This window comes from Dactylosporangium sp. NPDC006015 (assembly GCF_040614215.1).
Lineage (GTDB): Bacteria > Actinomycetota > Actinomycetes > Mycobacteriales > Micromonosporaceae > Dactylosporangium > Dactylosporangium maewongense.
This window is the reverse complement of sequence record NZ_JBEXUD010000030.1, coordinates 1-56263: the sequence shown is the minus strand read 5'-3', so window position 1 is coordinate 56263 and position 56263 is coordinate 1. Positions and strand designations below refer to the sequence as shown.

General features: G+C 69.4%; 55 protein-coding genes, 1 tRNA gene, 1 other RNA gene and 2 pseudogenes (1 of these 59 cut by a window edge). 22 read left to right on the top strand and 37 right to left on the bottom strand.

Features of this window, described 5'->3' with window-relative positions; genetic code table 11:
* Window positions 1-724, bottom strand: partial view of a hypothetical protein gene (locus ABZ321_RS38515; protein ID WP_344501554.1) — the 5' portion only. The gene continues 242 nt to the left of window position 1, outside the view; only the first 724 of its 966 coding nucleotides appear in the window; its start codon is at window positions 722-724; its stop codon lies off the left edge, out of view.
* Window positions 725-826: 102 nt separating this feature from the next.
* Here ABZ321_RS38515 and ABZ321_RS38510 point away from each other — a divergent pair, with 102 nt between their 5' ends.
* Complete coding sequence (locus tag ABZ321_RS38510; RefSeq protein ID WP_354900502.1) at window positions 827-3055, top strand: EAL domain-containing protein; 2229 nt, start codon at window positions 827-829, stop codon at window positions 3053-3055.
* Window positions 3056-3160: 105 nt separating this feature from the next.
* Here ABZ321_RS38510 and ABZ321_RS38505 read toward each other — a convergent pair whose 3' ends face one another.
* The 6 genes and pseudogenes from ABZ321_RS38505 to ABZ321_RS38480 all read right to left on the bottom strand — a co-directional run bounded on the left by ABZ321_RS38505 (window position 3161) and on the right by ABZ321_RS38480 (window position 7389).
* On the bottom strand, window positions 3161-3766 hold the full coding sequence (locus ABZ321_RS38505; protein ID WP_344501556.1) for a thymidine kinase: 606 nt from the start codon (window positions 3764-3766) through the stop codon (window positions 3161-3163).
* A 71-nt stretch (window positions 3767-3837) separates the two neighbouring features.
* A pseudogene (locus ABZ321_RS38500) lies at window positions 3838-4056 on the bottom strand (hypothetical protein); the annotation flags it as partial.
* 138 nt (window positions 4057-4194) lie between these two features.
* Window positions 4195-4974 carry a hypothetical protein gene (locus ABZ321_RS38495; RefSeq protein ID WP_354900500.1) on the bottom strand — a complete coding sequence of 260 codons (780 nt, stop codon included), beginning with the start codon at window positions 4972-4974 and terminating at the stop codon, window positions 4195-4197.
* Between the two features lie 62 nt (window positions 4975-5036).
* The gene (locus ABZ321_RS38490; protein ID WP_354900498.1) at window positions 5037-5816 is read right to left on the bottom strand and encodes a hypothetical protein; all 780 of its coding nucleotides are present in this window, start codon (window positions 5814-5816) and stop codon (window positions 5037-5039) included.
* Between the two features lie 873 nt (window positions 5817-6689).
* Window positions 6690-6762, bottom strand: a tRNA-Ala gene (locus ABZ321_RS38485).
* A gap of 72 nt (window positions 6763-6834) precedes the next feature.
* A complete protein-coding gene (locus tag ABZ321_RS38480) occupies window positions 6835-7389 on the bottom strand; it encodes a YqgE/AlgH family protein (RefSeq protein WP_344501559.1) in 555 nt (184 codons plus the stop codon).
* A gap of 304 nt (window positions 7390-7693) precedes the next feature.
* Between ABZ321_RS38480 and ABZ321_RS38475 the strand changes: the two genes are divergently transcribed.
* Entirely contained in the window at window positions 7694-8479 is a 786-nt protein-coding gene (locus ABZ321_RS38475; protein ID WP_354900496.1) for an S-methyl-5'-thioadenosine phosphorylase, read from the top strand.
* Between the two features lie 64 nt (window positions 8480-8543).
* Here ABZ321_RS38475 and ABZ321_RS38470 read toward each other — a convergent pair whose 3' ends face one another.
* From ABZ321_RS38470 to ABZ321_RS38455, 4 genes are all read right to left on the bottom strand, one after another.
* On the bottom strand, window positions 8544-9548 hold the full coding sequence (locus ABZ321_RS38470; protein ID WP_344501561.1) for a HAMP domain-containing sensor histidine kinase: 1005 nt from the start codon (window positions 9546-9548) through the stop codon (window positions 8544-8546).
* Window positions 9541-10221 carry a response regulator transcription factor gene (locus ABZ321_RS38465; protein WP_344501562.1) on the bottom strand — a complete coding sequence of 227 codons (681 nt, stop codon included), beginning with the start codon at window positions 10219-10221 and terminating at the stop codon, window positions 9541-9543. The genes ABZ321_RS38470 and ABZ321_RS38465 overlap by 8 nt, the downstream gene beginning before the upstream one ends.
* Before the next feature lie 62 nt (window positions 10222-10283).
* Window positions 10284-10679 carry a hypothetical protein gene (locus tag ABZ321_RS38460; protein WP_344501563.1) on the bottom strand — a complete coding sequence of 132 codons (396 nt, stop codon included), beginning with the start codon at window positions 10677-10679 and terminating at the stop codon, window positions 10284-10286.
* A gap of 67 nt (window positions 10680-10746) precedes the next feature.
* Window positions 10747-11196, bottom strand: a complete 450-nt coding sequence (locus ABZ321_RS38455) for a MarR family transcriptional regulator (RefSeq protein WP_344501564.1) — start codon at window positions 11194-11196, stop codon at window positions 10747-10749.
* A 61-nt stretch (window positions 11197-11257) separates the two neighbouring features.
* On the opposite strand from ABZ321_RS38455, the gene ABZ321_RS38450 reads away from it, so the two are divergent.
* The 3 genes from ABZ321_RS38450 (at window position 11258) to ABZ321_RS38440 (ending at window position 14117) form a co-directional block, all read left to right on the top strand.
* Window positions 11258-12808 carry an MFS transporter gene (locus tag ABZ321_RS38450; protein ID WP_354900494.1) on the top strand — a complete coding sequence of 517 codons (1551 nt, stop codon included), beginning with the start codon at window positions 11258-11260 and terminating at the stop codon, window positions 12806-12808.
* Between the two features lie 311 nt (window positions 12809-13119).
* Window positions 13120-13428: a hypothetical protein gene (locus ABZ321_RS38445; RefSeq protein ID WP_354900492.1), complete on the top strand. Its 309-nt coding sequence runs from the start codon at window positions 13120-13122 to the stop codon at window positions 13426-13428.
* The gene (locus ABZ321_RS38440; RefSeq protein ID WP_354900490.1) at window positions 13425-14117 is read left to right on the top strand and encodes a hypothetical protein; all 693 of its coding nucleotides are present in this window, start codon (window positions 13425-13427) and stop codon (window positions 14115-14117) included. The genes ABZ321_RS38445 and ABZ321_RS38440 overlap by 4 nt, the downstream gene beginning before the upstream one ends.
* 206 nt (window positions 14118-14323) lie before the next feature.
* On the opposite strand, the gene ABZ321_RS38435 is transcribed toward ABZ321_RS38440, so the two are convergent.
* Window positions 14324-15052 carry a substrate-binding domain-containing protein gene (locus tag ABZ321_RS38435; RefSeq protein ID WP_344501568.1) on the bottom strand — a complete coding sequence of 243 codons (729 nt, stop codon included), beginning with the start codon at window positions 15050-15052 and terminating at the stop codon, window positions 14324-14326.
* Between ABZ321_RS38435 and ABZ321_RS38430 the strand changes: the two genes are divergently transcribed.
* On the top strand, window positions 15005-15193 hold the full coding sequence (locus ABZ321_RS38430; RefSeq protein WP_344501569.1) for a hypothetical protein: 189 nt from the start codon (window positions 15005-15007) through the stop codon (window positions 15191-15193). The two genes, ABZ321_RS38435 and ABZ321_RS38430, sit on opposite strands and share 48 nt — an antisense overlap.
* Window positions 15194-15279: 86 nt before the next feature.
* Here the strand turns inward: ABZ321_RS38430 and ABZ321_RS38425 are convergent, their stop codons facing one another.
* The 8 genes from ABZ321_RS38425 to ABZ321_RS38390 all read right to left on the bottom strand — a co-directional run bounded on the left by ABZ321_RS38425 (window position 15280) and on the right by ABZ321_RS38390 (window position 22014).
* The gene (locus tag ABZ321_RS38425; RefSeq protein WP_354900487.1) at window positions 15280-16581 is read right to left on the bottom strand and encodes a hypothetical protein; all 1302 of its coding nucleotides are present in this window, start codon (window positions 16579-16581) and stop codon (window positions 15280-15282) included.
* Window positions 16571-17059 (bottom strand): sigma-70 family RNA polymerase sigma factor, encoded by a 489-nt coding sequence (locus tag ABZ321_RS38420; RefSeq protein WP_354900485.1) that lies wholly within the window; start codon window positions 17057-17059, stop codon window positions 16571-16573. The genes ABZ321_RS38425 and ABZ321_RS38420 overlap by 11 nt, the downstream gene beginning before the upstream one ends.
* Before the next feature lie 42 nt (window positions 17060-17101).
* Entirely contained in the window at window positions 17102-18085 is a 984-nt protein-coding gene (locus ABZ321_RS38415) for an aldo/keto reductase (protein WP_354900483.1), read from the bottom strand.
* A gap of 73 nt (window positions 18086-18158) precedes the next feature.
* Window positions 18159-19352 (bottom strand): hypothetical protein, encoded by a 1194-nt coding sequence (locus tag ABZ321_RS38410; protein WP_354900481.1) that lies wholly within the window; start codon window positions 19350-19352, stop codon window positions 18159-18161.
* Complete coding sequence (locus tag ABZ321_RS38405) at window positions 19349-19870, bottom strand: SigE family RNA polymerase sigma factor (protein ID WP_354900479.1); 522 nt, start codon at window positions 19868-19870, stop codon at window positions 19349-19351. Before ABZ321_RS38405 ends, ABZ321_RS38410 begins: the two co-directional genes overlap by 4 nt.
* Before the next feature lie 73 nt (window positions 19871-19943).
* Entirely contained in the window at window positions 19944-20270 is a 327-nt protein-coding gene (locus ABZ321_RS38400) for a hypothetical protein (RefSeq protein WP_354900478.1), read from the bottom strand.
* Between the two features lie 398 nt (window positions 20271-20668).
* The gene (locus tag ABZ321_RS38395) at window positions 20669-21274 is read right to left on the bottom strand and encodes a pentapeptide repeat-containing protein (protein WP_354900476.1); all 606 of its coding nucleotides are present in this window, start codon (window positions 21272-21274) and stop codon (window positions 20669-20671) included.
* Between the two features lie 11 nt (window positions 21275-21285).
* The gene (locus ABZ321_RS38390) at window positions 21286-22014 is read right to left on the bottom strand and encodes a metallophosphoesterase (RefSeq protein ID WP_344501577.1); all 729 of its coding nucleotides are present in this window, start codon (window positions 22012-22014) and stop codon (window positions 21286-21288) included.
* 124 nt (window positions 22015-22138) lie between these two features.
* Here ABZ321_RS38390 and ABZ321_RS38385 point away from each other — a divergent pair, with 124 nt between their 5' ends.
* Window positions 22139-23137 (top strand): DUF5937 family protein, encoded by a 999-nt coding sequence (locus tag ABZ321_RS38385; protein ID WP_344501578.1) that lies wholly within the window; start codon window positions 22139-22141, stop codon window positions 23135-23137.
* A 66-nt stretch (window positions 23138-23203) separates the two neighbouring features.
* Window positions 23204-23713, top strand: a complete 510-nt coding sequence (locus ABZ321_RS38380) for a hypothetical protein (protein WP_344501579.1) — start codon at window positions 23204-23206, stop codon at window positions 23711-23713.
* Window positions 23714-23766: 53 nt separating this feature from the next.
* On the opposite strand, the gene ABZ321_RS38375 is transcribed toward ABZ321_RS38380, so the two are convergent.
* A complete protein-coding gene (locus ABZ321_RS38375; RefSeq protein WP_354900473.1) occupies window positions 23767-25782 on the bottom strand; it encodes a glycoside hydrolase family 6 protein in 2016 nt (671 codons plus the stop codon).
* A 284-nt stretch (window positions 25783-26066) separates the two neighbouring features.
* Here ABZ321_RS38375 and ABZ321_RS38370 point away from each other — a divergent pair, with 284 nt between their 5' ends.
* From ABZ321_RS38370 to ABZ321_RS38360, 3 genes are all read left to right on the top strand, one after another.
* The gene (locus ABZ321_RS38370) at window positions 26067-26978 is read left to right on the top strand and encodes an ATP-binding cassette domain-containing protein (RefSeq protein WP_354900471.1); all 912 of its coding nucleotides are present in this window, start codon (window positions 26067-26069) and stop codon (window positions 26976-26978) included.
* Window positions 26979-27076: 98 nt separating this feature from the next.
* On the top strand, window positions 27077-27832 hold the full coding sequence (locus ABZ321_RS38365; protein ID WP_344501582.1) for a hypothetical protein: 756 nt from the start codon (window positions 27077-27079) through the stop codon (window positions 27830-27832).
* Between the two features lie 61 nt (window positions 27833-27893).
* Window positions 27894-29786, top strand: coding sequence for a carboxypeptidase-like regulatory domain-containing protein (locus tag ABZ321_RS38360; protein WP_354900469.1), 1893 nt, complete (start codon window positions 27894-27896; stop codon window positions 29784-29786).
* Between the two features lie 63 nt (window positions 29787-29849).
* Here ABZ321_RS38360 and ABZ321_RS38355 read toward each other — a convergent pair whose 3' ends face one another.
* The 5 genes from ABZ321_RS38355 to ABZ321_RS38335 form a co-directional block, all read right to left on the bottom strand.
* Entirely contained in the window at window positions 29850-30215 is a 366-nt protein-coding gene (locus ABZ321_RS38355) for a hypothetical protein (RefSeq protein ID WP_354900467.1), read from the bottom strand.
* A gap of 194 nt (window positions 30216-30409) precedes the next feature.
* Entirely contained in the window at window positions 30410-32470 is a 2061-nt protein-coding gene (locus ABZ321_RS38350; RefSeq protein ID WP_354900465.1) for an MMPL family transporter, read from the bottom strand.
* A gap of 200 nt (window positions 32471-32670) precedes the next feature.
* Window positions 32671-33567 carry an RNA polymerase sigma factor SigJ gene (gene sigJ / locus ABZ321_RS38345; protein ID WP_354900463.1) on the bottom strand — a complete coding sequence of 299 codons (897 nt, stop codon included), beginning with the start codon at window positions 33565-33567 and terminating at the stop codon, window positions 32671-32673.
* Complete coding sequence (locus tag ABZ321_RS38340; RefSeq protein ID WP_354900461.1) at window positions 33564-34754, bottom strand: FAD-dependent oxidoreductase; 1191 nt, start codon at window positions 34752-34754, stop codon at window positions 33564-33566. The genes sigJ and ABZ321_RS38340 overlap by 4 nt, the downstream gene beginning before the upstream one ends.
* Before the next feature lie 330 nt (window positions 34755-35084).
* Entirely contained in the window at window positions 35085-35876 is a 792-nt protein-coding gene (locus ABZ321_RS38335; protein WP_354900459.1) for a hypothetical protein, read from the bottom strand.
* Window positions 35877-36213: 337 nt separating this feature from the next.
* Between ABZ321_RS38335 and ABZ321_RS38330 the strand changes: the two genes are divergently transcribed.
* The 3 genes from ABZ321_RS38330 to ABZ321_RS38320 all read left to right on the top strand — a co-directional run bounded on the left by ABZ321_RS38330 (window position 36214) and on the right by ABZ321_RS38320 (window position 38336).
* Window positions 36214-36474, top strand: a complete 261-nt coding sequence (locus ABZ321_RS38330) for a type II toxin-antitoxin system prevent-host-death family antitoxin (protein ID WP_344501590.1) — start codon at window positions 36214-36216, stop codon at window positions 36472-36474.
* Window positions 36471-36842: a type II toxin-antitoxin system VapC family toxin gene (locus tag ABZ321_RS38325; protein ID WP_354900457.1), complete on the top strand. Its 372-nt coding sequence runs from the start codon at window positions 36471-36473 to the stop codon at window positions 36840-36842. The genes ABZ321_RS38330 and ABZ321_RS38325 overlap by 4 nt, the downstream gene beginning before the upstream one ends.
* A gap of 423 nt (window positions 36843-37265) precedes the next feature.
* Window positions 37266-38336, top strand: a complete 1071-nt coding sequence (locus tag ABZ321_RS38320; RefSeq protein ID WP_354900455.1) for a restriction endonuclease — start codon at window positions 37266-37268, stop codon at window positions 38334-38336.
* A gap of 411 nt (window positions 38337-38747) precedes the next feature.
* On the opposite strand, the gene ABZ321_RS38315 is transcribed toward ABZ321_RS38320, so the two are convergent.
* From ABZ321_RS38315 to ABZ321_RS38300, 4 genes are all read right to left on the bottom strand, one after another.
* A complete protein-coding gene (locus ABZ321_RS38315) occupies window positions 38748-39149 on the bottom strand; it encodes a hypothetical protein (protein WP_354900453.1) in 402 nt (133 codons plus the stop codon).
* A 755-nt stretch (window positions 39150-39904) separates the two neighbouring features.
* Window positions 39905-41359 carry an AAA family ATPase gene (locus ABZ321_RS38310; protein ID WP_354900451.1) on the bottom strand — a complete coding sequence of 485 codons (1455 nt, stop codon included), beginning with the start codon at window positions 41357-41359 and terminating at the stop codon, window positions 39905-39907.
* A 79-nt stretch (window positions 41360-41438) separates the two neighbouring features.
* Entirely contained in the window at window positions 41439-42587 is a 1149-nt protein-coding gene (locus ABZ321_RS38305; RefSeq protein ID WP_354900449.1) for a DUF262 domain-containing protein, read from the bottom strand.
* Window positions 42588-43375: 788 nt separating this feature from the next.
* Complete coding sequence (locus ABZ321_RS38300; protein WP_354900447.1) at window positions 43376-44104, bottom strand: XRE family transcriptional regulator; 729 nt, start codon at window positions 44102-44104, stop codon at window positions 43376-43378.
* A gap of 172 nt (window positions 44105-44276) precedes the next feature.
* On the opposite strand from ABZ321_RS38300, the gene ABZ321_RS38295 reads away from it, so the two are divergent.
* The 3 genes from ABZ321_RS38295 to ABZ321_RS38285 all read left to right on the top strand — a co-directional run bounded on the left by ABZ321_RS38295 (window position 44277) and on the right by ABZ321_RS38285 (window position 45545).
* A complete protein-coding gene (locus ABZ321_RS38295) occupies window positions 44277-44498 on the top strand; it encodes a hypothetical protein (protein WP_354900445.1) in 222 nt (73 codons plus the stop codon).
* A 30-nt stretch (window positions 44499-44528) separates the two neighbouring features.
* The gene (locus tag ABZ321_RS38290; protein ID WP_354900443.1) at window positions 44529-44975 is read left to right on the top strand and encodes a GntR family transcriptional regulator; all 447 of its coding nucleotides are present in this window, start codon (window positions 44529-44531) and stop codon (window positions 44973-44975) included.
* A 99-nt stretch (window positions 44976-45074) separates the two neighbouring features.
* Window positions 45075-45545 carry an HD domain-containing protein gene (locus ABZ321_RS38285; RefSeq protein WP_354900441.1) on the top strand — a complete coding sequence of 157 codons (471 nt, stop codon included), beginning with the start codon at window positions 45075-45077 and terminating at the stop codon, window positions 45543-45545.
* Here ABZ321_RS38285 and ABZ321_RS38280 read toward each other — a convergent pair.
* From ABZ321_RS38280 to ABZ321_RS38270, 3 genes are read right to left on the bottom strand one after another with little or no spacing between them, the layout of a single operon-like run.
* A complete protein-coding gene (locus ABZ321_RS38280; RefSeq protein ID WP_354900439.1) occupies window positions 45513-45983 on the bottom strand; it encodes a hypothetical protein in 471 nt (156 codons plus the stop codon). The two genes, ABZ321_RS38285 and ABZ321_RS38280, sit on opposite strands and share 33 nt — an antisense overlap.
* Window positions 45976-46452, bottom strand: coding sequence for an NUDIX domain-containing protein (locus ABZ321_RS38275; RefSeq protein WP_354900437.1), 477 nt, complete (start codon window positions 46450-46452; stop codon window positions 45976-45978). The genes ABZ321_RS38280 and ABZ321_RS38275 overlap by 8 nt, the downstream gene beginning before the upstream one ends.
* Window positions 46453-46461: 9 nt before the next feature.
* Window positions 46462-47289, bottom strand: a complete 828-nt coding sequence (locus ABZ321_RS38270) for a helix-turn-helix transcriptional regulator (RefSeq protein WP_354900435.1) — start codon at window positions 47287-47289, stop codon at window positions 46462-46464.
* Window positions 47290-47392: 103 nt separating this feature from the next.
* Here ABZ321_RS38270 and ABZ321_RS38265 point away from each other — a divergent pair, with 103 nt between their 5' ends.
* The 5 genes and pseudogenes from ABZ321_RS38265 to ABZ321_RS38245 form a co-directional block, all read left to right on the top strand.
* Window positions 47393-47803, top strand: coding sequence for a hypothetical protein (locus tag ABZ321_RS38265; RefSeq protein ID WP_354900433.1), 411 nt, complete (start codon window positions 47393-47395; stop codon window positions 47801-47803).
* Window positions 47800-48435, top strand: a complete 636-nt coding sequence (locus ABZ321_RS38260) for a DUF2637 domain-containing protein (protein ID WP_354900431.1) — start codon at window positions 47800-47802, stop codon at window positions 48433-48435. Before ABZ321_RS38265 ends, ABZ321_RS38260 begins: the two co-directional genes overlap by 4 nt.
* A complete protein-coding gene (locus ABZ321_RS38255) occupies window positions 48435-48704 on the top strand; it encodes a hypothetical protein (protein WP_354900429.1) in 270 nt (89 codons plus the stop codon). The genes ABZ321_RS38260 and ABZ321_RS38255 overlap by 1 nt, the downstream gene beginning before the upstream one ends.
* Window positions 48701-50419 carry an FtsK/SpoIIIE domain-containing protein gene (locus tag ABZ321_RS38250; RefSeq protein WP_354900427.1) on the top strand — a complete coding sequence of 573 codons (1719 nt, stop codon included), beginning with the start codon at window positions 48701-48703 and terminating at the stop codon, window positions 50417-50419. Before ABZ321_RS38255 ends, ABZ321_RS38250 begins: the two co-directional genes overlap by 4 nt.
* A 217-nt stretch (window positions 50420-50636) precedes the next feature.
* Window positions 50637-51656, top strand: a pseudogene (locus tag ABZ321_RS38245) (recombinase family protein); the annotation flags it as partial.
* Between the two features lie 616 nt (window positions 51657-52272).
* On the opposite strand, the gene ssrA reads toward ABZ321_RS38245, so the two are convergent.
* From ssrA to ABZ321_RS38225, 4 genes are all read right to left on the bottom strand, one after another.
* Window positions 52273-52646: a transfer-messenger RNA gene (ssrA, locus tag ABZ321_RS38240) on the bottom strand.
* A gap of 67 nt (window positions 52647-52713) precedes the next feature.
* The gene (locus ABZ321_RS38235; RefSeq protein ID WP_354900425.1) at window positions 52714-54135 is read right to left on the bottom strand and encodes an SRPBCC domain-containing protein; all 1422 of its coding nucleotides are present in this window, start codon (window positions 54133-54135) and stop codon (window positions 52714-52716) included.
* Window positions 54136-54204: 69 nt separating this feature from the next.
* On the bottom strand, window positions 54205-54684 hold the full coding sequence (smpB, locus tag ABZ321_RS38230) for an SsrA-binding protein SmpB (protein ID WP_344501593.1): 480 nt from the start codon (window positions 54682-54684) through the stop codon (window positions 54205-54207).
* A 61-nt stretch (window positions 54685-54745) separates the two neighbouring features.
* Complete coding sequence (locus tag ABZ321_RS38225; RefSeq protein ID WP_354900423.1) at window positions 54746-56050, bottom strand: M23 family metallopeptidase; 1305 nt, start codon at window positions 56048-56050, stop codon at window positions 54746-54748.
* Between the last annotated feature and the right edge of the window lie 213 nt (window positions 56051-56263).

Here is a 56263-nt window from a genome sequence, read left to right as displayed (position 1 = left end):
ACAGCAGGTGCGGGCCGCTCAGGTCGGTCTGCCCGTCGGCGGCGGGCGACACGAGCGGGTTGGGGTCGAACTGCCACGACTTGCCGTCGGCCGACCAGCCCCAGAAGATCCGCCGGCCGCTCTTGAGGCCCATGAAGACCATGACGTACTTGTTGCCGAGCGCGGCGATGCGGTGCTCGAAGACCCGCGCGTAGGTGGTCTCCGTGGTGCCGGGCACCATCGCGGTGGTCAGCACGGTGCCGTAGTAGGTGAAGTTGATCCCGTCGCTGGAGATGGCGAGCCGGGTCGTGGTGTTCTCGCCGTGGTAGTACATGAAGAACTGCCTGGTCGAGGCGTTCCACACGACGTGCGGCGACGACACGTGACTGACCGAGTAGTGCGGCGACCAGGTCCGGCTGATGATCGGGTTCGCCGGGTACTCGGTGAACGGGCCCGCGAGGGAGTTGCCGTAGGCGAGGCAGATCCCGCCGGGCGCGTCGTGCGGGGCGTAGTAGAGGTAGTAGCGGCCGCGGGCGCCGCTGATCTTGTCGTACATCCCGCGGATGCAGGGGAAGATGAGCTCCCCCGTCGGGTTGTAGGCCAGGTTCGCCGGGAGCGGCTGGCCGAGGTACTTGTAGGTGGGGAATCCGGCCGGGGCGGCGGCGGACGCGATGCTGGGGATGGCGAGTGCTCCGGCGAATCCGGCGGCACCGGCCAGCACCTGGCGGCGGTTAACAGGTGACATGCGACCGAGTCTGAGGAAAGCCCGGCGCTCAGCACAAGAGGATAATACGTATTATCTGCCAGAGGCCTCAACCGCCGCGGCGACCCTGCCGATAACCAACGCGTGGAGACTCGGGGGGCCAGGCCGCTCTGGCTTGCCTGGCTGCTGATCGGCGGCCTGGCCGCGGTCGCCTGCCCGCTGCTGCCTGACGGCACCTACGCCGCCGACTTCGGCTTCGAGGTCGTCGGGCTCTTCTCGGTCACCATGGTGCTGCTCGGGGTGCGGCGCAACCGGCCGCCCCGGCGGGCGCTGTGGTTCTGGTTCGCCGGCGGCCTCGCCACCTTGGTCCTCGGCGACGTCACCTGGGCCATCTACCAGCACGTGCTGCACCGCAGCCCGTTCCCGTCGCTCGCCGACGTGTTCTACCTCGGCGCGTACCCGCCGCTCGCCGCCGGCCTGTGGCTGCTGCTGCGCCGGCACGGCCGCGACGTCGCCGGGCTGATCGACGCGTGCATCGCCGCCGCCGGCACCGGCCTGCTCTTCTGGGTGTTCGTGATGCGGCCGGTCGCCGAGCTCGCCGGCGTGTCGCTCCTGCAGCGGCTGATCTCCCTCGCGTACCCGGCCGCCGACGTGCTGCTGCTCGTGCTGCTGGCCAGGATGCTCGCCGGCCGTGCCGCGAAGACGGCGAGCTTCTGGCTGCTGGCGGCCAGCATGACGCTGATGTTCTGCACCGACGTCGCCTATTCGCTGGTGTCGACCTACGACATCCTTGCCGGCGGGGTCCTCGTGGTCGGCTGGCTGATGTCGTACGTCTGCCTCGGCGCCGCCGCGCTGCACCCGTCGATGCGGGTCATGGACGAGCCGTCCGACGCCGTCGACACCGCCCTGTCCCGGCGCCGGCTCACCGTGCTCGCGGTCAGTTCGCTCGTCGCACCCGCCCTGCTGCTGGGGCAGGGCGTGGCGGGCGGCGGGCGGATCGACTGGCTCGCCATCGGCACGGTCGCGGTCGTGGTGTTCCTGCTGGTGCTGGTGCGCATCGCGGGCCTGGTCGGCAAGGTGCAGGATCAGGCCGACCAGCTCAGCGAGCTGGTCATGCGCGACGACCTGACCGGGCTGCCCAACCGGCGGTTCCTGGAGGAGCTGATCCGCGACGAGCTCGACGCGGGCACCGTGCCGCAGGTCGCGTTCATCGACCTCGACGACTTCAAGCGCATCAACGACGGCCTCGGCCACGCCATCGGCGACCAGCTGCTCGTGGCCGTCGGCAGGAGGCTCGGCACGGTCCTGCGCCCCGGCGACGTGGTGGCCCGCCTCGGCGGCGACGAGTTCGCGGTCCTCATGCCCGACACCGGCCCCGTGGCCGCCGACGCGATGGTCACCGAGCTCGCCACCGCGCTGCAGGAGCCGGTGTTCGCCGGCGACCAGCACCTGCTCGTGCAGGCGAGCATCGGCGTCGCCGACGCGGCGGGCACCCGCGACCCCTTCGAGCTGCTGCGCCGTGCCGACGTCGCGATGTACGCCGCGAAGGAGGACAAGACCCGCCAGCAGCGCTTCCGGGCCGAGCTCGACCAGCGGGCCGCGGCGCACGCGCAGCTCGGCGCGCAGCTGCGCGAGGCGCTCGACCAGGGGCAGTTCCAGCTGGTGTACCAGCCGATCGTGGCGCTGCCGCACGGGCAGATCGTCGGCGTGGAGGCGCTCATCCGCTGGCACCACCCGACGCTCGGCTTCATGAGCCCCGCCGACTTCATCCCCGTCGCCGAGCGCAACGGCCAGATCGTCGAGCTCGGCGCCTGGATCCTGCTCGAGGCCTGCTCGCAGGGGGCGGCGTGGATGGCCACCCTCGGCGACGCCGCGCCCGGCAAGGTGTCGGTCAACGTCTCCGCCCGGCAGCTCGCCGAGCCCGACTTCCCGGAGGTGGTCGCGGCGGTGCTGGCGGCGACCGGCTTCCCCGCGGACCGGCTGGCGATCGAGGTCACGGAGACGGCCGTCTTCGGTGGCGGGCGCGCGATCGAGGCCCTGGACGCCGTCCACGAGCTGGGCGTGCGGATCGCCCTCGACGACTTCGGCACCGGCCACTCGTCGCTGGGTCTGCTGCAGACCTGCCCGGTCGACATCCTCAAGGTCGACAAGTCCTTCGTCGACGACATCACGATGGCGGGCCGGCACTCGGTGATCGCGACCGCGCTCATCAACGTCAGCGACGGGCTCAACCTCGACGCCATCGCCGAGGGCGTCGAGACGGCGGAGCAGGCGCAGGAGCTGTACCGGCTCGGCTACCGCTTCGCGCAGGGCTACCACTTCGGCCGCCCGGTCGCGCAGCCGTCCTTCGCCCTGGCCTCCGCCGCGGCCTGACCCCCGGGGCTCCTGCCGCGCTGACCTCCTGGCGCGGTCTGGCGGGCTTGCGGCCCGGAGTTCGCCGGCGGGCGCCCGCCTTCCGTGGCCGCGGCGGCCGGCGCGCTACGCGGTGACGCCCGCGGTCTCCTGCTGGCGGGGCAGGGTCCGGGCCGCGGTCGCCGGCAGGACGACGCAGGTCCTGCAGCGGGCCTCGTACGTGTACGTGCCGTCGTCGGGCAGCGCGGTCGACGGGGCCAGCTCGCGCAGCATCGGCTCGCCGTGCTCGAGGACCTGCGTGTAGACGGCGCTGAAGCCGCGGCACACGTCGCACACGGCGCGCCGGTAGGTCACCGACGCGGGCCCCAGCTCCAGCAGCGCCCGCACCGGCGCGAACAGCTCGCCCCGGTGATCCAGGTCGATCCCGGCGGCGACGACCCTGGTGCCGCGCTCCAGCAGCGTCCGGACGACCGCCATGTCCGACATGGCGAACATGTGCACCTCGTCGATGCCGACCACGTCCACGTCCCCGTCCAGCGCCGAGGCGAGCGAGCTCGCCTTCACGGTCGCCAGGGCGGCCCCGCTGCGCGACACGACCCCGGCGTCACGGACGTGCCGCGCGCTCTGGAACACCCGGTGCCGCACGTCGGTGAACTGCAGCGGCGACAGCAGGCTCACCAGCTCGAGGGACTTGCCACTCTTCATCGGCCCGAGGATGACGGTCAGATCCACGGCGGCCAGGCTACCGCCCCGACCGGCCCCGCTCACGTGTTACGGCTCACCTACGGCTCATCCCGTGTCGCTCAGCCCATCTGCCAGAGCGCGCTGACGGGGACGGCGCGGAGCTTGGGGCCGAAGGGCAGGGTCGCGGTGCCGGTGTAGAGGACGACGCCGACGATGAAGTCGTCGCCGAGCCTGTCGGCGAGGCGGCGCAGCCCGCCGAAGTCGTCGGCCTTGACCGTGGACGAGGCCTTCACCTCGATGCCGACGACCTGGCCGCGACGGTTCTCCAGGACGGCGTCCCTAGCACCAGACTTTCGATCCGCGGCGGTTTGATTTTCGATTTGCGCGCGTTTGGCTTTCGGTTTGCGGCACCGCATGCCGCCGGGCGCCGGCAGGCGTCGGCGTGGCGGCAGGTGGACCCGGTGACGGGCAGGTGGTCAGGCGCCGGTCAGGGCCAGGTCGGCGCCGGCGCGGATGCCGGGGCCGGCGACGGTGGTCAGGTGGCCGTCGGCGTCGGCGTGCACGACGCGGGCGCTGGCGTGGTAGCGGATGTTGAGGTTCTCCGCGAAGTGCCGGCCGTTGAGCAGGCCGCCGGCGGCCATGACGGTGGCGATGTCCAGGGCCCAGTACCGGTGGCCCTGGTGCCCGTCGCGGTAGTGGACGGCGACCTCGCCGGACAGGTAGGCGTCGTAGACGACGCGGACGCCGAGGTCCATGTGCAGCGCGACCAGCTCGTCGCCCGCGGCACCCGGCGGCAGGTCGACGCTCGCGGACTCGACGGTGCCGGTGCCCCAGTCGTGGGTGTAGTCGAGGCCGGCGGCGCCGGCGGGGAACGTGATCGCGTAGCGGACCGGCGTCGTCGGGCTGACGCCGCCGACCGGCGACCACAGGTGCGTGGCGGTGCAGGTCAGGCGGGTGCCGGCGCCGGCCAGCGGGACGCTGACCGGCATGGAGCCGACGCCGGTGACGGAGGCGCTCTGCACGACCAGGGTCGTGGCGACCGGTGACCAGTCGTGCGAGCGGTGCAGGAACCCGTCGAGCTGCGCCAGATCGGGCCGCTCGCCGAGGCACGCCGTGACGGCCTCCGTGAGCGCCTCGCCGGACAGGCCGAAGAGCTCCGTCTCCTCGGCGGTGACCGGATGGTGGTCGGCGCCGGTCGCGTTGACGCTGGACGAGGCGTAGCAGAGCCCCGCGATGATCGACAGCTCGATGCCCATGACCGCCCCCTGAGTTGTAACGCCGCTGTTACGAAGCGTCCCACCCGTGCCGGAGGCCAAGGTCACGAATGCTGAAACCGCACCGAAGAGGAGCGCAGCGAGGCCTGGCGCGGTGCGGAGCGGACCTGCAGCGTCGCGCTGAACGCCTCGTCGTCGAGGCTGCGCTTGGACGACGCCGCCAGGTCGGCGGCCGCGGCGGCCTCCCGCTCGAGCGTCGAGGCCTGCTGGTACGCGCGGAACAGCCGGTCCCGGATGATCCGGCGCATCCGCAGCTGCTGCGCGAACGGGTGCTCCGTCGGGTCCCAGCCGTTGCGGTGCATGAGGGCGTCGGCGAGGTGCGCGGCGGACAGCTCGCCCCGCTGGTGCGCCGCGTTGACCATGCGGACCATGTGCTGCCGCCGGGTGTCCGGGTCGTCCTCGGTGAGCGGGAACGCCTGCGCCCGCTCCAGCCGCCGGACCCCCTTCTCGGCCTCCTCGTACGCCCGCCACGCCGCCTCCTGCGTGCGCTGCGCGGCCTCCCACTCCTCCCGCCGGCGCCCGGCCATCACCGAGGTCCGGGACGCCGCGACGGCGACCTCATCGCTGTACCGCTGCAGCTCCTGAAGCTCGGCGTTCTTGCGCTCCATGGCGAGCTGCCGCTCCCGGGCGGCCTCCGGGTCCCGGATCGCCTTGCGCAGCCGGGCCCACCAGGACGGCCGCCCGGACCGCCCGGCCCTGGCCTCCTGGCGCTTGGACAGCAGGGTCAGAACGACGAACGTGACGAAGACGGCGGCGAGCAGCGCGGCCCAGATCGCGAGCGCTTCACGCATCCCGTGGGCAAGGTCCTGCAGAGCGGCGTCCATGAATGCACCTCGAGGGGGGATCGAGCGGCGAGAAGGGGACGTCTCAAACCCAGGCGCGAGGCGGCGCCCGCCCAGCGACAGCCCCCACGGCGAACGCGTCGAGAACCACCGCGACGACAGCAGATGTACCAGTAGCCGGCGCGACCCCGGCCGGAAATTCAGGCGCCGAGCTGATGACTGCGGGCAGCGCCGCAGACGATGCACGCACGGCGTTCCCCGAGGCGACCCGCACGGCCCCCGCAACGGGCGGCGCCCCCCGATCCACAGTGGACGCCGGCAGCGCGGGCGTGAACCCCGCGCCCAGAATCACCGCACACAACGCCAACGCCAACCGCCGCACGCCACGCCGCAGGCGGCTCGCAGGCGCAACGACGTACATGACTCAAACATGCCCTGCGAAGATGAAGGTCGCAACATGGGAACGCGCACCGTGACCTGTCCCACGCGCCGGTCCACGCCGCCACCCGTACACCACCCGACAGACGAAACGGAGCCCCGACGACACAAACGTCGCCCCCGAACCGGTCTTGTGGGGGTGTTGGGCGGGGCAAAGCTCCCCCACCGGGGAGCACCGGCAAAGCCGGTACGCGGGAAATCATCAAGCGCTGATGCAAAAACGTCGCCCCCGAACCGATCTTGTGGGGGTGTTGGGCGGGGCAAGCTCCCCCACCGGGGAGCACCGGCAAAGCCGGTACGCGGGAAATCATCAAGCGCTGATGCAAAACGTCGCCCCCGAACCGATCTTGTGGGGGTGTTGGGTGGAGCGAAGCTCCCCCACTGGGGAGCACCGGCTTCGCCGGTGCGCGGGGAATGACGACATCACCAACGCGAAACGGCGGACCCGCCGTGAGCAGGGTCCGCCGATTGATGGAGTGGAGACGAGGGGACTCGAACCCCTGACCCCCACACTGCCAGTGTGGTGCGCTACCAGCTGCGCCACGTCCCCATCTTCGTGCCCCGGTCTTGCGGGCACTCACGGAATAGTACACAACCTTGGAGGGGGTCTCACACCGGGTATCTAGTTCTGCGTCGGGTCGGCCGGGTAGTGGGCGACGGCGGCCATGAGCCCGCCCTGGCGGCGCAGGACCATGTGCCAGAGGTCGTCCGGGCGGGGGGCGAAGGCGTCGCTGGGGAGGGCGTCGAAGACGAACCAGGAGCCGCTCTCGATCTCGCGCTCCAGCTGCCCCGGGGACCAGCCCGCGTAGCCGGCGAAGACGCGGACGCCGACGACGCCGGCGACGAGAAGGTCGGGGTCGCCGGAGAGGTCGACGGTGCCGACGGCGCCCGAGACGCGGTTGAAGCCGGCCAGGTCCTCGACGCCGGGGCGGGTGCGGGCGAGGCAGATCGCGGCCTCGGGCTGCACGGGGCCGCCCTCGAAGACGACGGGTGGCTCGCCGGCCAGGGCGCCCCAGCCGCCGAGGACGTCGGCGACCTGGACCTCGGTGGCACGGTTGAGGACGACGCCGAGGGCGCCGCCTTCCTCGTGGGCGACGACGAGGACGACGGTGCGTTCGAAGTTGGGGTCGCGGAGCGCGGGCGTCGCCACCAGCAGCCGGCCGGTCAACGACTCCATCGCCCTCCCTCGACGCTGTTTCGACGTGCCCCGCCCGCCGGAGCTCCCCCTCCGGGGTGATCCCCTACCGGTCGGCGCTCCGAACATCCCACCGGCCTGGTCAGCACCACCCGAAGAACCGGACGAACCGGAGTCGCCGGACGAGTCTGACGGACGGAACTGTTCCATCCCACCGAGATCCCCGTATGAAGACATCAGCTCCACCAGCAGACATGACGGGCCGCGCGGTTGAGGACGAGCCGGGGTGCGAGCGTCATGTCTCGCACATTAGCCTGACCCGCCGCTCGCGGTTAGGGTCTGTTGCGTGACCTCACTCGCGGACGTTGCCGTCATCGGTGGTTCAGGGCTGTATGCGCTGCTCGACGACGCCGAGGAACATGTGCTCGACACGCCGTTCGGCGCGCCGTCGGATCCGGTCACGGTGGCGACGGTCGGCGGGCGGCGCACGGCGTTCCTGCCCCGGCACGGCAAGGACCACCGGTTCCCGCCGCACAGGATTCCCTACCGGGCGAACCTGTGGGCGCTGCGGGAGATCGGGGTGCGGCAGGTCCTGGCCCCGTGCGCGGTCGGCGGGCTGCGGCCTGAGCTGGGGCCGGGCACGTTCGTGGTGCCGGACCAGCTGATCGACAGGACGTCGGGGCGGGTGCAGACGTTCTACGACACGGGCGCAGTGCACGTGAACTTCGCCGATCCGTATTGCACCGACGGGCGGGCCGTCGTGAAGAAAGTTGCAGCGGAGCACGGGATCGACACGCACGACGGCACGATGGTGGTCGTCGAGGGGCCCCGGTTCTCCACCCGGGCGGAGTCGCGGTGGTACACCGCGATGGGCGGCGCTGTCGTGAACATGACCGGCCACCCGGAGGCCGTCCTGGCCCGGGAGCTGGCGCTGTGCTACACGTCGATCGCGCTCGTCACCGACCTCGACGCGGGGGTCGAGGGTGACCACGGGGTGACGATGGACGAGGTGTTCGCGGTGTTCGCGGCCAACACCGAGCGGCTGCGGAAGGTGCTGCTGGACGTGGTCCCGGCCCTGCCCGAGCTGCCCGACGACCCGTGCCAGCACGCGCTGGACGGCATGCCGGTCTAGCGGCCTGGCGGGCCGGCCTCCAAGGACCGACGGGCCGGTCTCACAGCCGGTCTCAAAGGCCGGTCTAGGGGAACCGCACCACGAAACGGCAGCCGTCGCCCTCGTTGGCGACGGCGACGTCGCCGTGGTGCGCCTCCACGAGGCCGCGGACGATGGCGAGGCCCAGCCCGCCGCCGGCCTCCCGGGTCGGGGTCCTGGCCGCGGTACCGCGGAAGGCCACATCGAACACGCGCGGCAGATCCGACTCGGGGATGCCGCCGCACGTGTCACTGACGGCGAGCCAGCCGCCCTTCGTGTCCTGGCCGCCGGTCACGGCCACGGTGCCGTCGGGCGGCGTGTACCGGATGGCGTTGCGGATGAGGTTGTCGACCACGCGGGACAGCTCCGGGACGGACCCCTGGATGGTCGGCCACCCGTTCGACGACGCGGTGAGATGGATGCCGGCTGCCGCCGCGAGCGGCGTCGCGGTGGCGATCGCGTCGGAGACCACGTCGCCGAGGGGCACCTCGGACAGGGTCAGCTGCAGCGCGCCGGCGTTGATCCGGGACAGCTCGAAGAGGTCGTCGACGAGCGCGGCCATCCGGTCGGTCTCGGCGCTGATGCGACGGTGGTAGTCGGCGACGGTCGACGGGTCGGAGACGACGCCGTCCTCCAGGGCCTCGGCCATGGCGCGCAGCCCCGCGAGGGGCGTCCGCAGGTCGTGCGAGACCCAGGCGACCAGCTCGCGGCGCCGGGCCTCGGCCGCCCGCTCCCGCTCCCGCGCCTCGGCGGCCCACATGCTGGCCCTGGCGAGCCGCCCGCCGGCCCAGAGCCCGGCGGCGAGGCTGACGGTGGCGGCGGTGCCGACGACGATGAGCAGCACGTGCAGGTCGTGGTCGGAGATGAACATCTCCATGGAGGCGCCGACGATCCCGGCGAGCACGCTCAGGACGGTGACGAGCAGCAGCACCACGATGTGCGCGGTCACGGAGCGGCCCCGCAGCGGCCCGCGCAGGACGAGCAGCCCGGCGACGGCGACGGCCAGCGAGCAGCCGAGGGCCATCAGGAACGTGAGGAGGACGTCACGCATATTCGTACCGGTAACCGACGCCCCACACGGTGAGGATGCGCCGCGGCTCGGCCGGGTCGTCCTCGACCTTCTCCCGGAGGCGTCGCATGTGGACGGTGACGGTGGACTGGTCGCCGAAGGTCCAGCCCCACACCTGCTGGAGCAGCTCGGCGCGGCGCAGGACCCGGCCGGGGTTGCGCATCAGGAACACCAGCAGGTCGAATTCGCGCACGGTCAGCGCCAGCGCCTCGCCGCGCAGCGTGGCGGTCCGCCGCTCGGCGTCGACGCGCAGCTCCCCGTCGACGAGCGTCTCCTCGACCGGGGCCGGGACGGCCCGGCGCAGCACCGACTGGACCCGCAGGACCAGCTCGCGGGGTGAGAACGGCTTGGTGACGTAGTCGTCGGCGCCCAGCTCGAGGCCGAGGACGCGGTCGGACTCCTCGCCGAGGGCGGTCAGCATGATGACCGGCAGCGTGCGGTCCTGCGCGCGCAAGCGCCGGCAGACCTCGAGCCCGTCGATGCCGGGCAGCATGAGGTCGAGCACGACGAGGTCCGGTCGTTCGGCGTCGTACGAGTCGAGCGCCTGCCGGCCGTCACCGGCGAGCGCGACGGTGAACCCTTCGCGTTCCAGGTATCGCCGCACCACGTCGCTGACGGTCGGGTCGTCGTCGACGACCAGCACACGTTGCCCCATCACCCGAGCCTAGAGCGCCCGGAAGCGCCTTCGGAATCACCGGGCGAGCCGTAAGCGAACCGTCAGGTCTCGCCGCCCAGGTCGGTCTCGTACGCCTCATGCAGCAGGTCGGCGCCGCGCTGCCGGTGCTGCCACACCTCCCGGATCAGCCGGGCCGCGTCCTCGCAGACCACCTCCGGGCGGACGCCGCCCGCACCGAGGTGCCCTTCCAGGTCGTCCAGGGCCTCCCAGACGGTCTCGTGCTCGTCGACCAGACCGTAGAGTCCCCGCGCAAGCCGGGGCGCGTCGCCGAGGACACCCGCGTAGAGCCCGGACGGGCCCTCGGTCTCCCGGACGTGGGCGGCGAACGCCGCCTTGAGCTGAGCGACGGCCTGACTGACCGCCGGGCGCCAGGCCGGGTCACCGGCCGGCGTCTGTATCGCGTGCTCCACCCGTTGTATGCCACCGAGCAGTTCCATGGGACGCACCTCCGCCGCGGCTACGTCAGTCCCTCCATGGTGTGACCTGGAGCACAATTTGTCCAGGCTAAAGCGTCGAAATCTCCTCATTCACCCCGGCCGAGGCGCCGGCCATCCGGTGCAGCCACGTGGAGACCACCGCCAGATCCGCCTCACTGAACCCGGCCGAGAGGCGGGCCTCGACGGCCTGCACGGTCGGCAGCGCGGCCTCCAGCCGCTCCAGCCCGAGTGGGGTCAGCATGATCTGCTGCGAGCGCCGGTCGGTGGGGTGCTGGCGCCGCTCGACCAGGCCCGCGCGCTCCAGGCCGCCGAGCATCTCGTTGGCCGACTGGCGGGCGGTGGACACCTTGCGGGCGACGTCGGCGACCGACATGCCCGGCGACTCCCGCAGCAGGAGCAGCGAGGCGAACTGCGCGACCGAGAGGTCGTGCTCGACGAGCGCCTCGGCGACCACGCCGCGCAGGCTCAGCCACGCGTGCCGGACGAGAAACGTGGAGCAGGCTTCGTCGGTACTCACGGGACCATTGTGCGCCGCGCCAGTATTGACAGGAACCTGACGTTATTGCCACAGTGAAGCCATGACCGTCAGGGACCTGTCAATAAAGCTACCCCAGCAGCGTCGCGTGCTGTCGGTGCTCGTCTTCGCCGCGGTGCTGATCTGGATCGACACGACCATCCTCGGCATCGCCCTCGAACGCATCGCCGACCCGCGGACCGGTCTCGGCGCGACCCCCGGCGAGCTGCAGTGGGCCGTCGGCTCGTATGCGCTGCTCTTCGCCACCGCGCTGTTCGCCGCCGGCGCGCTCGGCGACCGCTACGGGCACCGCACGATCCTCGCCGCCGGCCTGGCGATCTTCGGGGCCGCCTCGGTCTGGGCCGCCTGGGCGGGCGACGCGACCGGCCTGATCCTGGCCCGCGGCCTGATGGGGCTCGGCGGGGCGATGATGATGCCGACCTCGATGGCGATCATCGGCGCGACGTTCCCGGCCGAGCGGCGCGCCGGCGCGATCGCGGCCTGGTCGGCGTCCAGCGGCGTCGGCGTCGCGCTCGGCCCGCTGCTCGGCGGCGTGCTCGTCGACCACTTCTGGTGGGGGTCGGTGTTCCTGGTCAACCTGCCCGTCGTCGCCATCGCCCTCACCGGCGTCCTGCTGGTCGTGCCCAACCCGAAGCTCGTGCAGCGGCGCCGCCCCGACCCGCTCGGTCTGGTGCTGTCCACCGGTGGCCTGGCGCTGCTGGCGTACGGGCTGATCGAGGCCGGCCAGAACACCGACTGGACCCGCTGGCAGGTGTGGGCGACCACGCTCGCCGGTCTCGTGGTGCTCGCGCTGTTCACGGTCGTGGAGTGGCGCTCGGCGGAGCCGTCGTTCGACCCGCGCCTGTTCCGCAACGGCCGCTTCAGCGCCGGCAACGTCGCCCTCGCCACGCTGTTCTTCGGCATCACCGGCCAGATGTTCTACGGCAACTTCTACCTGCAGGGCGCCCGCGGCATGTCGGCCCTGGAGACCGGCCTGGCGTTCCTGCCGGGCGCGATCGGGGTCGCCGCCGGCTCCGGCATCGGCGCGCGGCTGGCGAAGCGCTTCGGCGTCGGCCCCGTCAGCGGCGTGTCGCTGCTGGTGGTGGCCGCGAGCTTCCTGGCCAACCTCACGTTCGACCTGGACACGCCACTGCTGTGGTTCTGCGCCGTCGGGTTCGTCAGCGGGATCGCGATGGGCATGGCCATCGCGCCGACCGTCGCCGCCGTCATCGCGGTGCTGCCGCTGGACCGCATGGGCGCCGGCTCGGCGGTCAACAACACCGTCCGGCAGGTCGGCAGCGTCCTGGGCATCGCGCTGCTCGGCACGATCCTCGCGAGCACCTACCGGGACCGGATCGCGCCCGCCCTCGCCGGCCTGCCGCCGTCCGCCCGCGACGCCGCCGCACCGTCTGCCGAGCACACCCGCGCGGTCGCGGAGCAGCTGCACCGGGCCGACCTGGCCGCCGCGGCCGACGGCGCGTTCGTGACCGCGATGCACGTCACGGCCGCCACCGGCGCTCTCGTCGCCTTCGCGGGTGGCGTACTGCTGCTGGCGGCGTTCCGCAGCAGGAAGTCCACTGTGGAAGATCAGCGGGTCTTGTCACCGACGGGTTGAGGCCCGACGATGACCACATGCCGGCAAACCGGGGGGTTGCGGCCGCACTTGTGCTGGCCGGGGGCTTGGCGATCGCATCGGCGGTCCTCACCGGATGGGGCCCGTGGCGGTTCGTCGCGCTGATCCCGCTCGAACGACCCTCCAGGGCGATCGCGGTGCTGGTCACCGGGGTCGCCCTGGTCGCTACCGGCCTCCTGCGTTCTTTCCTGCCGGCTTCTTTGGCTTCGTTGCCTTGGTTGGCTTCGTTGCCTTGGTTGGCTTCGTTGGCCTGGTTGGCTTCGTTGGCCTGGTTGGCTTCGTTGGCTTTGTTGATGGGCGTCGTGATCGCCGGCTTGGACGCGGGGCCGGCCACGGTCGCCGAGTCGGGCGACGGCCGGTTCACGCTGGTGGCGTACGACCGCGACCACCGCCACTACGTCTTACGCACCACCGGCCCGTTCGGCCGCGAGGGCCGCACCGACGTGGCATGCACCGCTCCCGGCGGCGTCCAGGTGCGGGCCGTGCGGTTCTCCGACGGGCGGCAGGTCGCGTTCGACACCTCCGACGGCCTCACCTGGCAGGTCGGCTTCTCCCCCGGCAGCCTCCGGCCGACCAGGATCCTGGACTGGTGCACCCGATGATGCCCCACTGGGGCACTGGCCTCGCGCGCCGCTGGGGTGCCATCGCCCTCACCGTCCTCAGCGTCGCGACGCTCGTGACCGTCTCGGCGGGCCTGCTGACCGCGTCGGTCGCACCGTGGCGCTTCGTGCGGTTCATCCCCTTCGAACGCCCCGCCGGCTGGATCCCGGTGGCCGTGACCGCCGTCGCCGGACTCGTGGCGGCCGGATGGCTCGGCCTGCGCACCCCCGCCGTCAGGAGGGCCGTCACCGGCTTCGGCACGGTCGCGGTGCTCCTCACGGTGTGCGCCGGCGCCGCCGCCAACGTCGGCAGCGTCCTGGCCGGAGACCCGGCACAGGCCCCGGCGAAACTGGTCGCGGCGACCGGCGACGGCCTGGAGCTCGTCGCCCACCTGGCGGACCAGCGGCACTACCGGCTGCGCACCACCGGCCCGTTCGCCCGCGAGGGCACCACCGACGTCGCCTGCACCGCCCACCAGTCGGAGCAGGAACGCCCCGACGTCGAGGCCCCGCCGGACAACACCCACCCCCCGATGATGCCGGCGGTCCGGGTGGAGTCGGCCAGGTTCCCCGACCCCACGCACCTGGAGCTGACCACCACCGACGGCCGCACCTGGACGGTCCGCATCAACGGCGTCAACCCCGACCGCACTCTCGACTGGTGCGGCCGGCGCTCCGACGAACCCCGCTGACCCCTCGCCACGCCGGCATTATGATGGGTGGCACCACCGACAAGAAATTTGGTCGGTGGTGCTAGGCTGAGGGACAAGAACGCGGCGGCACCGGCCCGGCTCCCGTGCCATCACAACAGGCCCGGCGCACCCGTCGAACTCCGCGAAAGGCGAGCAGGGGGACAGGAACAGGAAGCGGCGCGCCGGGCGGTACGCGCGAAAGGCCGTCAGCAGGCCGTCGATGCTCTGACCTTGAGATCGCACGGGACCCGGATGAGCTCGTGGTGCTGTGGCGCGCCGTTGATCGCGGCGAGCAGCAGGCTGCCGGCGGTCCTGCCCATCTCGTGCAGCGGCAGCGCCACCGTGGTCAGCGGCGGGCGCTGGTGCACGGCCAGGGACCGGTCGTCGAAGCCGACGACCGCGACGTCGCCGGGGATCCGCAGGCCCCGCTCGTGGATCGCGGCGAGCGCGCCGGTGGCCAGGTCGTCGCTGGCGCAGAAGATCGCGTCCGGTGGCTGCGCCGCGGCGAGCATCGACTCGGCCAGGGCGAAGCCGTCCTCGGGCGACCACGACGGCGAGTGCCGCACGAGCGCCGGGTCGAGGGCGAGGCCGGCCTCCTGGACGGTGACGGTGAGCCCGTCGAGCCGGTCGCGGGTCGCGTCCCACGAGGCCGGCCCGTTGATGAACCCGATCCGCCGCCGGCCGATGTCGATCAGGTGCCGGGCGGCGAGGGCCGCGCCGCCGCGGTCGTCGGGCAGCACGCTCGGCACGGGCTCGGAGGTGCCGTACTCGTACAGGAACACGTACGGCGTGCCGGACAGCGGCAGGGCCGGGCCTGGGCGCGGGCGGACCCGGTTGCCCGACATGATGATCAGCCCGTCGACCTGGCGGTCGATGAGCCGGCGCAGGTGCTTGCGCTCCTTCTCGGGGTCGCCGTAGCTGTTGGCGAGCAGCACAACCCGCACTGGCGGCTGCCGGTCCGCGAGGGCGTCCTGCCGACGCTGACCGTCGTCGACGACACGCTGGACGCCGCACCCGAGCGGGTGGCACTGATCGTCCAGGACGCCCGGGAGTACGCCGCGAAGTACCTGACCTGACAAACCCGAGGACTCCCGGTGGCGGCCGGGACATCACGGCGGCGGCGCGGCCTGAGCACCCGCGCCGCCGCCGCCATTTCTGCACATCAGCGGCCGCGAGGTCGCCCCGTGGCCCTTCTCCGGGACCACAGCAGCCAGCCCAGGCCCACGACGGCGATGGCGGCCGCGGCGGTGGTGAGGCGGAGCCAGACCGGCCACGGGCCGCGGTCGGGGTCGCCGCCCGGGGCGGCCCGCGCCGACGGCAGCAGCGCGGTGGCGGCCTGCAGGTCGTAGGTGGTGGAGCCGTCGGCGGTGGTCAGCGGGCGCAGGTCCGGTCCGCTGACCGTGCGGTGCTCGGTGGCGCCGCCCTGGGTGACCAGCGGCCGGTCCTGCGCCGCCCAGCCGACCAGCGCGATCTGCTCCTTCGTGACGATCGGCGCGGGCGGCGGGGTCCGGTCCGCCGGGCCGGTGGGCAGGAACGTGATCGTGCAGTCGAGCTTGCCCACGCCGGCGTTGTCGGCGACGGCGAGCCACCGGCCGTCCGGCGACCAGGCGGCCTGCCCGGCGATCAGCACGCCGAAGCCGACGGGGTCGAGTCCGGTGACGACCCCATCGTCGGTGAGGTCGAGGATGCGGATCGCGCGCCGCGGCTCGACCTCCGTGTCGGGGGTTCCCTGCACGGCGAGCCGCCGGCCGTCGGGCGAGAACGCGGCGGCCGTCGCCACCGTCGCGAGCCTGGTGGAGGTGCCGGTCGTGAGGTCGAGGACCGCCGATTCGGTGTCGCCCACGGTGTACGCGAGGCGGGTCCCGTCAGGTGACCAGGCCAGCGGCTGGACCGCCCCGGTGCCGGAGGTCGCGCTGGTGGCGGTCACGCCGGTGCGCAGGTCGACGACGGCGACGTCGGTGGCGGCGCCGCCGATGCTGCCGACCGCGACCCGCGTGCCGTCGGGGGCGAGCAGCGCCGGCGCGTCCTGCCAGGTGCCGAGCTCGACGGGGCCGCCGCGCCGCTCGGCCTCGTCGAGCCGGCGGTACGTGTGCCCGTCGGTGCTCAGCACGACCGTCTGCAGGGTGTGCAGCCAGCGCGGGCCGTTGCTGCCCTGCACGTACATGAGGAGCGCGGGACCGGGCGGCGCCTCGGACACCGGGGCGGTCAGCAGCGACAGGCCCGCGAGGCGGGTCGGCAGGACCGTCCCGTCGGTGGGCGCCGCCGGCTGCGCCAGCAGCCCCGGGCCGAGCGCCGCCGCGGCCAGTACACCCAGAACTCCGGCGGCACTGAGCAGCGGACGCCACCGGCCCGGCTTCGTCGTGGCCCGCGCCATCAGCACGGCGACGTCCGGGGGGTCGACGGGGACGGCGTCGGCGATGGAGCGGACGGCCGCGCCGACGCGGGCCTGCGGGTCAGACGACATCGAGGTCCTCCTTGATCGCGGTCAGCGCCCGGTGCAGCAGCGACTTGACCGTGCCCGGGCGGCAGCCGAGCGCGGCGGCGATCTGCGCCTCCGGCAGGTCGAGGTAGAACCGCATGAAGACGGCCGCCCGCTGCCGCGGCGAAAGCTTCCGCAGCGCGGCCCGGACGACCTGGGCGTCGGGTGTCGTCTCGGCGCTCAGCTCCCACGAAGCGGTGGCGTGGCGGCGCTCCAGCCGGCGGCGGCGCACCCACGATGTGCACCGCGACACCACCGCCCGGCGCAGGAACGGCACCGGCTCGCGGACCTGGTCGCCGCGGCGGAACCACTCGATGAACGCCTCCTGCGCGACGTCCTCGGCCGCGGCGAGGCTGCCCGTCGTCAGGTACGCCAGCCGGACGAGCGCCGGGTAGTGCACGGCGTACACCTCCCGGAAGGCCTCCTGGTCGAGGCCCTCCGGGGCGGGATCGTCAGTCACCACGGTCACATCGTGCAGGCGCACGAGGTGCCGGGTCGGTTCCGGCTACCTTCCCATGAGTTTTTCGACGTCGGCGAGCTCCGACGCGGCGAGCGGCCCGTGGGCGAGCGCGCCGGCGTTCTCCTCGACCTGCGCGACGGTGCGGCAGCCCGGGATCGGCACGGTCCGGCCGCTGTACGCCCACAGCCACGCGAGCGCACCCTGGGCGAGGGTCCGGCCGCCGGACGTAAGGACGTCACGGACGGCGTCGATCCTGTTCAGGAACTCCGCCGCCGGGCGCCCGTCGGTGAAGTAGGTCATCCACTCGGGGCTGAGCCCGCGGACGTCGTCCTCCGGCAGCTTCGACTCGGCGGTGTACCTGCCGCCGAGCAGACCCATCGCGAGCGGCCCGCGGATGATGACGCCGAGGTCGTGCTGGTCGGCGACGGGGATCACGCCGAAGGAGCCCCGCAGCACCGAGAGGTCCGCCTGGATCGTGGTGCAGTGGACGCCGGCCTCGGCGAACGCGGTCGCCCGCTCCGGGAAGTCGGTGCTCCACCCGTACGCGCGGACCAGGCCCTGCTCCACGAGCGCCTCGAGGGCCGGGATCAGGTCCAGCGCCTGCGGGATCGGCAGGCCGTTGATGTGCAGCTGGTACAGGTCGATGTAGTCCGTGCCGAGCCGCCGCAGCGATTCCCGGACGGCCCGCCCGACCCCCTCGGGCGTGCCGTCGTCGGGGCCGACCTGGCGGGTCTGCTCGTCGAACGTGCCGCCGAACTTCGTGGCGATGACCGCCTGGTCCCGTCTTCCTTGCAGGGCCGTGGCCAGGATCTTCTCGCTGTGCCCGGCGCCGTAGACGTTGGCGGTGTCGAAGAACGTGACGCCCAGGTCGAGCGCCCTGCGGATCGCCCGGATCGACTCGTCGTCGTCGACCTCGCCCCAGCCGAGCGGCTGGTCCCCGGCCCAGAAGGGCCCGCCGATCGCCCAGCAGCCGATCCCCAGCGCGCTGACCTCGATGCCGCTGCGGCCCAGTTTCCTCGTTTCCGTCATGGTCGTCAGGCTGCCAGCTGGAGCGCGCTCCAGGTCAACTCGTGCAGCTCCACGTGACCGCGACCGGCTCCGCTCAACTCGTGCAGCTCCAGGTGACCGCGACCGGCTCCGCGTTCATCGTGCTGCCCCGGCTGGACAGGTATCCGGCGACGACCGTCCCGTCGTCGCTGAGCGCCTCGACGGTCAGCATCGCCGTCTTCTCGTCGTACCTGGCCGGCAGCGGCAGCTTCTGCGTGGTGCCGTCGGGCGCGACGATCGTCTGCTCGCCGGCGATCCGGCCCTGGGCGTTGACCACCCACATCAGGCCGTCCGCCATGTCGAACCGGCCGGTGCGCAGGTTCCACCGCGGCGCACCGATGAACCGGCCGCCGCCGCGGGCCGGATCGTCGTGCCCGGCCCAGCCGACCACCCAGCCGTCCCGGATCACCTTGGCGCTGTACGTGGTCGCGGGCTTACCGTTGACCTGCGGCTGCGGCAGTTGCTGCACGGTGCCCGCCGGCGACCAGACGTAGCCCAGGTCCGCCTTCACCTCGCCGCCGACCAGGGCGCCGACCACGGTGCCGTCCTCGTCGATGCCGGTCGCCTTGCCGGTCATGCCCTTCGCCGGCGTCGCCAGCATCGTCGGCTGCGCGTCCGGCGACGCCCACATCGCCGCCCTGCCCTGGACCGACCCGACGATGACCTCCCGTTCGTTGATCGCGAACGCCTGGGCGTCAGTACCGGCGAGCTTGCTGAACTTCCCGTCCTTGTACACCCACGCCGTGGTCGTGTCGGCGGTGGTGAAGCTGGTGCCGACGAGCACGCCCTTGGAGGTGGCGTCGTACAGCGTCGGGTCGTCGCCCGGCATGGGCACCTTCCGCAGCTGCCGGTCCTCCCACACGACGGTCGACGGGTGCCCGCTCTCGTAGGTGCGGCCGACGATGTACCTGCCGGTCGGGTCGGACCCGCTGACGACCGCCTTCCCCTCCGCGAGCTTCTGCACCTCGCACCCTTTCGGACCGGTGCTCCGGCCCGGTTCCTGGTTGGGGCTCGCGCCCGTCACGGCCGGCTTGTCCGCTCCGCCGTCCGTCACCGCGGCCCATCCGGCGACCGCCACGATGACGGCCGTGGCGCCGGCGCCCGCGATCCGCACCCGCCGGTGGTGCCGGTCCCCGTCGGTCATCGCCCGCGCGACGTCCACCGTGGACGGTCCCATCGGCCTTCCACCGGCCAGCGGCCGCAGCAGCGCCGCACCGTCCTGTTCGTGCTCGTGCTCGTGCACCGTCATCGTCCTCTCCGCATCTCGGCCGGTTCGGCCTCCTCGACGTACCTGCGCAACGTCGCCAGCCCGCGGGCGGTCTGGCTCTTGACCGTGCCGGGCGAGCAGTCGAGCATCGCGGCGACCTCGTCCACCGGCAGGTCACACAGGAACCGCAGCACCAGCACCGCCCGCTGCCTGCGCGGCACCCGGGCGAGCGCGGCCCGCAGCACGACGGCCTCCTCGACCCGCTCCGCCGCCGCGCTCCGCGGGTCCGGCGCGTCGGGCGGCTCCGCCGTCAACCCGACCCGGAACCAGGTCCGCCGCCGCTCGTCGATGAACCCGCGGACGACCATCGTCCGCACGTACTGGTCCAGGTGCTCGACGTCCCTGATCCGCTGCCACTTGACGTACAGCTTGGTGATCGCCTGCTGCACGAGATCGTCGGCGCGGTGCTCGTCCCCGCACAGGATGTACGCCAGCCTGCGCAACGACGGCATGGCGCCCGTCACGTACTCGACGTACTCGCGCTTCGCCTCGGCCCGCATGCCCGCCCTCCCTGGTGTCGCGACTTCAACGCGTCCCAGCCCGCTCGCGGTTGCACGGTTTCCGCCAGAAGTTTCAGCGCCGCAGCCGGTAGTCCAGGTGGGTAACACCCCGACCCACGATGATCGTCGGCTCCTCGAACCTCGCGAGCTTTCCAGCGTGTACGAGCTCGCGGAGCACCCGGACACCACCGCCGAGCACCACCGGGACCAGGTTGATCCGCAGCCCGTCCAGCAGTCCCGCGTCGAGGCACTGGCTGGCGACCTGTCCCGGCCCGACCCCGACGATCCCGCCGCCAGCGACCGCGACGGCCTGCTCGACGGCGCGCCTGTACTGGCCGGCCCCGCTGTCTTGCACGCCGACGACGACCTTCTTGTCCACAAAAGGACGGTCTTCCGGCACGCGGCCTCCTGCGCTCGCGGGCCTCTGATGCGAGGACCTCTGACGGAAGACCTCTGACGTGAGGACCTCTGACGTGAGGACCTCTGACGCGAGGAGTTCTGGCTCGCGGGCTTCTGGTGCGCAGTCTTCTGGCGCGGGGACCCCCGGCTCGCGGGCTTCTGGTGGGTGGGCAACGTCGTCACGCTCGGGGGAACGGGTGCGGCCCTGACCGCCAAGCCCAGCCCCGCCGAACCAGGCCACGCCCAGCCACGCCGGCCCGGCCCTCGCCGCAACCGGACCGCATCAAGCCCAGCCCCCGCGCCAAACCAGACCACGCTCAGCCCAGCCCAGCCCAGCCCAGCTCAGCCGAGCCGCGTCGCGGTGGGGCGGACCATGCCGGGGGCGGGGCAGTTGGGGGGTCAGGCGGGACGGACGTCGAGGCCTAAGGCGACCGCGATCATCGCCGCCTGGTCGGTCGTGATGATGGCGTTGCGGAGCTCGGTGGTCAGGGGGTCGAGGCCGGACAGGTCGCTGCCGCGCAGGTCGCAGCGGGTGAGGTCGGCCTTCTGGAGGGCGGCGCCGGAGAGGTCGACGTCGCGGAAGGTGGCGCCCTCGCAGCGGGCGGCGGTCAGGTCGGCCTCGCGCATGCGGACGCCGGTGAACTCGGCGCTGCTGAGCTTCGCGGCGGGCAGGGCGACGAACGACCAATCGCCCTCCTCGACCTTCAGCAGCTCGAAGGTGCAGCGGTCGAAGGCGCTGCCGACCAGCTTGCAGCGGGTGAAGGTGGCGTCGAAGAAGTTGCAGCCGACGAACGTGCAGTTGAGGAAGGCGACGTCGGTCTGCATGGAACAGTTGAACCTGACGTTGGTGAACGTGCACTCGGTGAAGACCGACCGCTCGTTGGTCGCCTCGCACATGTCGACGTCGACGAACGCGACCCCGGAATGCTCCAGGCCGACGGCGTGGTGGTCGGTCCAGTCGTCGTCGTAGATCGTGGTGTGGGTCAGTGGTCGCCGCTCAGCCATGCCCCACCTTCTCACCCAGGTACGACAAAAAACGTCGTGAGGCGGCCGGCGTCGTACAGGTGGAAGGCCAGCGCGGGTGGCGCGGAGCGGTCCAGGCCGCCGTCGCCCTCCCACGGGAGGACCAGTGTCGATGCCACACCGGGGGCGGACAGCACGGGTACACCGGCGAAGACGCTGGCGGTGGCGCTGTGGACGTGCCCGCACAGCAGCGCGAGGACGTTGGGGTGCCGGGCGATGACCTCGGCGAGCCGGGCGGCCCCGAACTGGCGCACGCGGTCGGCGGCCGGATGGCCGATCTTCACCGGCGGGTGGTGGAAGCACACGAGGGACGGTGCGCCCTCCGCCAGGACGTCGTCGAGCCACGCCAGCGTCTCGTCCGCCAGCCAGCCGTCGTCACGCCCCGGGATCGACGAGTCGCACAGCGCGAACACCAGGTCGCCGACCCGCGCGATCTGGTCGACGGGCCCGGCGCCGGCGGCGGCCACGTAGCGGCGGAACTCGGGCCGCGAGTCGTGATTCCCGGGCGTCTGCAGCAGCGGTACGCCGAGCCGTCGCAGCACCGTCGCGGCCGAATACTCCGACGCCCGCCCGTGATCCGCCACGTCGCCCGTGACCAGCACGGCGTCGACGGGCCGGCGCAGGCGCTCCAGGTAGGACAGCACCCGCTCCGCCCGCTCGGCGCTGCGCCCGCCGTCACCGTCGTCGAAGTGGGTGTCGCTGACGTGCGCGATGAGGGTCACCGCCCGACGGTACGACCGCCGCCGACCCTCCTTCGAGATCCAATCGCACCGGTGCGGCCCACACCCGTGGTGCCCGCCGCCCGACGGGCCGGAGGTCGACGGATTCCTAGGTATCGTGGTTTGGGTGATCGAGCTGTTGTTCGAGCCGGGGGACCTGGCGCGGCTGCGGTTCGCGCGCTCGCCCATGCAGGAGCTCGTGAGCAGCGTGCGGGTCGCCGATCACGCCGAGCGGGTGCGGATGCATCAGCCGTGGGTCAGGTCGGTGCGAGGGGGCGTGTCGGCGCTGCGGCTGGAGCTGCTGCGGGCGGTGCTGGGCGATCCGCGGTACGTGCCGGAGTTCCTGGCGCCGGCGCCGGACCGGATGGACACCAGGTTCGGCGACGAGCTGGCGCGGGTGCGCAGCACGCCGGGTGAGGTGGTGCGGGCGCAGCTGGACCTGCTCGGCAGGCCGCTGCCTGAGGCGTTGCTGCCGTTGTACGAGGACCCGGAGCGCCATCTGGGGCGGCTGGCGGCGGAGATCCAGGCGTACTGGCAGGTCGCGATCGAGCCGGTCTGGTCGCGGCTGGCCGGGCTGCTCGACGCCGAGATCGGACACCGTGCGGATCAGCTGACGTCGGGCGGCATCGTACGGCTGCTGGGAAACCTGCATCCGGAGCTGGAGTACGCCGAGGACGCGCTACGGGTCCTCTGGCCGACGTGGCAGTCGCGGAGCCGGCTGGAGGGTGCGGGGCTGCTGCTGGTGCCGTGCGTGTTCGCGTGGCCGTCGCTGCTGGTCGACACCAGCCCGGAGTGCCCGGCGCTGATCTACAGCCCGCGCGGCGTGGGGCAGGTGTGGGAGGGCGCGGCCCGGGTGGCGGTGCCACCGGTCGCCGACCTGCTCGGGCGCAGCCGGGCGGCGCTGCTGGTGAAGCTCGACCTTCCGCTGTCCACCACGCAGGTCGCGCGGGATCTGGGGCTGAGCGCGGCGTCGGTCAGCGAGCACCTGTCGGTGCTGCGCCGGTCGGGGCTGGTCACGTCCAGGCGGTCGGGGCGGCAGGTCCTCTACCAGCGCACGGCGCTGGGCACCGACCTCCTGGGAGCCGCGACAACGGGTCGCGACGACAGGGCCGCGACGATTCGGTGACGACCGAATCGTGGAGCCGCCGCCGCGGCCGCGCCCACCATGTCGGAAGACATGAAGGAGGCCCACATGCGTGTGGTGAAGACGTTGGTCATGGCGGCGGCGATCGTGGCGATGACGGCGGGGACGGCGGCCGCCTCGAGCGGCACCGGTGGTTGGGAGCCGACGAGCACGCCGCCGTTCGTCATCCCGGCCGGCGAGGTGTGCCAGTTCGAGGTGAAGGGCGACATCGTCCGGGACCAGGAGCGGATGCGCACGCCCGCCACCTATCCCGACGGCTCGCCGAAGGTGCAGGATTTCGCCGGTGTACTGGTGATCCGCTACACGAACACGAGCAACCACAAGTCGGTCGTGCGGGACGCCACCGGCACGATCCGCGTGTACTACCTGGAGGACGGCACCCGGATCCTGCAGCTGCACGGCAACAACGCCCTGCCGATCAAGGCGGCCAACGTCGGCTTCCCCGGCGGCGACTACATCACCCACGGCGACTTCGTCGTGATCAGGCACCCGGACGGCAACCGCGAGGTCCCGGTCCAGCTCGGCACGATGGAGAACCTCTGCCGGACCCTCGCGTAGAGCACAGCGGACGAAGGGCCCCCGCCGTGTGGCGGGGGCCCTTCTGGGTGGAACTAGAGCGCCGGGTAGGCGTTCGTCATCAGCTGCTGGAACTGGGCCGAGAACCAGGCACCGGAGACCGGGGCGTTGGGCAGGGCGCCACTCATGCTGTTGCCGTTGCGGCCGTTACCGGTGTAGGTCGGGTCGCACATCCCGTCGAAGCCCTTGCCGCCCGGGTTGTTCGGGCCGGTGGGGATCAGCGAGCTGGAGCCGTCGGACTCGCCCGGGGGCTTGATCCAGACGTACGCGTCGATACCGGTGGCCGGGGTCGCCCGCGGACGCTCGCCGAGGCCGGCACCGGACTGGTTGCACCAGTTACCGGCGTGGATGCGGCGGTCGATGCGGGACGCGTTGACCCAGGTGTTCATGTCGGTCGAGGTGCTCGCCGCGGTCGGCCGGGCGGTGCCGCCCCAGCCGTTGCGGGAGGTGTCGATCAGCATGCCGATGTTGCTGTTGAAGCCGAGCGAGACCAGCTTCGTGCGGAAGGCCTGCGCGAAGGAGAGCTCGTCGGTGTAGAAGTTCCAGTCGACCCACTTGGACTGCCGGACCGACTGGCCGCCGACGGTGGCGTTGATGGTGACGAACGGCTCGACGAGCGCCGAGTAGTTCGCGGTGTTGGTGATGAAGCCGTCGACGGTGGCGAAGCCGCCGGTGGCACCCTGCACCGTGGTGGCGAACAGCTGCGCGGCGGGGCCGAAGTTGCTGTCCCAGCCGAGCCAGCCGTGGTGCGCGGCGTCGATGTAGTTGTAGGTGTTGGTGCCAGCGGCGTGCAGCTTGCTCAGGGCGTACTGGATGCCCGTCGAGTAGTTGCCGTTGGCCTTCATGACCGCGCAGGCCGCGGTCGCGCCGGCCTCGCCGCCCGCGTTGGTGACGATGTTGGGCAGCGAGTCGATCTCGACGATGTTGACGATGCGGATCGACTTGTACTTCGGGTCGGCCTCGATCGCGGCGATCGGGTCGATGTACTCGGTCTTGTACCGGTCGATCTCTGTCGGGCCGAGCTCGCCGTTGGAGGCCAGCGCGGCGCAGTCACGGCCGGGCAGGTTGTAGATGACGAACTGCGCGAGCGTGGCGCCCTGGGCGAGAGCGTTGTCGAGGTGCTTGCGCATGCTCGTCGTGTAGCCGGAGCCCGACGGCGCGGTGATCGCGGCGATCGTGTCCAGCCAGACACCGGTCGGCTGGTTGGAGATCCGGCTGCCACCGGCCTCGGCGGCGGCCTTGGCGGACCAGTCCGGGTTCACGTAGACCTTGGCGCCGACGTACGGGTTGTCGACGTGCGTCGGGTCGTTGCCACCAGTGGTGACGGTGATCGGGACCGCGGTGCTGGTGGTCGACAGGTTCGCCGCGTTGTACGCCTTGGCGGTCAGCGAGTACGAGCCGGCGGCGACGTTGGTCCAGCTGTAGGTGTACGGCGAGCTGGTGTCGGTGCCGAGCAGCGTCGAGCCGTTGTAGAACTCGACCTTGCTGATCGTGCTGCCGGACGAGGTCGCGGTCGCGGCCAGGCTCACCGTGGCGGGCGCGGTGAACGAGGAGCCGGACGACGGGCTGGTCAGCGACACGACCGGGGCGGTCGGGTTCTGCGACTGGGACTGCGACGGCGACGCCGACGGCGACTGGCTCGTCGGGCTGCCCGTGCACGCCACGCCGTTCACCGTGAAGTTGGTGCCGGCCGGGTTGGCGCTGCTCCAGTTGCCGTTGAACCCGAAGGAGATGACCCCGCCGGTGGCGACGGTGCCGTTGTAGCTCAGGTTCGTGGCGCTGACGTGCGTGCCGGTCTGGGTCTTGTTGGCGTTCCAGATCTGCGAAATGGTCTGGGACGCGTTGCCGAAGTCCCAGCCGACGTTCCAGCTGGTGAGCGGGTCGCCGAGGTTCGTGACGTCGACCTGGGCACCGAAACCGCCGGGCCACTGGTTGGTGATCGTGTACTTGGCCGAACAACCGGCCGCCGCGAACGCCTGGTTCGCGATCAAAACGGTACCCCCGGCCGCCACGACTGCGGCGGCCGATATGAGGGCGAGCTTGCGCCTCATCGAGTCTCCTTACTTGGTGTTGCGGCTGATGCGTCACACGGTCCGCACCGGCCCGTCACCCCGTCAAGGCGATCGATCGCGGGGGTGCCGCCCACCTCGTGCGGAATCGGAAAGGAGCCTGAAACTTTCGCCACGAACCCCCGTCCCACCAGCCTGTTCATGGCCGGCGCGGGCACGGTCCGAGCTCCCGCCGACCACCGGCACGGCGGCTCTGCATCGAGTTCTGTGAATGCCTTGGTACGGAAGGTGCGGTTACCCGAACCCAGAGCCTCGCGGCAGCACCGATGCCCCGCGGACCCGTCCCGACCAGGCTCGACGGCATGGAACCCGTCCTGGCACTCGAGAACGTCGCCCGCGTCTTCCCCCGCGGCGTCACCGCGCTCCGGCAGGTGTCGCTGACCGTCGGCGCCGGAGAGTTCGTCGCCGTCATGGGGGCGACCGGCTCGGGCAAGAGCACGCTGTTGCACTGCGCCGCCGGGCTGGACCGGCCGACGTCCGGCTCGGTCCGGCTGGCCGGACGCGAGATCAGCAGGATGCGGGAGGGGCCGCTCACCCGCTGGCGGCGCGACCGGGTGGGCTTCGTCTTCCAGTCGTACAACCTGCTGCTGCTCGCCGAGCACGACATCGAGGTGACGGCCGCGGTCGGCGACGCGGAGGCACTGCTCGCTGCGGTCGCCGCGGACCCACCTGACGCGGCGGTCGTCGACGTGCGGATGCCGCCCGGCCACGTCGACGAAGGACTGCGGGCGGCGCTGGCGATCAGGGCCACGCACCCCCAGGTCGGGGTGCTGGTCTTCTCGCAGTGGGTCGAGACCAGCTACGCCCGCCGGCTCCTCTCCGAGCACGCCGGTCACGTCGGCTACCTGCTGAAGGACCGCATCGTCAGCACCGGCGAGTTCGTCGGCGCGCTGCAACGCGTCGCGGCCGGCGGCACCGCCCTGGACCCCGAGGTCGTCCGGCAGCTGCTCGCCACGCCCGCCGCCGACGCGGGGCTCGCCCGGCTGAGCGACCGGGAGCGGGAGATCCTCGGCCTGCTCGCCGAGGGCCGCTCCAACGTGGCCATCGCCGAGCGCCTGCACCTGGTCGAGCGCAGCGTCGAGAAGCACGTCACCGCCATCTTCACCAAGCTCGACCTGCCGCAGGCCCGCACCGACCACCGCCGGGTGCTGGCCGTCCTGCGTTACCTGAGGTCCTGACGCGTGGCGATGGCAAGGTACGGTATGCGCGCTTGACAGGCGGCTCCGAGCCGGCTGGCTGGCTCAGCCGCACCACTCGACAGGAGGCCGGGCACGCTGTGGACCACCAGATCCTGTTCGTCCTCGGCGTCCTCCTCGGCAATGCCGTCGGGTGCCTGCTGGCCGTGTTCTGCCTGGTCCGGATGACCGACCAGCGGCGCTCGGCGCGCAGCCGCCTCCTGCTGGTGCTGGTGGCGTCGTGGGCGCTGGTCGAGACCGCCCGCGACGACATGCTCTTCGTCGCCGCCACCGCCATCCACATGAGCGACTACCAGGTCCACTTCTTCCTGGCCCCGAGCATGGTCCTGACCGTGCTCGCGGTGGCGTTCACGGCCGGCGTCCTGTGGCTGGTCGCCAAGCACCCTCATCCAGTGTGGACAGCCGGCGCCGGCACGGCGGTCGGCCTGCTGCTGGGCGTGATGAGCCTGCAGGCGGCGCTCGCCGGGCGCACCAGCTCGGCCTTGTCGATCGACACCGTCAACGCCCTGGTCGTCGCCGCCGGCCTCGGCGTCGCGACAGGCATCTCCGTGTGGCTGGGCACCGGCGCCACCCGCCGGTCCACCATCGCGACCGCCGTCACCCTGCTGGCGATCTGCCTGACGATCGCGCAGTACCGGATCGCCAGCGTGGTGACCACGGACCCGTCCATCCAGGTCGACAGCGACGCCGGCATCGACCCGATCCAACTGGGCGTGTTCACCGCCGTGGCATTCGGCATCCGAGCCATCGCGCTCACCGTCATGAGCATCATCGACGAGAGCAGCCTGGAGCCCTCACCGGACCAGGACCTGCTCGCCATCCGCGACCGGCACTGACACAACCACGCCCCGCGAGCAGGGGGCGTTCATGACCACCCCCATCCATTCAGGAGCGGACATGCGACAGCATGCACTGCGCCGTACCCTGCTCTACGCAGCGGTGACGGCAGCCACGATCGCAGGCGCGGCGGTCTCCACCACGCCGGCGCACGCCGCGACCGGCGCAAGTGTCATCACCGTGGGCGCGGGAGCCACGGTGACGGTGGACGACCAGCTGCCGACCGGGACCATCTCCGGCAGCCTGCTGAACCGGGACGGCACACCGGCCTGGGCATACCTCACGGTCTTCGACAGCGCCGAGCAGAACTTCGTCACCAGCGTCAGCGTGCCGTCCAGCGGCGCGTTCACGCTCGATCTGCCGGCCGGCTCGTACAAGCTCAACTACCGGGTCCGCAACGCGTTCGACCAGTGGTCGGGCGGGAAGACCTCCTACGAGACCGCGGTGCCCGTCGAGGTGACCGCCGGCCAGGCGGTGCAGGTCGTGGAGACGGTGCTGCCGACGGGTTCGGTCGGCGGGCGGTTGACCAAGGCCGACGGCAGCCCGGCGGCGAACGTGGGCGTCACCGCCAGCCAGCCGGGCGGCAGCGGCTCGGGCTGGACGAGCACCGGCACCGACGGGCGGTACCGCATCGACGACCTGATGCTCGGCGACTACGTCGTCGCGTTCTCCGGGCCCGCGGGGGTCTCGCAGTACGCGCACGGCAAGCTCGACAGCGCCGCGGCCGACCGGTTCACGGTGGCCGACGGGCAGCTGACCACGGTCGACGAGACCTTCCTGCCGACGGGCGCGATCCGGGTCGTCGCGCACGACGCCACGACCGGCGGACCGCTGGAGCACTTCTGCGTGTGGGCGACGAACACCGACAACGTCAGAGGCTGCGCCACCGGTGCCGAGTTGCCGATCACCGGCCTCTTCGTCGGCAGGTACACACTCAGCGTCAACATCGACGACCGCCTCCACCTGACGGCGCCCTACACGCCGGTCACGGTCACCGCCGGGCAGACCGCGACGATCGACGTGGCCATGCGCCAGGGCGCGTCGATCACCGCCACCATGGTCAGCCGCGACGGCGGCACCGCGGTCGACGGCTGCATCGGCGTGGCGAACATCGACCAGCCCTACGGCTACGACCCGTACGGCTTCTGCTCGGACGAGCGGCCGGGCCCGACGCCGGGCTCGGTGGTGATCGGTCCGCTGGAGCCGGGCACGTACCAGCTGCTCGCCGACCCGCGCGGCGACGCACTCGGCCTGCAGTGGGTCGGCGCGGCCGGTGGCACCGGCGACCGCGGTGCCGCCCAGCGGTTCACGGTCGCGTCCGGAGACCAGATCACCACGCCGACCATCCAGTTCGACCGGGCCGGCACGGTCCGCGGCAAGGTGACCGACGTCAACACCGGCGCCCCGCTCGCAAGCGTCTGCGTCTCGGTCGTCGCGCTGTCGCACGGCTTCGCTCCCCAGGGCGGCTGCGCATTCTCGACCGGCGCCGACGGCACGTACAGCATCCCGGGCGTCGGCCCGTACGCGTGGCCGGTGCAGTTCATCGGCCGTGGCTACCAGTGGCGCTGGTCCGGCAACGCGGCGAACCGCCCCGAGGCGACGATGGTGACGGTGCCCGCCGGCAAGAAGGCCGCCGCGAACATCAAACTGCGCACCGGCGGCGGCACGCTCACCGGCACGGTCCACGACACGGTCGGCAACCCGCTCAACGCGTTCGTGGTCGCGTTCGACGCCCTGTCCGGCGAGGCCGTCCACTCCGGCGACAGCAACAACCAGTACAGCAACCCGCCCATGACATTCACGATCCCGAACATCGCCCCGCAACAGATCAAGATCTTCTACCAGCTGCCCGACGGCCGCAGCGGCTGGCTCGGCGGCGCCGACCTCGCACACGCCCAGCCGTTCCAGATCCGGAACAACAAGACCCTGACCGTCGACGTCATCGTCCCGTAGCGACACCGGCCGGGGCCCGCCACAGCGGACCCCGGCCCGACCCCAGTAGAAGCCCGGACGGTTTCATGTCGAGTCCTGCAGATATCGGCCCACCGCGGACGAGAAGACCCCAGTGGGCAATGCCAGCGGCGGGCTCGCCGGTGGCGGCTCGGGCAATGCGGCCAGCCCGGCGATGAACGTCCCACGGTGCGCCGCCGACGATTGGCCCGCCGCGGTGAGCCAGTACCGGTCAGCGGCAACGTCGAACTCGACCAGCCCAGCCGCCGCCAGCCGGCCGAGCCCCGCCACAAACTCGTCCTCCCGCGGAATCGCATGGTTGAGGTAGTCAGCAGCGGCGATCACCCCACGCAACGACGACCCCCGTGCCGAGTCCACCCCGCTGATCGACCGCAGAATCCACACGTCTGAGAGTGTCCAGCCTGCTTCCAAAGCGGTCTCCATCTTGGCGGGGACAGGTGGATCACAAGCGACCTGAAGCCACCAACGACAACGTATGTGACAGAACCAGTTCGGTAAACGAGACCTTCACCTGTGGCCTGCTCGGCTCAAGCCTCGCGAGGAGCGGTGCCGCACTCGCCCGCAGCCGCAGACGCCACCGTAGTCATACCGGTGCAGTTCCCCTGTCATGTGCCGGCGCTCACGACAGCGGGCTCGGGGTCGGACCTGCCCGCGGGCGGCTGGGGGTCGTGGTGCTTGAAGAGCTTGCTGGGCCACCACATCCATCGCCCCACGTCCAGGGTGAGCGCGGTGACCAGCACCGAGCGGACGATCATGGTGTCAAGCAGCACGCCGAACGCCACCGCGAACCCTAGCTGCGCCGCGAACACCAACGGCAGCGATCCCAGCGCCGCGAAGGTGCCGGCCAGTACCAGACCCGCCGACGTGATCACGCTGCCGGTGGCGGACAGCCCGGTCCGCGCGCCGCGCCGGGTGCCGTGTAGCCGTGCCTCTTCCCGCACCCGGGTCACCAGGAAGATGTTGTAGTCGATGCCCAGGGCGACCAGGAACACGAACACCAGGAGCGGGAAGTTCGCGTCCGCCCCGGCGAAGTCGAACACGTGATTGAACATCAGAGCGCTCACGCCGAGGGCCGCTCCGAATGACAGCACCACCGTCGCCATGAGCAGCAGCGGGGCGACGATCGCCCGCAGCAGCAGCGCGAGGATGCAGAAGACCACGAGCAGCACGATGGGGATGATCACCTTGGTGTCGCGGGCGGCTGACTGTTGCGTATCGAATGCGATCGCCGTGCTGCCGCCGAGCCGGGCATCCGCGCCCTCGATCTTGTGGATCGCGGTTCTGGCCTGCTCGACGGTGCGCATCGCGGCCTCGCTGCCGGGAGCGTCCTTGAGCGTCCCGAGAACGAGGACCTCACCATCCTTGATCATCGGCGCCGCGACGTCGGCGATCCCTGGAACGCCTGACAGCACGCTCTTGACCTGCTCCGCCGAGGCGGCCTTGGCCACGACGTAGACAGGGTCGCCCGACCCGGCCGGGAAGTGCCTGGACTGGATCTCCTCGCCGACGACCGCCTGTGGCTCGTTGGTGAACTGGCCCTTGCCCGGAATCCCATCGGCCTTGAGTCCCGTCACCCCGAGTGTCAGGACGCCGAGGGCGAGCGCGGTGCCGACCCATACGATCCGCGGCCGGCCGGCGATGACGGCGCCGACCCGCGTCCAGATGCTGTCCTTGACCGTGCCCACCGAGCCGTACGACGGCTTCGCGGGCCAGAAGATCCAGCGGCCGCAAATGACCAGCAGAGCCGGCATCAGCGTGACCATGGCGAGCAGCCCGACGAGAATGCCGACGGCACAGGCCGGCCCGAGCCCTTTGGTGGAGTTGAGCGTGGCCAGCAGCAGCACCAGCAGGCTGACAGCGACGGTCGCGGCGCTGGCGATGATCGCCGGGCTGGAGCGGTACAAGGCCTCCGCCATCGCCTCGTGCCGGTCCTCGTGGCGCCGCAGCTCCTCCCGGTACCGCGAGATGAGCAGGAGCGCATAGTCGGTGGCGGCGCCGAACACCAGGACGGTCAGAACGAGGCTGGTCTGCGTGTTGACGGTGAGGCCGGCATGCTTCGCCAGCACGTAGATCACCGCTTCCGCCATGACCAGGGCGCCACCCGCGGACAGCAGCGGCAGCAGTGGCAGCAGCGGGCTGCGGTAGGTGAGCAGCAGGATGACGACCACCACCAATGCGGTGATCATCCCGAGGGCGCCACCCCCTCCGAAGGCCGTGATCGAGTCGGACGCATAACCGGCCGGTCCAGTGACGTGGAACCCGAGACCGTCGGCGTTCTGTTCGCCGATCCTGGTCATCGCGTCAACGACCTTGTGAGCCCCGGCCCAGCCCTCGTTACCGTCGTCGACCTGGACCACAGTCTGGATGGCCTTGCCGTCCTCGGCCCGCAGCGGGCCCTGCGGCTGCCCCACGACCTTGTCGATGCCCTTGAAGGCTTCGACGTCAGCCTGCGCCTTGGCCATGTCGGCAGGTGTGACACCCTCAGGTCGGTCGTAGATCACGATCGCCGGCAGGGTCTCGGCGGGCTGGAACTTCTTGGCCTGGTCGATGACCTTGGTCGCCTCCGCGTTGCTGGGCAGCCAGGCGGAATTGTCGTTCTTCTCGACATCGCCCAGCTTGCCGGCCAGCATGAGCGCCGGCACCATCAGGATGATCCAGAAGGCCAAGACGGCCCATTTCGCAATCCTGCCACTGGGCAGGGTCATGACTTTTCGCAACATGGAGATTCCTCAGTGTCCAGTCGACGTGGGAAAGCTTGCCGGGATTGATGACGGCGTAGATCCGCACACCTGGCCGCCGCCCGAATCGAGGGCGAGAACGACGACGGCGAAGGGTGCCGTCGAGGGCGCCAGGGCCTGCAGGACCCTTACCGGCTGATCTGACGCCGGACCGTCATCGCGACGAGTTTGTCTGGATTGCGGACGGCGTAGAAGTTGGTGATCTTCCCGTCGATGATCTCGATCAGGAGGACACCTTCGGGACGATCGCCGATGCGCGCGACCATCGCGGGACCGTTGTTGCAGTTGGCCATCTGGATCCGCATACCCGGCATCCGCCCGCCCGTGCGGAAGAGATCGATGAGGAGGCCGGCCACCTTCTGCGCGCCCACCACCGGCGAACGCGCCGCGGTGGCCTTGCCACCGCTGTCGGCGGTCCAGGTGACGTTCGGCGCGAGCAGGGACAGCAGCCCGGCCATGTCCCCGGTGACCGACGCGGTCCTGAACCGCTCGGTGATCTGCATGGTCTCCGCGGCGTCGACGGGCTGGAACCGCCTGCGTCGCGCCTGCACGTGCTCGCGGGAGCGGTGCGCCACCTGATGCACCGTCGCCACGGATTTGCCCACCGCCGCGGCGATCTCGTCGTAGCCGAAGCCGAACACCTCGCGCAGCACGAACACCGCACGCTCATCGGGGGTGAGCGTTTCGAGCAGCACGAGCATCGCCATCGACACCGACTCGGCGAGCACCACATCGGCCGAGGGGTCGGCGTCGTCGAGCAGCAGCGGTTCGGGCAGCCACGGGCCTACGTAGTCCTCGCGACGGCGCGCACTTGCCCGCAACGCGTTGAGTGCCTGACGGGTCACCAGCCGTGCCAGGTACGACCGGGTGTCCCGCACCGTCGCGAGGTCCACCTCGGCCCACCGCAGATAGCTGTCCTGCAGCACGTCGTCGGATTCGGTGGCCGAGCCGAGTATCTCGTAGACGATCGTGAACAGTAACGGCCGCAACAGGGTGAATCGCTCGGCATGCTCGTCCGTGGTCATTGAGACGTGCCCACCGGCGCGACGGAGGCCGGCTGCCGCAGCCGGCGACCGCCCTTGACCCAGCCGACGGAACCCGGCTCGCGGGCCTCGCGACGGATCCTCGACACCGCGACCTTGCAGGTCAGCTCCTTGATCGCGGCACCCAGGCGGCCGCCGATGTAGATGCTCACCGCGGTGTCGTCCCTGCGGGCGAGCTGGCGCATGGCGGTGTGCCGGCCGAGGCTGACGCACGATCCCGTGAGTGCCTGGTCGATCGCCGCCGGTTCGGTCCCCGCGATGCGGCTCAGCACGGTGTCGGCGGCCTGAACCCCCAACGGCCCCGCGGCCTGACAGCTCATCCGCAGCGGCCGGCCGGACGGCGCTGCGGCGTCCCCGGCGGCGACCACCCGATCGTCATCAATGCTGGTCAACGTCTCATCCGTAAGCAGCCGCCCGAGCGTGTCAGTGCGCAGCCCGCTCGCGGCCGCCAACTCCGGTACACCGAAACCGGTCGCCCAGACGGTCACTGCGCTCGAACGCGTCGTACCGTCGGCGAGGACGATCGCATCCGGCCGAACCTCGGTCACCACGTCGGCCTCGAGCACGGTGACACCGTGCCGCGACAGCCACTTGGCGGCGTATCGGCGACCCGGCGCACTCCATGACGACACCAGGATGCCGCCACACACCAGGGTGACCGTCCGTCCCTGCTCGGCCAGTTCGGCGGCCGTCTCGACGCCGGTCAGTCCGCCGCCGACCACGGTGACCGGAGCCCCGACGGGCAACTCGTCCAGCCTGGCGCGCAGCCGCCGCGCGGACTCGAACTCGGCGATGGGGTGCGCGAACTCGGCCGCGCCACGCACCGATGACGGTATCGCTGCGGTGCTACCGACCGCGTAGAGGACATAGTCATACTTCAGCGTCCGGCCCGACGCCAGCAGCACTACGCGCGCGGCGGTATCGATGCGCGTGGCGCTGTCCACAACCAACTGGATGCCGTCGCCGAGCAGCCTGCCGTAGCCGACCGTGGCGTCGGCGGTGCCGGCCACAAACTGGTGCAGCCGCATTCGTTCGACGAAGTCCGGCCGGGGATTGACCAGGGTGATGCCGACGCCGGCCCGCATCCGCAGATGATTGGCCGCGAGCGTTCCGGCGTAACCACCGCCGATGACGACGACCCTGTGGCGTGTGTCGTTGTGCTCAGTCATGCCCCCAAGACACCGGGGAGCGCCGAGACCTGACACGACGTGACGCGCGTCACCCCACAGAAGTACGCCGGACACGCCGACCGGGCGAGCGGCCCCGTTCCCGGAATCAGGTTGGCAGGCGTTGAGTTTGCTGGAACTTCGATCCGTCGGCGAGCTTGGCGGTGGCGTCGCCGGCCCGGCGAGACGAGCCGGAGTGTCGCCGCGTTCCAGCAGCGCACTTCGCAGACGCTCCCCCACCGGGGAGCACGAGCTTGCTCGTGCGCGGGGAATCCGAACCGGAACGGTGAAGCTGACGATCGCGTACTTGAACCCGGCCGTCCGACCCACGTGTCACGTGCCATCCACCGTGAGCCAGGCCGGAAGCGGCGAGGACGGAAACACCACCGCGACATTGTCGGCGGACGGTTGCAGCTCCGAGCCAGATCGATGGCTCTCGCCCAGGAAAAGGTTGACGTCGCCGCGGTCGTACCGAAGTGTTGCCCAACGGCACCAGAACCCGTCGTCGTCCGGTTCGTAATGCACCTGGACGTCGAGGACCGACCGGCCCGCGAAGTCGGCCCAGCCACTTCGCGCCGTCACGTCCCACACCGCCACGTCCGCTTCGGGTCTCACAGCGTTGCCGAGCAGCGGCTGCTCCCAGAACACCAGCCCCTCGGTCCAGCTCGGCGACTGCCAGGTAACGCTGAACACCCGGCCGTCCGCGCACTCGAGCTCGACACCGTAGTCGATGGAGTCGAACCCATCGCATCGCCACGTCGGTCGCGCCCACTCCGCCTCGTCGACGATCCGGCGCGGCCCCTCGTATTCGGCAGCAACCTCGTGACGGAAGTAGTCGATGTCGACGTATCGCACCGTGCGGACGACCGCGCCAGCCATCTGCCGAGCGCGCTCCTCACGGGCATGGCGCTCGGCAGCCGTACGGACGAACGACACCATCGGATCGGACACCGAGACATTGTCGACGGCATCGCGGCCGGCGCACCTGAAATTTCCTGGTGCGGCGGATGCGTTGGAGGAGACCGGCTTCGACGGCGATCCACCGTCGTCCTCCGCGAAAAACGGACCACCTTGATCGGTCGTGGCACGACATGAACCGTGCAGCTCACCACGGGCGATCGGCACACGTCCTCAGCGCCCCCTGCCCCCAGCGCGACGACAGACCTCGAACGGACAACTGCACAGGCAGTCCGAGCCCGGTCGAGGCACCCACGGGAGCGCCCCTTGCCGACCCTCCGCCGCGGCGACGGATCTTGAGGGGGCGAGGGTGGAGCGAAGCTCCCCCTGTGGGGAGCACCGGCGGAGCCGGTGCGCGGGGAATCCGGAACCGCCACCGCCGAACGCCCCCTGCGTGAGCAGGGGGCGTTCGGCGGTGGAGCTGACGCCGGCCTACTTGAACCCGCTGGGTCCGATCCGTAGTTGCACCGACCCGCTGGACTAAGGTGTTAGCTAAGGAGGTCTCATGTCGAGCGAAGCAGTCGTTGCGCAGTTCAACATCCACGACGCGAAGACCAACCTCTCCCGGATCATCGACCGCGTGGAGCACGGCGAAGAGATCATCATCAGTCGCGCCGGCACGCCGGTCGCCAAGGTGATCCCGCTTCACCCACGCATCAAACGCGCTGGCCGAGGCTCACTGACCGGCCAGCTCACCGTGAGCGACGACTGGGACTCGCCGGCCGTCAACGACAGCATCGCCGACGACTTCGGCTTGACGCAGTGAGCCTCCTGCTCGACACCCATGTGGTCCTGTGGTGGCTCACCGATGACGAAACGTTGGCCGAGGAGGTCAAGGACCGCCTCGATCACGAACGCAACGTCTACATCAGCCCGGCCACCATCTGGGAAGTAGCCATCAAGCAGTCCATGGGCAAGCTGCAACCGGCGGACCTGCCAGAGCACATCCGCAACAGCGGGTTTCGCGAGCTACCCATCACATCCGCCCACGCCATCGCCGCAGGGCGCCTGCCCCTCATCCACCGCGACCCGTTCGATCGGATGCTCATCGCCCAGGCCCAACTCGAAGAACTCACGTTGGTCACCCGCGACGCACACATCCACAAGTACGACGTCGACTTCCTCGCGGTCTGATCCCGCGCATGCCCAGCACGCGCCCGCGACCCGAGACACCACACGCGACCAGCGAACGCCGCGACGCTCCTGAAAGGGCACGGGTGAAGCGAAGCTCCCCCGCTGCGGTCCGATCCCAAGCATGCCCAGCACGCGCCCGCGACCCGAGACACCACACGCGACCAACGAACGCCGCGACGGTCTTGAGGGGGCGCGGGTGGAGCGAAGCTCCCCCGATGGGGAGCACCGGCGCAGCCGGTGCGCGGGGAATCCGGAACCGCCAACGGCGAACGCCCCCTGCGTGAGCAGGGGGCGTTCGGCGGTGGACCTAACGCTCGCCTACTTGAACCCGCGTCCATAGACGTTGGCGCCAGCATCCGCAGCCCTGCGGACGGCGCGACTCCTGAACACGCTGTGTCCCTCACCGAGTAGGAGAATCTACGCATGGCAATGGCGTGGGTGATTCGTTCAGGGCGGCACGGCGAGCGAGACCAGTGGGCACTCGACAACAGCGTCTCTGGTGGTGGCTGGCGCGAGCTCCCAGACCTCAACCCGTATACCACTCGTGAAGATGTGGCCAAGATCGTTGGGACTTCGTGGCCCGCCGCGACCGCGGGCAGACAAAACAACTACACGGGCCAGCTATGGGCGCTCCGTTCTCGGATCAAGCAGGGCGACCTGCTCGTCATGCCACTCAAAACCACGAAACAGATAGCACTTGGGCGCATCACCAGCGGCTACGAGTACCTCGCGGATGAAGCAGAACCGGACCGTCGGCATGTTGTCCGGGTCGACTGGACACGAACGGATCTCCCTCGATCCGCCGTTAAGCAAGACCTACTGTTCACGCTTGGAAGCGCTATGTCGATCTTCGCGCCGAGCAAGAACAACGCTGTTGCTCGCTTGGAGCACCTCTTGCGGTTCGGCACCGACCCAGGAAACGCTGCACTCACCGGGGTCACCCCGAAGGGCGCGGCGCTGAGCCCCGCAACCGACGTCGCAGGTCAAACCGACGTCGACGAACCCGAACTCGCGGCTGACATCGAAGAGGTGGCCCTAGATCAGATCACCGCCCGCATAGCCGAAGAGTTCGCCGGCCACGACCTTGCGACGCTCGTAACGGCCATCCTGACCGCGGAGGGCTTTCTGTGCACACAGTCACCGCCCGGCCCAGACGGCGGCGTCGACATCACGGCAGGACGCGGCCCGCTCGGTCTCGACAGCCCGCGCCTACTCGCTCAGGTCAAGTCCGGTTCGCAGATCGGCTCTCCTGTCGTCACGCAGCTTCACGGGGTGATGACGACGCACGGAGCCGATCAAGGTCTCCTCGTCGCATGGGGCGGTCTAACCAAACCGGCGCGTGACGCCCTGAAGAACCAGCATCTGCGGGTGCGGGTTTGGGAGGCGTCCGATGTTGTCGATGCCGTGTTGCGCATCTACGACCGACTGCCCGAAGCAGTACGGGCTCGGCTTCCCCTACGCCGCGTATGGATGCTCGCGGACGGCGGCCTCTGACAAGCGTCGACGACCTCAAACACTTCGGGCGGCCCCATCCAACCTTTGATGAGGCCGCCGAGTGGATCTTCCCGGGAGGCCAATGAGGACCTACTTGAACCTATCCCCTGAGACTTTGTGTACTTGGGGCAAGCCCTCGCCGGGCATGGGGACAGTCCTGTGAGGGTGTAAGCGCCGCTGCAGCACGGTTCGCCAAGCGAGGAGCCGCGACGGCTGGCTGGCTTCTGCTGCCAGTCGGTGACTTTGCGGTCTTGAGGGGGCGCGGGTGGAGCGAAGCTCCCCCGATGGGGAGCACCGGCGGAGCCGGTGCGCGGGGAATACGGAACCGCCAACGGCGAACGCCCCCTGCGTGAGCAGGGGGCGTTCGGCGGTGGAGCTGACGATTGCCTACTTGAACCGAAATCCCAACGCCTACTGCCCGAAGAGCGCCGAGAGGTCAACTCCATCACGGGAGCGCCTCCAGCACCGCCTGCCATTCACGTCATAGCCGGCGAGCGCCTTACCGGCACCAGACGGGGAAGTGAAGACCCTTCCGTCCTCCAGCTCCAAGCATCCGTCGGCGGTGACGAACCCGCGATGCGTACCACCGCGCCGCTTCCACTCCAGCTCTTCTTCCACTCGGAGGTCGCCGGACGCCAGCAGCGGTGCCAACTCGCCGACCGGACGCCTTACGGAGCTCGAGGATGCGTTTGCAGGGCCTGCTTTCACGCCGGTCGCGTTGTCGATGCCCAGTTCGCGCCGTAGCACGGAGTTGGGCGTGTCCACGAACGGCTTTGCCCGCTTCTGGAGCCAGTCGTATACATCGTCATCCACTCGGATCGTTGGCATCATCCGGCCCTTCGCAACAAACAAACACTGTCACAGACAGACAGTATTTGAGCACTCCTAACGCGGTCGCCGCAAGGGGACCTCCGTCGAAGGCCATGACGCGCCTCGAGGTCTTGGTTTCGCCGGCGGCAACGATCGACCCCAGACAAGATCATCCGGTGTCACCAGCATCGTTGACCACGACGACGTTCGTGGACGGCGCGACGCTGTTCGCCGGCCACACAAGGTCGAATACGTGGGTATGGCGCGCCAAACAGGATCTCGCTCGGGGGTGCGCCGGCGTGCCAGGTCCATTCGAACTCTCCAGGCGCTTGCTGCCGATCATGTCCACACCGGCGACCTGTCGTCAGCGCTTCTCGACGTCGAGCCCGAACCGAACGTCGGTGGACCGGCAGCCCACAGCCGAGACGACCGCCCGACCAAAATCACAGAACATATGTGCCAATCCCGATCGGAAGATGCCGCCGCAGATCTTGAGGGGGTGTGGGTGGAGCGAAGCTCCCCCACTGGGGAGCACCAGCGAAGCCGGTGCGCGGGGAATACGACACCTCCAACGGCGGACGGCCCCTGCTGACGCAGGGGCCGTCCGCCGTTGGAGGTGTCAATGGCCTACTTGAACCAGCCGCAGTAACGCACTGAGCGGTTCGCATGGCCCCACCTGGACCTCGCTGTCGACAGCACGCCAAGCACCGACAGAATCCGGTTGCCTGACATCGAATGTGCGCACACCCGGCCTTTTCTTACCCTCGCCCGCGTCGCACCGGTGCCTTCAATTCTGCAAAGAAGTCGCGCCATTCAGCCAAAGCCTCCTGTCCCGCAGCAGTTGAGAAGTACCACTGCCAAATCATTCCGCGAAGCTGAGCGACGTTGAAGCCCAAGTCACTTGCTACCGAGTTGACGCGATCATGCGGATCGTCGCCTTCAAAGAGACTTAGCGAAGCAATAATCTTTTCCCTGGACCGACTGAGGACTTCGTCTAACTGCGATTCGCTCTTGAGTAGGTCAAGAAGAAATTCCTCCGGAGTCCTGCTAGTCGGCAGAAATATGATGTTTTGCAGATTCCTGCTTGATTTTGCACGCTCGTCGCCATCAAGGACGCCCACGTATCGGAGAGTCGCATCTGCAACGTCTGGCATCGCCGCTGCGCTTCTCACCTTGGCCGAGTCAGTAAAGTTCCAGATTTCGTACGCCCACTTTTCATTCAGCTCTAGTTCAGCTGCGAACAACTGCGCCCACTGACGACCGGCCTCATCTTCTACCGCCAGAACGAGATTGGTCGGCGCTGCCGTCCGCAAAGCGCGCCACATTTGAGAATCGCTGCCAACGTCGACTCGCGTGTCTCCCGAACCTACATTTCTTAGTAGTACCCGGTAGGCACTAGGCGCCTTTGCGAGGCCATATGCAGAGTGAGTAGCAACCACTATAGGTGACTTATTACTATTCGCATAGTCCGCAATTACAGTCAGGGCTCGTGCCGACGACTCCGTCGAAAGAAAGAGATCCGGCTCGTCAAAGAACAGGATGCTTTCGGGCTCCGCCGATTTCAATACCCAAAGCAGATTCATCGCCGCTAGCTCGCCCCGGCTAATTGATTCAGTGCCGTACCTCTTTCCGTTGTAGGTAAGCGTAAAGTACGGCAACACATCGGGACGGAAGTCCAGCAAAATAGCAGGATCCGCTCGCTGAGCGTTCAGAGGTTCAGTAAATTGGTCTAGATTGACCGGTTCGACGGGTGTGCTTTCTTCCGTCAAGTGTTCCATCGCACTTGACTCGTCTACGGTCGCGTCCAATTCGGCAATGCTGGCCTGTTGATAGTCTCGGCCGACCAGCCAACTAAGGAGACGCAATTCTTTCGGTCTCAAATTAGATTCGCCGGCCTGTTCGACTCTGGAGCCGAGGTCGCGGTCAATCTGCGTCGACCGCAACTGGACCTGGCTCAGGTGAAAAATGTCTATGTAATAGACTTGTGAGACGTTGCCTTCAATGCCAAGCACCACGTTCGGGACTGCTGGCTCGTTGACCTTCCCAAAGCTGGGTAAGAGAATGGGTTCGTCAACTACATCGGCACCTAGACTTGCCGCTACTGACCGAAGCAGTCTGGTCTTGCCACTCGCATTCACGCCGCAGAAAAGTGTAAGACCGGCGTTCAAGCGAATGTGTCCGTCCAAAAATCCTGGCAGCCCCTGTAGGTGCAAGCATCGAAGTCTAGCCTTATGCTTCCACTCGCTATCATCCACTCGCCGCCATGCATTGACCTGATCATGGGATCGCATTTTAGAGATCCCCCCACACGTCATTTCGATCGAGTACACCGAGCACGGATGCTTCAAAGTTGACCTGAGTTTCGGCGCGCTTCAAATGCGATAGAAGTCCGCGTATCTGTTCGAACTCTTCAAGCTCGGGCTGGACAATCGCAGCAACTCGCCAAAGGCAGGCGTCTCGAGCAACTACTGACAGAATGTCCGCAACCCGCAGGCTTGCGCGGTCATCATATAGCGCCAGATAGGAATTCATTACTGTCGGACGCCCACCAGGCAGGCCACCTTTCCTTACTTCTGCGCGCCCAATTTCGACCTCGTGAAGAAGAGTAGAACTCCAGTCTTTGACGCCCAACTTTATGCCACGAGCGAAGAATAGCAACCATGAGAGCAGTGTAGCCTTGTTGAGGCGAATACTCCCGCTTAATGGTCGAATTTGGTCGGTTAATAGCTCAACGGTCTGATACAGTCGCTCAACCGTCTTCTGCGCAAACCCGTCCGCAGATCGGAACTGTTGCTCGAGCCGTGCTGCATTCGTAGAGATGCGGAGCGTTCCTTCCTGCAAATACACACATGCCCTGGCGAGAATATCGTCATACGCAAGGCGGGCGTTCTCAAACCCGATCAACTGCCTGTCCCAGCCCAATTGCTCGACATACTTAGTCAACTGGCGTACCTGCGAACGGCTGCTACCCATGAGTGCGTTGCGCTTTTCCGCTTGCGTTAATCCTGTCGGCTGATTCAGTCGAAAGAATAGCTCATGGGGCTCTTCAGGCATATAGTCATGCAGTCGGTATGAGCGAATTGTGTAATTGTTGATTCTTCGCTGGGTCTCTGTATCCAGCTCCGAAAATAGCTTTCCAGCCAATCCCGCCAGACGGGGGTCCACCGGCAGAAATTCGCCGACGCGGATCTTATCTCTTACAAAGCGCCATATCGAGGTCAACCTCTGCTGTCCGTCGAGAACAGCCATAGTCTCATTCGAGTACACGAGAAAGTGCATCGGCGGAACAGACCAGCCTCGAAGAATTGTATCTATCAGCTTCGCCTGCTTCTGCTCGTTCCAGGCGATTCCACGTTGGAAGTCCGGTTGTAAGTCGATTTCCCGCTCGGCGAGCCTGGAGATGAGCGTCCGAATGTCAGGCTCCCACGGGTCTAGTCGCATTCCACCGAACCACCTTTCATCGAGAACTAACCATGCAGACTAGCATCCGACTGATGATCGGCCCAGCCCGATACGCATTTATCAACCAGACGGTTAAGGTTGACGTGCCGCAAGTGCACTTATCGTCGCCCTTTGGCGGGCTAGGTCGCCCTGATCCGCATCTAGTAATCACCAGACTCGGGACCTTGCGACGTCGCCGCTCCGCGCATCGACACTTGGCGTGAGTCGAATACGCCAGGTGTCGCTTACATTGGACGGCGTGGTCGTCACGAGACGTCCTGTTTTGCACGGTGGAGTGCAGGAATGGATTCGAAGACACTTGCAAGGCCAGCATGTTCGCTGCTTGGAACCCATCGGAGGAGCCAGGATGGCCTTGCCTACAGAGTCAATCTTTTCGATGGTCGGACAACGTCGCGCCGGCGTGGTCGAATCGGATCATGGTGAATATCTCAGGATGCGCTCCCCCTGCGGAGATTGCACCACTTGGGCTATCAAGTGGACGGTTACAGTTCACGCAATCTACTACCTGACATTGCACATCGTAAGTTCGCGGTTCCGTAAGCATGTTCTCGATGACCTTGCACTCGGCTACAGCGCGGCGTTGATCAGCAAGGAAGTCTCCGAGTTCGCAGAGTACTTCGAGGCGTATGTGGAACGGGTTGAGCGCGATCTGGACCCTGAAAGGCTTCGCGCGGGTGAGCACATGTTCGAGTACCGGCGTGTTTGGACAGATCATGCTGTCCGACTGCTTGAGCGGCAGCTTGGACAGGCACGGCGGGCTGGGAAAGCTAGTCGGCGTAGGCGGTAGCTACGGACCAGACGCGTTCGATGGCGGTCATGTAGCTGGCGGTCAAGCCATCCGGCTCGTGAAGTCGAAGGTGCATGACTGGAGCGTGGGCAGCTGGGACGCCGTGGATGTGCACGTTGACCAGAACCCCGCTGTCGGCTCGGTAGATCGAGTCGTAGAGGACGGTGTCGTGGAGGCGGACTTCCACGTGTGGGTGGCGTTGAAGCGGCTTGATGAGGACGAGGGCGTTGCGGATGCGGGCGGCCATCAGGTCGCCGATCTGCTCCTCGGCGCCTCGGGCCGCTACGTGCTGGCTGTTGACGTCGCCCAGAGCGATGCGGATCGGGACGCCGGCCTTGGCCTTTGTCGCAAAGGTGCGGAGGATGACCGGGTCTTCGAGAAGAAACAGGGCGCTATACGCGACGATGTCGATCGCCTCCGTCGCCCTGTGGAAGACCGAACACCAGGTATCGAGCGGGACGAGGCTCCGGTTGGCGTAGGTCATCCGAACCTCGTCCGCGCCGGTCGGCACTTCACGGGGGACTGTGTCGGGCCAGAGGTCGGCGACGGACCAGCCGGTCATGCGGGACAGTTCGTTGCGGTAGCGGGGGTACGGGATGCGGCCGTGGAACCAGCGGTCGACGGTCTTGGGATCGACCTGGAGGTGGGTGGCGACGTCGAGGGCGTTGAGGCCGGCGCTGGCGAGGGCGCGGGTGAGCGGATGTCGCATGGTGACCTCCTGCTAGCCATCGAGTACAGCCGATTCTAGTCAAGAAGTCCCTAGACGTCCCTCGGATGCGGTTCCTGGGTGAGGGCGTACCGGGAAGGCTGGCAAGGGACGGCACGCCTTGGCCACTCGGCTTGCCCAGGCGCGATGTCGCGCGGATGGAAGAGAGACGGGCATGGCAGTGCATGAGGCGGCGCAGCGGGCGGCGGATGCGTTGGCAGGAGCGCTGGAGGAAGCCGGCTTCGACGTCGGGCGGGCGTTTCCAGACCTACGGACCACGGTGGACCAGGCGGGTTCCGCGCACGTCGAGATCGGCCCCATGGCTCCCGACGTCGCGGGACAGCTTGCGGGGCTGCTGACGGAGGCGGCCGGAAGAGGCATCAGCCTGGGAGACTGACGAGCGATCAAACACGGCAGAGAGGGCGTCATGCGGTCAACGGCTTGGGGTGCCTACAAGGGCATCACGGAGGCACTGCGTGCCCGGCTCGCCTCGGGCGAGTTCCAGCCGGGTGCCGCACTGCCGTCCGAGGCCGCGCTAGTCGCCGAGTACGGCGTCGCGCGCAACACGATGCGCCGCGCGCTGGACCAGCTCGCCGAGGAAGGGCTGATCGTCACGCAGCCCGGTAGAGGGCGGCTGGTCAGCGCTCCAGGCGAGCGAAGCGCCCCGAATCAACCCCAGTACCAGCGCATAGCCGCCGACCTCAGAAAGCAGATTGCGTCCGGCGAGCTGGCAGCCGGCGCGCTGCTACCGAGCGAATCCGCCCTGGTGATGCAGTACGGCGTTTCCAGGGGGACGGCGCGACAAGCGCTAGCCGTGCTCCAGGACGTAACGGTGTCGGTGCAGGGCAAGGGTCGCTTCGTCAAGCCACAGTGATCGTTCGCCACTAATCTCGGACATGTGGAGCATGTCCGATGGGCGCGAGACCTTGCGGGCCGGTTGCTGGCCGAGCCGTTGCCGACGCGGTGGGCACACGTGCAAGGCGTCGGGCACACCGCCGAGAACATCGCCCAGGTCGTCGGCAACGATGCTGAGCTGCTGGTCTGTGCTGCCTGGCTGCATGACATCGGCTACGCCCCTGACCTCAACAAGGTGGGCTTCCATCCGCTCGACGGTGCGCGGTACCTCCGCGACGTCGAGCACGCGGACGAGCGGCTCATCCGCCTCGTCGCCAACCACTCCTGTGCGCTGATCGAGGCTCGCAACCGTGACCTCGACGGTGACCTCGCTCAGGAGTTTCCGAGCCCGGCGGACTTCGTCTTGGACGCGTTGACGTTCTGCGACATGACGACCAGCCCCACCGGCGCCCGCGTCAACCTCGAAGAGCGGCTCAACGAGGCGTTCGGCCGTTACGGCGACGGGCACCTCGTCACCCGGTCGCTCACCGAGGCACGGCCGCTGCTGGAGGCGTCGTTACAGCGGGTCGGGGCGGCTCTCTACAGCTGAGGCGAGGGAGCCCTGTTCGTTGCGGTTCCACCGACGACCGGCGCTGTCCAGGAACTCGATCTCGATCGGCTCTGGATTGACGTACGAGCGCAGCCACGCGACCGGCGCGGGTCGCCGGATCGTCTGCCCCGGCGGCACCATCCCGACGAACTCGACGTCCCCAGAAGCCGCAGGATCGGGGAGCGGCAGCTCGACCTCATAAATCGGCATGTCGCTGGCGTTGTGGATGTGAAACGCCAGCTCGCGCGTGCCGTCGGGCTTGCGGTACGCCTCCACCCAGGCACTGATCCGAGCCGCCTGACCGCGTCGCTCGTCCTCGGCACGTTCAGCTTCGCGGTTCTGCTCGCGGCGCAGCAGAACGAACCCAACGACGAACGCGCCGACGGTGCCGAGGGCGGAGAAGACGTCCGCAGCGGTGGCGACCCAGTCGCTATCCAAGGTGCAGCTTCCCGTCGCCCTTAAGGTAATGCGAGATCCGTAGCCGCATCGACCGGTCCATCTGCAACCCGTCAACCGAAGCCGGCGCGACCCAGTGCACCTCCCGCGACTCCGAGCTCGGCGTCGGCGTCCCACCAATCGGCCGGGCCGTATACACGATGGAAAACTCCTGCCGCGCCTCGCCGTTGCTCGTGTACAGGATGATGTGCCGAGGGTCGGTGAAGATACCGACGAGCCCGGTCACCTCGACCTGGATCCCTGTCTCTTCAAGGGTTTCCCGCACCGCACAGTCCGTCATCGACTCCCCCGGGTCCATCGCCCCGCCCGGCAGCGCCCAGTTGTCGTTGTCCATCCGCCGGATCAGCAACAACTCACCAGAGGAGTTGACCACGACGACATTCGCGGACGGCACGACGCTGTTCGCGGGCGGCGCAGCAGGGTCGTCGAAGAAGTCGATACGGCGAGCCAAGACAGGACCTCACTCCAGTGGTGTGCCGGCGTTCCAGACCCGGTCGAAGCTCTCCAGATACGTCCCGACCATGTCCCCACCGTTCACGTGCCGCAGGTGCAGCACCGGCGCGTTGGAGGCGGGCGTGCCGTAGATGTGCGTGTTCACGAGCACCTGGTCGTCGGCACGGTAGATCGAGTTGTAGAGGATCGTGTTGTGCAGCCGGAACTCGATGCCGTCGATGTTCCGGAGCGGCTGATATAGCACGATCGCGTTGCGGCACCGCGCGGCCATGTCCATGTCGATGCCCTCATCGATGCCGCGCTGCACGACCTCGGCGCTGTCCGGGTCGCCGATGAGGATGCGGATGTTCACGCCGTCGGCGGCCTTGCGGCGGAAGATGCGCTGTACGCCGGTGTCCTCGGGGATGAACAGGCCGCTGTATGCCAGGACACCGATCTCGCGCTCGGCGTTGTCAAAGAACATCCGCCACATGTCCGACGGGACCGTCCACCGCGCCGGGTAGATGTTGATGATCTCGCTCTCGGAGGCGTTGGCGACCTGGTCACGGGTCAGCGCGTCCGGCCAGAGATAGGCTTCGTCAACGCCGAGGTGCGCCGCCACGGCGTAGCGGTGACGGCGGTACGGCAGACGCCCGCTGATCCACCGCTCGACGCTCTTGGGATCGACGTCGAGCACATCGGCGAGATTCGTCGGCGTGAGGCCGCGCTCCAGCAGCGCTGAGCGCAGACGTTCGTTCGGCATCGATTCCCCGTCGCAGGACTCCCGGCAGATGCCCACAGTAGGCGAGACATCTTCAACACGTCCAGCCATGACCTGAACACGTCCCGTGCCCAAGCTGCATGCTCATGGCATCGAAGCACAACGAACCTTCACCGGCCATCCGCTTCGCTCTAGACTTGCACATGTACATCATGTGCAAGTTTTAGAAGGAGGGCCGGTGAGCAACCGAAAGGAGCTACGAAGTTGCCTCTCCCCGGCCCGCTCGATGGGGAACGCTGCTGCCCGTGCGGGGCACAGCTCGACCGGGACCACGCCACCTACTGCAAGAAGTGCCGCTCCCGAGTCCGCTGGCAGCGACGGCACACCGGCCGCATCCACCGGCGCCCCGGGCCGTCCACCAACACCCCGAACGCCTGAGCAGAAGGAGTCCACGCTGTTCGTCTCGGTCTCAGCCGTCCTGCTGCTCGGACTGCTCGTGTACCTGCTGTGGCGCTACGCCCGGCTGCCCCTCTGGCACATCGCCGCCTGCACCCTGTTCGGCTACTTCCTCGCCAGCTCCACGATCGGCCCGCACATCGGCCGGCTGATCACCGCCGCCGTCCGCTACCTCGCCGGGGTGGACCTGTGACCAGGCAACGCGACGGCTGGGTGGTCGCCGGCATGCTCGTCGCCGCGACCTCGGCGGCCGTGGCCAGCTTCACCGGCCTGCGCGGCCTCGCGGTACTCAGCGGCTGGCCCGACCGGCTCGCGATCCTGCTGCCGGTCACCATCGATGCGTATGCGATGACCGCCGCGCGGGTGTGGCTGTCCGGCGCCAACCCGCGCCGCGCGGTCCGGTTCGCCCGCGCCAACGCCATCGGCGCCATCACGACCAGCATCGTCGGCAACGCCGTCTACCACGCGGCAGCCGCCGACCTGATCGTCGTGACGTGGCCGGTCGTGGTGGCCGTCGGCGCCGTACCGGCGGCAGTCCTCGGCCTGACCGCTCATCTGCACGCGGTCCGGACCGTCGAGGACAGTCCGGACCCCGGTCCGGACTCGGGTCCGGCTCAGAAGCCGCCGGTCCGGACCGATGACGAACTCCTCGCCGCAGCCCGTGACGCCGACACCAAGCACCGCGCCGCGCACAACGGCCGGCCGATCAGCCGCGACGCGCTCCGCACGGCGCTGCGCATCTCCGGACCGCGAGCGACCGCGCTGCGCCGCCAGCTCGCCGCCGAAACCCAAGCACCCGAACGAAAGGAGGCGCACACCAACTGATGCCCGAGGCACCGAGACCAACCGTCGACCGCAACGCCGTCCTCGCCCACGTGGACGCGGCGCTCAACCGTGGCACCCGCGTCGCCCTCTGGACCGCCATCGCCGATGTCCCCGTGCTCCTAGCCGAGATCGAACGCCAAGCCACGCTGCTGACCATCGCCCGCACCGAGTACGCCAACCTCCTCGCCGCCGCCAACGCCACCCTCGACGCACACGTCGACGGCGACCCCGACCCGCTGACCTACCTCCGCGACGAGGCGCGGCGATGAGGGCGTACGGACGACGCCACCGCGCCTGGCAACGACGGCACAGCCAACCGCTGATGCTCGTCGCCGACGAGCCGAGCCTCATCGCCGAACTCGCCCGGCTGCTCTACCGCTACCGCTCCGAACTCGCCCCGTTCACGACCGCGGCGGCACTGTTCATCACGGCCGCGTTCCTGCACCTGAGCCACCCGACCGCGTGGCCGTGGATCCTCGGCGCCACCGCCGCCGTCATCACGCGCGCCCTCACCCGAGGCGAGCGGCTGGAGGAACGGATCTACGCCGCTACCGCAACGGCGTGTGCAGGCGCCTGGCTCGCCATCGCCGTCACAGCAGGCCCGTGGCACGGACCACTCCCGACGCTGCTGATCGTCGGAACCCTGGCCGGTGCCGTGCCCTGGTGGGCGCACCGGCGCCGCAGAGCACGCGTCCGCGTCGACCGCGCCATCCAGGCGTGGCCGGACATCGCCGACAGCATCGGCCTCGCCGGGTCACGCGTCATGTCCGCCGTGGTCGACGTCTGGGGCTGGCGCGCCCGCATCAAGCTCAACAACGGCCAAACCGTCGCCGATGTCATCAGCCGTGTGCCCGCCATCGAATCCGGCCTCGGCACCCGCACCGGCGCCGTCCGCGTCGAGGCAGACCCCGCACACGCCGGCCGCGCCATCGTCCGGGTCCTCGCCCAGGACCCGCATGCCGGCGCCATCCCCTGGCGCGGCCCGAGCGTCCAGTCGATCGCCGACCCGATCGAACTCGGCGTGTTCGAGGATGCCGCCGCCGTCAAGGTCTCCTTGCTGCGCAAGCACGTGCTGATCGGTGGAACCACCGACTCGGGCAAGAGCGGCGTGCTCAACAACATCCTCGGCAACCTCGCTGCCTGTCCCGACGTCGTTCTCTGGGGCATCGACCTCAAGGGCGGCATGGAACTGCGCCCCTGGGCGTCGTGCCTCGCCAGGCTCGCCACCACACCCGCCGAAGCGGCGGCTCTACTGCGCGACGGCGTCCGCGTCCTCAACGCCCGCGCCGAAGCGCAGAGCCGCAACGGCTCCCGCACCTGGACACCGACATCACAGACACCCGCGCTCGTCATCGTCGTGGACGAGTACGCCGAACTCGTCGAGCAGGCCGCGACAGCCGTCGAGTCAGCCGAATCCATCGCCCGGCGCGGCAGGGCGGTCGCCGTGACCCTGCTCGCCGCCAACCAACGCCCGACCCAGAAGTCCATGGGCGGCGGCGCGCTCCGCTCGCAGATGAGCGTCCGCATCTGCCTCCGCGTCAGGGAACGCCGCGACGTCGACCTCATCCTCGACAACGGCATGCTCAGCGCCGGCTGGCACGCCCACACCCTCGACGCCCCCGGCAAGTTCTACCTCCTCGCCGACGGCCAAACCCAGCCCAGACGCGCCCGCGCCTACCTCGTCACCGACGACGACGTCCAGGCAACAGCCGCCCGCTACGCCGACACACGGCCGACACTCGACGCGCTGTCCGACGCCGCACTCCAAGAACCCGACGACGAACCGGTCATCGAGGGCGAACTCATCGACCCCGAAGTCACCCTCACCATGGCGCTGCGTGACGCCCCGAGCGACGGCCTCAGCGTCCCCGAACTCATGCACCTCACAGGAATGGGCCGCACATGGATCTACGACCGACTCCAAACCCGCGCCGAACACGGCACCGCCCGGCAGGTCAGCCGAGGTCGCTGGCGCGCCGACTGAACGTCCGCACGGACGTCCGTCCGCCCCGCGCACGCGTCTGCGCCCCAAACGCGCGGGCGGACGACGGACGGACGTCCATAGCAGCCCAGGGAGGAGGCGCCCGCGCACCGACGCAAGCCCAGGAAGCGACGGCTCGTACACGTCGATGAAGACCTGCTCATCAGAGCACTCGTGCTGATGGCCGAGGAACGCAGACGGACCAAACCGGAGGACTGAGATGACCCGCCACCACGACCGGCCGACGACGACCCGCAAGCGCGCGTTCAGCTACCTGCGCGTGTCGTCGGCCGGTCAGGTCAACACCGACTACGACCCCGAAGGCATCTCGCTGCCCGCCCAGCGCGCCGCCATCCAGGGCCGCGCCGCACAGCTCGACGCGGACATCGTCGCCGAGTTCATCGAGCCCGGACGGTCGGCGACGACCACCGACAAGCGGCCAAGGTTCCAGGAGATGATGGCGCGGCTCAAGGCCGAGGGCGGCATCGACTACGTGATCGTCTACGCCCGCTCCCGGCTGCACCGCAACAGCATCGACGCTGCGATCACCAAGCGCGACCTCCGCAGGGCCGGCGCGACGCTGATCTCGGTCATGGACTACACCGAGGACACCGCCATCGGCGACCTGGTCGCCACCGTCCTCGACGGCGTCAACGAGTACCAGTCCCGGGCAGCCGGCGCCGACATCGCGTACAAGATGGGGCAGAAGATCGCGCGAGGCGGCACGGTCAGCAAAGCCCCGATCGGCTACCTCAATGTGCGAGAGACGTTCGAGGGCCGCGAGGTGCGCACCGTAACCGTTGACCCGGAGCGCGGCCCGCTCATCAGGATGGCGTTCGAGCTGTACGCGACCGGCGACTACGGGTTCCACGCGCTGATCGAGGCGCTGTCCGACGCCGGTCTCCGCACCAGACCGACGAAGCGGTTCCCGACGGGCACGCCGATCTCGATTAACTCGCTCGGGAACCTGCTCCGTGAGCGGTACTACCTCGGCCTCGTCACCAACAAGGGCCAGGAGTACCGAGGCAGGCATGAGCCGCTCGTCAGCGAGGAACTCTTCGCAGAGGTGCAGAAGATGCTCGACCTGCGCAGGGCGGGCGGCACCCGGGAGCGCACACACAACCACTACCTCAAGGGCGTCGTCTGGTGTCACCGCTGCCAGCGGCGGCTCATGATCATGCGAGGCAAGAGCCACACCGGCAGCCTGTACTTCTACTACTTCTGCCAGGGACGCCAGAAGTACCTCTGCGACCTGCCGTACCTGCCGACCGCCAAGGTTGAGGCCGCGATGATCGACAACTACGCCACGGTGATGCTCCCGGCAGAACTCAGCGCCCGGATCGCAGGACGGGTCAGCGACGTGCTGAACCACTCGACCGCGACGCGGGACGAGGTCCGGCAGAAGGTCAAGGCGCAGCTTGCCAAGCTGAACACCCAGGAGGACCGCTTCCTCGACCTCGTCGGCGACGACGACTGGCCCCAGGACAAGATCGCTCAGCGCCTCCGGGTCATCCGCGACGAGCGGTCGAGGCTCGCCCGGCAGCTCGAAGAGGCGCCGGACACCGGCGCCGCGCACGAGACGATGCAGGAACTCCTAGATCTCCTGAGAGACCCGCAGGAGCTGTACCGCCAGGCAGGCGTCAAGGCGCGGCAGGCGCTCAACCGGACGTTCTTCGAGAAGGTCTACCTCGACGCCGACGACCAGGGGCCGTTCGTGGCCTCCGACGACCTCGGCGCCCAGGTCAAGCCACTGGCCGAGATAGCAAGAGGCGGAGCCACCGATGTCGGTGACCCCGCCTCTGATGGCGATCTCCTCCGCGCCGCTCTTGCTGGCGCGGGTTCGATTACGCCCTCCATGGTGGAGGTGCCGGGAATCGAACCCGGGTCCTTCGTTGCTTTGCTAGGGCTTCTCCGAGCGCAGCTCGCTGTGTCTCTACTCGGCCCTACCGATCACGCGAGCGAGTCGGTATGACGGGTCCAGTCGCGATTGATCTCGCCGCACGAGCCCCGCGACAGGACTCGGTTGGCCAGCCTTCTAGCTGATGCCGGTGATCGGGTCGAAGGCGAACCCGGACCGACAGATCTCTACCCTTGCTTAGGCAGCGAGAGCGAGATCGGAGCGCTTGTAATTGGCGCTTATACTTTTCCGACGACTGATTCGCGAGACAACGTCGGCTTCCTCGGCTCGCTTCCCCTAGCGCGGCGCACAAAGTCGAAACCAGTCACCCCCGCGCGGGTGGTGTTGGCTGCCGCTCCCACAAGCGACTGATCTAGAGTAACGCCTTCCGTCCAGCTTTTCATCCCGATACCTGGGTGCACGGACGGCCGTCGATGGTGCAGGTGAGCGGGGCGTTGCGGACGCCGAGGCCTTCGACCTCGAAGCGGAGGGTGGCGGTGCCGCCGGGGCGGACGGTCCGGGTGCTGTCGACCGGGGTGAAGATCGCCTTGAGGCCGGCGCGGGTCATGACGGCGCCGTCGACGTTGCGGACGGTGAGGTCGAGCAGGGGCAGGACGACGGCGACCGTCCAGTCGGTGCTGGCGGCCGGGCCGGGGTTGGTGACGGTGACGGTCACCCGGTAGGACGTCAGCGTGAGGTCCTCAGTGCGGCTGCTGGCGGTGAGCTGCGGACCGGACGCGGCCGCCACTCTGGGCGCGGCCGTGGCCGACGGCAGTGCGGTCGCCGCGGCGGAGCTCGCCGCGACCAGGGCGGGGCGCGGGGACCGCTCGGCCGGCGTGCCCGGGAGCGTGGCCTGCACGGGCCCCTCGACGCCGCCGCCGGTGCGCGGCGGCTTGGCCGGGTGCGGCGCGGTGGCCTTGCCGACGAGCAGGGCGATCATCGCGAGCAGCAGCAGGATCGCGGCCGCCGCCGCCACGGCCTGGCTGCGACGGTCGGCGGACCAGTCCCGAGCGGCCGCGACGCGTCGTACGCGCGACATGATGGCGTTTGCGGCAGATGTACCGACGGAGCCCAGCCGACGCACGCCTGCCGCGATGCCTGATGGCCGCGCGGACCGGTGACTGGGTGCGGCGGCGGTCGGCGCGGCGGGCGGGGCGGTGGCCGGGGTGACGGTCGGGGCGACGACGGGCACAGCCGCGACCCCGGTCGCCCGGGCGCCGAGGACCGCGGCGGCGAAGCCCGGCATGGTGGTCGTCGGGCGCGGGCCGGCGGTGGAGCGGGTGTGCGAGCTGAGCCCGGGCGCGGAGCGGCTCGGCGCGTTGGGCTGGCGCGGCAGCCGGTTGAACGGCCCGCCGTCGTTGCGCCGCACGGCGGGCGGAGCGTCGACGGCGGTGACCGGGGCGGACGGCTGGGCGTGCTTCTTCAGGGTCGCCGCGAGCGGGCCCTCGAACAGCTGCTGGTACGTCCTGCGCAGCACCCTGCGCCGCATCGTCCCCTGCGGGCCGAGAAACCCGCTCTGGGTCATCGTGAGCCGGGTGTGTCCGCCGGCCAGCTCGTCGAGGGTCAGCGCGACGACGGTGTGCAGGTTCTCCCCCGACCAGCGCATGACCAGGCGGTGCGCCGTCTCGGTGGTGACGATCTCGCCCTCGATCGGGTCCTCGAGGCCGGCGAGGGCGGTCGCCTGGAACGTGAACGTGCCGTCGTCGCGGACCATGAACCGGGTCGTGGGCAGCCAGTCGGTGACGAGGTGGGCCTCGGTGAGCGCACGCCACACCGCGGACGGTGGGTGCTCGAGGTCGACATCGACCCGAATCTCGGTCACGCACGGACTATATGGCTTGCACGCATTGCTCGCTCGCCTGACGAGCACTACTCAGCCAGGCGAGACGATTTACTCGGTTCTGCCCTTGTTGCGGCTGCCCATGACGCGAGAGATCTCCCGCTCGGCGTCACGTTTCGCCAGCGACTGGCGCTTGTCGTAGGACTTCTTGCCCCGGGCGAGGCCGATCTCCACCTTGGCCCAACCGTCGGCGAAGTACACCGAGAGCGGCACCAGCGTGAGGCCGCTCTCGCGGACCTTGTTGCCGATGCGGCCGATCTCCTGCCGCTTCAGCAGCAACTTCCGGACGCGACGGGGAGGGTGGTTCGTCCAGGTGCCCATCGTGTATTCGGGGATGTGCATCGCATGGAGGAACACCTCGCCGTCGGAGATCTGCCCGAACGCGTCGACGAGCGAGCAGCGCCCGGCGCGCAGCGACTTGACCTCGGTGCCGGTGAGCACGACGCCGGCCTCGATCGTCTCGAGGATCTCGTAGTCGTGGCGCGCCTTCCGGTTGGACGCGACGACCTTGCGTCCCTTTTCGCGCGGCATCGACCCCTCCACAAATCTTGATAGGAGTATCAGCGTATCGCGCGCGGCAAGAAGGTTTCGGTCAGCAGAGACAGCCCGGCAGCCAGTTCAGCGGCTGGATGGGGCTGCCGTTGAGGCGGACCTCGAAGTGCAGGTGGTTGCCGGTCGACGCGCCGGTGGTGCCGACCCGGCCGATGAGCTCGCCGCGGTGCACGGTCTGGCCGACGTGGACGAGGATCTGTGACTGGTGGCCGTAGCAGGTTGCCAGCCCCTTGCCCTGGTAGAGGCCGTGGGAGATGCAGGTGTAGTTGCCGTTGCCGCCCGCCCATCCGGCCCTGACCACCTTGCCGTCGGCGGCCGCGACGATCGGCTGGCCGCCGCCGGCGGCGACGTCGATGCCGGCGTGCAGCTGGTACACCTTGTAGACCGGGTCGAAGCGCATGCCGTAGTTGCTGGACTTCCAGCCGTGCACGGGCATCAGGAAGAAGGCGCCGGTCTTCGGCGGGATCGCGGTGGTGAGCGGCGCGCCTCCGGTGCCGGTCTTGCCGGTCTTGCCGGCCGCCTTGGCCGCCTTCGCCGCGGCCGCCGCCTCCGCCGCCGCGGCGGCCCGCAGCTCGCCGGCGACGCGGTCGCTGTCGACCTTGAGCTGCTGGTAGCGGGCGAGGACCGCGGTGCGTTCGGAGTTGGCGACGGCCTCGGCCTGCGCGCTCTTGTCGATGAGGGCCCGGACGTCGGCGGCGGCCTGCTCGGCGCCGGCCTGCGCGGTCCTGCTGTCCTGCAGCGCCTGGCGGGTCTGCTCGGCCGCCCGGCGGGCCTTGTCGCGGGCCAGCTCGGCGACGGCGAAGCGCTGCTTGGCCGACATCCTGGCGCGGGTCAGCTCGTCCAGCGCCCGCTGGCTCTCGGCGGCGACACGGTCGAGGTAGGAGATGCGCAGCGCCAGGTCGTTCGGCGAGCCGGACTCGATGATCGAGTTGAACATGGCGAAGCCGCTGCCCTTGTACGTGGCGGCGACGAACACGGACACGTCGGCGCGACCCTGCTCGACCTCGGCCTTGGCGGCGTCGTAGTCGTCGTCGGCCGAGTCGAGCACGGCCTCGGCCGCGTCCCGGTCGCGCTCCGCCTGGCGGGCGGCGGCGTCGGCGGCGATGACCCGGCCCTTGGCATCCTCGAGGGCGTCCTCGGCGCCGGGCAGCGCTGCGGTCGCCGCGGCGTGGTCGGTCGCCGCCTGCTGGGCCCGCTCGGTGGCCGCCTCGAGGGTCGCCTGCGTCTCCTGGATCTGGCGGTCGATGCGGGCCTTGTCGTCGCGGGCGTCTGCGTGCCCGGCCGTGCCGCTGCCCAGCAGCACGACGAAAGCCCCGACGGCGCAGAAGATCCTGATCCGGTTCACGTAACCCTCCAGTACCACTTGAGGGTTACCGTACGCAGCGAAAGACCCATAAGTCCGGAATTTTGGCGAAATGCCCCTATCGTGGTGCACTTCGGATATACGACGAGGGGTGGGCCGGAAACCGGCCCACCCCTCGTGGAAACAGCCCGCGGGGGAGCACCCCCACGAGTACCACCGCCAGATAGAAAAGAAAAACGGAGGGTTAGGGAAGAG

Bases quoted from the DNA above. Each gene is read 5' to 3' on its own strand.
- ABZ321_RS38410 (WP_354900481.1), bottom strand. From the start codon at position 19,352: ATGACGGTGCACGAGCACGAGCACGAACAGGACGGTGCGGCGCTGCTG.
- ABZ321_RS38370 (WP_354900471.1), top strand. From the start codon at position 26,067: ATGCCCCGCGGACCCGTCCCGACCAGGCTCGACGGCATGGAACCCGTC.
- ABZ321_RS38290 (WP_354900443.1), top strand. From the start codon at position 44,529: ATGCGGTCAACGGCTTGGGGTGCCTACAAGGGCATCACGGAGGCACTG.
- ABZ321_RS38460 (WP_344501563.1), bottom strand. From the start codon at position 10,679: ATGGAACTGCTCGGTGGCATACAACGGGTGGAGCACGCGATACAGACG.
- ABZ321_RS38465 (WP_344501562.1), bottom strand. From the start codon at position 10,221: ATGGGGCAACGTGTGCTGGTCGTCGACGACGACCCGACCGTCAGCGAC.
- ABZ321_RS38440 (WP_354900490.1), top strand. From the start codon at position 13,425: ATGATGCCCCACTGGGGCACTGGCCTCGCGCGCCGCTGGGGTGCCATC.
- ABZ321_RS38305 (WP_354900449.1), bottom strand. From the start codon at position 42,587: ATGCGACTAGACCCGTGGGAGCCTGACATTCGGACGCTCATCTCCAGG.
- ABZ321_RS38480 (WP_344501559.1), bottom strand. From the start codon at position 7,389: ATGGAGTCGTTGACCGGCCGGCTGCTGGTGGCGACGCCCGCGCTCCGC.
- ABZ321_RS38405 (WP_354900479.1), bottom strand. From the start codon at position 19,870: ATGCGGGCCGAGGCGAAGCGCGAGTACGTCGAGTACGTGACGGGCGCC.
- ABZ321_RS38490 (WP_354900498.1), bottom strand. From the start codon at position 5,816: ATGGACGCCGCTCTGCAGGACCTTGCCCACGGGATGCGTGAAGCGCTC.
- ABZ321_RS38450 (WP_354900494.1), top strand. From the start codon at position 11,258: ATGACCGTCAGGGACCTGTCAATAAAGCTACCCCAGCAGCGTCGCGTG.
- ABZ321_RS38470 (WP_344501561.1), bottom strand. From the start codon at position 9,548: ATGCGTGACGTCCTCCTCACGTTCCTGATGGCCCTCGGCTGCTCGCTG.
- ABZ321_RS38395 (WP_354900476.1), bottom strand. From the start codon at position 21,274: ATGGCTGAGCGGCGACCACTGACCCACACCACGATCTACGACGACGAC.
- ABZ321_RS38250 (WP_354900427.1), top strand. From the start codon at position 48,701: ATGAGGGCGTACGGACGACGCCACCGCGCCTGGCAACGACGGCACAGC.
- ABZ321_RS38295 (WP_354900445.1), top strand. From the start codon at position 44,277: ATGGCAGTGCATGAGGCGGCGCAGCGGGCGGCGGATGCGTTGGCAGGA.
- smpB (WP_344501593.1), bottom strand. From the start codon at position 54,684: ATGCCGCGCGAAAAGGGACGCAAGGTCGTCGCGTCCAACCGGAAGGCG.
- ABZ321_RS38425 (WP_354900487.1), bottom strand. From the start codon at position 16,581: ATGTCGTCTGACCCGCAGGCCCGCGTCGGCGCGGCCGTCCGCTCCATC.
- ABZ321_RS38375 (WP_354900473.1), bottom strand. From the start codon at position 25,782: ATGAGGCGCAAGCTCGCCCTCATATCGGCCGCCGCAGTCGTGGCGGCC.
- ABZ321_RS38330 (WP_344501590.1), top strand. From the start codon at position 36,214: ATGTCGAGCGAAGCAGTCGTTGCGCAGTTCAACATCCACGACGCGAAG.
- sigJ (WP_354900463.1), bottom strand. From the start codon at position 33,567: ATGACCACGGACGAGCATGCCGAGCGATTCACCCTGTTGCGGCCGTTA.
- ABZ321_RS38300 (WP_354900447.1), bottom strand. From the start codon at position 44,104: ATGCGACATCCGCTCACCCGCGCCCTCGCCAGCGCCGGCCTCAACGCC.
- ABZ321_RS38495 (WP_354900500.1), bottom strand. From the start codon at position 4,974: ATGGGCATCGAGCTGTCGATCATCGCGGGGCTCTGCTACGCCTCGTCC.
- ABZ321_RS38360 (WP_354900469.1), top strand. From the start codon at position 27,894: ATGCGACAGCATGCACTGCGCCGTACCCTGCTCTACGCAGCGGTGACG.
- ABZ321_RS38445 (WP_354900492.1), top strand. From the start codon at position 13,120: ATGGGCGTCGTGATCGCCGGCTTGGACGCGGGGCCGGCCACGGTCGCC.
- ABZ321_RS38340 (WP_354900461.1), bottom strand. From the start codon at position 34,754: ATGACTGAGCACAACGACACACGCCACAGGGTCGTCGTCATCGGCGGT.
- ABZ321_RS38255 (WP_354900429.1), top strand. From the start codon at position 48,435: ATGCCCGAGGCACCGAGACCAACCGTCGACCGCAACGCCGTCCTCGCC.
- ABZ321_RS38415 (WP_354900483.1), bottom strand. From the start codon at position 18,085: ATGACGGAAACGAGGAAACTGGGCCGCAGCGGCATCGAGGTCAGCGCG.
- ABZ321_RS38380 (WP_344501579.1), top strand. From the start codon at position 23,204: ATGCGTGTGGTGAAGACGTTGGTCATGGCGGCGGCGATCGTGGCGATG.
- ABZ321_RS38320 (WP_354900455.1), top strand. From the start codon at position 37,266: ATGGCAATGGCGTGGGTGATTCGTTCAGGGCGGCACGGCGAGCGAGAC.